The sequence below is a fragment of the Pseudomonas sp. FW305-28 genome, assembly GCF_017351395.1.
In the GTDB taxonomy this organism is placed as follows: domain Bacteria; phylum Pseudomonadota; class Gammaproteobacteria; order Pseudomonadales; family Pseudomonadaceae; genus Aquipseudomonas; species Aquipseudomonas fluorescens_AA.
In genome coordinates this window covers 1-57,671 of record NZ_JACNDD010000020.1, presented here as the reverse complement: position 1 = coordinate 57,671, position 57,671 = coordinate 1, and the positions used below count along the sequence as shown (strand labels likewise).

The 57,671-nt window shown below is 58.5% G+C and carries 44 protein-coding genes (1 of these 44 running past the window's edge); 20 read left to right on the top strand and 24 right to left on the bottom strand.

The features are described from left to right. The 9 genes from J4E53_RS07305 to J4E53_RS30735 form a co-directional block, all read left to right on the top strand. Positions 1 to 256: the 3' end of a condensation domain-containing protein gene (locus J4E53_RS07305; protein WP_103308330.1), read on the top strand. It extends 3,122 nt beyond the left edge of the window; only the last 256 of its 3,378 coding nucleotides appear in the window; the start codon falls outside the window, past its left edge; the stop codon is at positions 254 to 256. Next, positions 257 to 1,798 (top strand): amino acid adenylation domain-containing protein, encoded by a 1,542-nt coding sequence (locus J4E53_RS07300; protein ID WP_103308329.1) that lies wholly within the window; start codon positions 257 to 259, stop codon positions 1,796 to 1,798. It abuts the gene before it with no gap. An 11-nt stretch (positions 1,799 to 1,809) separates the two neighbouring features. Beyond that, positions 1,810 to 2,679, top strand: a complete 870-nt coding sequence (locus J4E53_RS07295) for a phytanoyl-CoA dioxygenase family protein (protein WP_060742322.1) — start codon at positions 1,810 to 1,812, stop codon at positions 2,677 to 2,679. Then, a complete protein-coding gene (locus J4E53_RS07290; protein WP_103308328.1) occupies positions 2,676 to 11,951 on the top strand; it encodes a non-ribosomal peptide synthetase in 9,276 nt (3,091 codons plus the stop codon). The genes J4E53_RS07295 and J4E53_RS07290 overlap by 4 nt, the downstream gene beginning before the upstream one ends. Then, the gene (locus J4E53_RS07285) at positions 11,951 to 13,570 is read left to right on the top strand and encodes a cyclic peptide export ABC transporter (RefSeq protein ID WP_207268121.1); all 1,620 of its coding nucleotides are present in this window, start codon (positions 11,951 to 11,953) and stop codon (positions 13,568 to 13,570) included. Before J4E53_RS07290 ends, J4E53_RS07285 begins: the two co-directional genes overlap by 1 nt. Beyond that, positions 13,567 to 13,788 (top strand): MbtH family NRPS accessory protein, encoded by a 222-nt coding sequence (locus J4E53_RS07280; RefSeq protein WP_060742324.1) that lies wholly within the window; start codon positions 13,567 to 13,569, stop codon positions 13,786 to 13,788. Before J4E53_RS07285 ends, J4E53_RS07280 begins: the two co-directional genes overlap by 4 nt. Before the next feature lie 26 nt (positions 13,789 to 13,814). Then, positions 13,815 to 14,459, top strand: coding sequence for a hypothetical protein (locus J4E53_RS07275; protein WP_146042605.1), 645 nt, complete (start codon positions 13,815 to 13,817; stop codon positions 14,457 to 14,459). A gap of 15 nt (positions 14,460 to 14,474) precedes the next feature. After that, the gene (locus tag J4E53_RS07270; RefSeq protein ID WP_060742326.1) at positions 14,475 to 15,599 is read left to right on the top strand and encodes a cupin-like domain-containing protein; all 1,125 of its coding nucleotides are present in this window, start codon (positions 14,475 to 14,477) and stop codon (positions 15,597 to 15,599) included. A 373-nt stretch (positions 15,600 to 15,972) separates the two neighbouring features. After that, positions 15,973 to 16,347, top strand: a complete 375-nt coding sequence (locus J4E53_RS30735; RefSeq protein ID WP_237140775.1) for a hypothetical protein — start codon at positions 15,973 to 15,975, stop codon at positions 16,345 to 16,347. 126 nt (positions 16,348 to 16,473) lie between these two features. Here J4E53_RS30735 and J4E53_RS07260 read toward each other — a convergent pair whose 3' ends face one another. After that, a complete protein-coding gene (locus tag J4E53_RS07260; protein ID WP_371919208.1) occupies positions 16,474 to 19,233 on the bottom strand; it encodes an AAA family ATPase in 2,760 nt (919 codons plus the stop codon). A 581-nt stretch (positions 19,234 to 19,814) separates the two neighbouring features. Between J4E53_RS07260 and J4E53_RS07255 the strand changes: the two genes are divergently transcribed. The 3 genes from J4E53_RS07255 to J4E53_RS07245 all read left to right on the top strand — a co-directional run bounded on the left by J4E53_RS07255 (position 19,815) and on the right by J4E53_RS07245 (position 22,107). Continuing rightward, positions 19,815 to 20,357, top strand: coding sequence for a redoxin domain-containing protein (locus J4E53_RS07255; RefSeq protein ID WP_060742328.1), 543 nt, complete (start codon positions 19,815 to 19,817; stop codon positions 20,355 to 20,357). 11 nt (positions 20,358 to 20,368) lie between these two features. Beyond that, positions 20,369 to 20,899 carry a thioredoxin domain-containing protein gene (locus J4E53_RS07250; protein ID WP_060742329.1) on the top strand — a complete coding sequence of 177 codons (531 nt, stop codon included), beginning with the start codon at positions 20,369 to 20,371 and terminating at the stop codon, positions 20,897 to 20,899. A 107-nt stretch (positions 20,900 to 21,006) separates the two neighbouring features. Beyond that, entirely contained in the window at positions 21,007 to 22,107 is a 1,101-nt protein-coding gene (locus J4E53_RS07245; protein ID WP_103308325.1) for a low temperature requirement protein A, read from the top strand. A 136-nt stretch (positions 22,108 to 22,243) separates the two neighbouring features. On the opposite strand, the gene J4E53_RS07240 is transcribed toward J4E53_RS07245, so the two are convergent. Together J4E53_RS07240 and J4E53_RS07235 are read right to left on the bottom strand one after the other, a co-directional pair. After that, positions 22,244 to 23,041 carry a CmcJ/NvfI family oxidoreductase gene (locus J4E53_RS07240; protein WP_177431689.1) on the bottom strand — a complete coding sequence of 266 codons (798 nt, stop codon included), beginning with the start codon at positions 23,039 to 23,041 and terminating at the stop codon, positions 22,244 to 22,246. Between the two features lie 334 nt (positions 23,042 to 23,375). Then, positions 23,376 to 24,683: an OprD family porin gene (locus J4E53_RS07235; RefSeq protein WP_060742332.1), complete on the bottom strand. Its 1,308-nt coding sequence runs from the start codon at positions 24,681 to 24,683 to the stop codon at positions 23,376 to 23,378. A gap of 752 nt (positions 24,684 to 25,435) precedes the next feature. Here J4E53_RS07235 and J4E53_RS07230 point away from each other — a divergent pair. Further along, positions 25,436 to 26,419, top strand: coding sequence for an LLM class oxidoreductase (locus J4E53_RS07230; RefSeq protein WP_060742333.1), 984 nt, complete (start codon positions 25,436 to 25,438; stop codon positions 26,417 to 26,419). Positions 26,420 to 26,473: 54 nt separating this feature from the next. Here the strand turns inward: J4E53_RS07230 and J4E53_RS07225 are convergent, their stop codons facing one another. Both J4E53_RS07225 and J4E53_RS07220 read right to left on the bottom strand, forming a co-directional pair. Continuing rightward, positions 26,474 to 26,782 carry a putative quinol monooxygenase gene (locus tag J4E53_RS07225; protein ID WP_060742334.1) on the bottom strand — a complete coding sequence of 103 codons (309 nt, stop codon included), beginning with the start codon at positions 26,780 to 26,782 and terminating at the stop codon, positions 26,474 to 26,476. Between the two features lie 78 nt (positions 26,783 to 26,860). Further along, a complete protein-coding gene (locus tag J4E53_RS07220; protein WP_060742335.1) occupies positions 26,861 to 27,868 on the bottom strand; it encodes a zinc-binding alcohol dehydrogenase family protein in 1,008 nt (335 codons plus the stop codon). A 110-nt stretch (positions 27,869 to 27,978) separates the two neighbouring features. On the opposite strand from J4E53_RS07220, the gene J4E53_RS07215 reads away from it, so the two are divergent. Next, on the top strand, positions 27,979 to 28,887 hold the full coding sequence (locus tag J4E53_RS07215) for a LysR family transcriptional regulator (RefSeq protein WP_060742336.1): 909 nt from the start codon (positions 27,979 to 27,981) through the stop codon (positions 28,885 to 28,887). Positions 28,888 to 28,890: 3 nt separating this feature from the next. Here J4E53_RS07215 and J4E53_RS07210 read toward each other — a convergent pair whose 3' ends face one another. Then, positions 28,891 to 30,672 (bottom strand): monovalent cation:proton antiporter-2 (CPA2) family protein, encoded by a 1,782-nt coding sequence (locus J4E53_RS07210; RefSeq protein ID WP_081015430.1) that lies wholly within the window; start codon positions 30,670 to 30,672, stop codon positions 28,891 to 28,893. 588 nt (positions 30,673 to 31,260) lie between these two features. On the opposite strand from J4E53_RS07210, the gene J4E53_RS07205 reads away from it, so the two are divergent. Beyond that, positions 31,261 to 32,004: an SPOR domain-containing protein gene (locus J4E53_RS07205; RefSeq protein WP_060742337.1), complete on the top strand. Its 744-nt coding sequence runs from the start codon at positions 31,261 to 31,263 to the stop codon at positions 32,002 to 32,004. Positions 32,005 to 32,072: 68 nt separating this feature from the next. After that, positions 32,073 to 32,363, top strand: a complete 291-nt coding sequence (locus tag J4E53_RS07200) for a DUF6388 family protein (RefSeq protein ID WP_060742338.1) — start codon at positions 32,073 to 32,075, stop codon at positions 32,361 to 32,363. A 103-nt stretch (positions 32,364 to 32,466) separates the two neighbouring features. Here J4E53_RS07200 and J4E53_RS07195 read toward each other — a convergent pair whose 3' ends face one another. Next, positions 32,467 to 33,321 (bottom strand): AraC family transcriptional regulator, encoded by an 855-nt coding sequence (locus tag J4E53_RS07195; protein ID WP_060742339.1) that lies wholly within the window; start codon positions 33,319 to 33,321, stop codon positions 32,467 to 32,469. Between the two features lie 188 nt (positions 33,322 to 33,509). Further along, positions 33,510 to 34,481, bottom strand: a complete 972-nt coding sequence (locus J4E53_RS07190) for an XdhC family protein (RefSeq protein ID WP_060742340.1) — start codon at positions 34,479 to 34,481, stop codon at positions 33,510 to 33,512. Positions 34,482 to 34,570: 89 nt separating this feature from the next. On the opposite strand from J4E53_RS07190, the gene J4E53_RS07185 reads away from it, so the two are divergent. Continuing rightward, positions 34,571 to 35,356, top strand: coding sequence for an alpha/beta fold hydrolase (locus tag J4E53_RS07185; protein ID WP_060742341.1), 786 nt, complete (start codon positions 34,571 to 34,573; stop codon positions 35,354 to 35,356). On the opposite strand, the gene J4E53_RS07180 is transcribed toward J4E53_RS07185, so the two are convergent. The 16 genes from J4E53_RS07180 to gabT form a co-directional block, all read right to left on the bottom strand. Then, entirely contained in the window at positions 35,349 to 36,701 is a 1,353-nt protein-coding gene (locus tag J4E53_RS07180; RefSeq protein ID WP_060742342.1) for an MFS transporter, read from the bottom strand. The genes J4E53_RS07185 and J4E53_RS07180 overlap by 8 nt on opposite strands. A 181-nt stretch (positions 36,702 to 36,882) precedes the next feature. After that, a complete protein-coding gene (locus J4E53_RS07175) occupies positions 36,883 to 37,686 on the bottom strand; it encodes an enoyl-CoA hydratase/isomerase family protein (RefSeq protein ID WP_010459412.1) in 804 nt (267 codons plus the stop codon). 19 nt (positions 37,687 to 37,705) lie between these two features. Continuing rightward, complete coding sequence (locus J4E53_RS07170) at positions 37,706 to 39,244, bottom strand: AMP-binding protein (protein ID WP_060742343.1); 1,539 nt, start codon at positions 39,242 to 39,244, stop codon at positions 37,706 to 37,708. 5 nt (positions 39,245 to 39,249) lie between these two features. After that, a complete protein-coding gene (locus J4E53_RS07165) occupies positions 39,250 to 39,750 on the bottom strand; it encodes a (2Fe-2S)-binding protein (RefSeq protein ID WP_060742344.1) in 501 nt (166 codons plus the stop codon). A 2-nt stretch (positions 39,751 to 39,752) separates the two neighbouring features. Beyond that, positions 39,753 to 40,559, bottom strand: coding sequence for a xanthine dehydrogenase family protein subunit M (locus J4E53_RS07160; protein WP_060742345.1), 807 nt, complete (start codon positions 40,557 to 40,559; stop codon positions 39,753 to 39,755). After that, positions 40,556 to 43,555: a molybdopterin cofactor-binding domain-containing protein gene (locus tag J4E53_RS07155; RefSeq protein WP_060742346.1), complete on the bottom strand. Its 3,000-nt coding sequence runs from the start codon at positions 43,553 to 43,555 to the stop codon at positions 40,556 to 40,558. The genes J4E53_RS07160 and J4E53_RS07155 overlap by 4 nt, the downstream gene beginning before the upstream one ends. Before the next feature lie 163 nt (positions 43,556 to 43,718). Then, positions 43,719 to 45,929 (bottom strand): bifunctional diguanylate cyclase/phosphodiesterase, encoded by a 2,211-nt coding sequence (locus tag J4E53_RS07150; protein ID WP_103308324.1) that lies wholly within the window; start codon positions 45,927 to 45,929, stop codon positions 43,719 to 43,721. A gap of 446 nt (positions 45,930 to 46,375) precedes the next feature. After that, positions 46,376 to 47,002, bottom strand: a complete 627-nt coding sequence (locus J4E53_RS07145; RefSeq protein ID WP_371919207.1) for a hypothetical protein — start codon at positions 47,000 to 47,002, stop codon at positions 46,376 to 46,378. Then, positions 47,002 to 47,700, bottom strand: coding sequence for a hypothetical protein (locus J4E53_RS07140; RefSeq protein WP_060742348.1), 699 nt, complete (start codon positions 47,698 to 47,700; stop codon positions 47,002 to 47,004). The genes J4E53_RS07145 and J4E53_RS07140 overlap by 1 nt, the downstream gene beginning before the upstream one ends. A 94-nt stretch (positions 47,701 to 47,794) precedes the next feature. Further along, on the bottom strand, positions 47,795 to 48,556 hold the full coding sequence (gene pstB / locus J4E53_RS07135) for a phosphate ABC transporter ATP-binding protein PstB (RefSeq protein ID WP_218276792.1): 762 nt from the start codon (positions 48,554 to 48,556) through the stop codon (positions 47,795 to 47,797). A gap of 75 nt (positions 48,557 to 48,631) precedes the next feature. Then, positions 48,632 to 49,543 (bottom strand): phosphate ABC transporter permease PstA, encoded by a 912-nt coding sequence (gene pstA / locus J4E53_RS07130; RefSeq protein ID WP_060742349.1) that lies wholly within the window; start codon positions 49,541 to 49,543, stop codon positions 48,632 to 48,634. Beyond that, complete coding sequence (pstC, locus tag J4E53_RS07125; RefSeq protein ID WP_060742350.1) at positions 49,543 to 50,508, bottom strand: phosphate ABC transporter permease subunit PstC; 966 nt, start codon at positions 50,506 to 50,508, stop codon at positions 49,543 to 49,545. Before pstC ends, pstA begins: the two co-directional genes overlap by 1 nt. A gap of 72 nt (positions 50,509 to 50,580) precedes the next feature. Next, entirely contained in the window at positions 50,581 to 51,612 is a 1,032-nt protein-coding gene (gene pstS, locus J4E53_RS07120; protein ID WP_060742351.1) for a phosphate ABC transporter substrate-binding protein PstS, read from the bottom strand. Between the two features lie 300 nt (positions 51,613 to 51,912). Then, positions 51,913 to 52,401, bottom strand: a complete 489-nt coding sequence (locus J4E53_RS07115) for an Lrp/AsnC family transcriptional regulator (protein WP_060742352.1) — start codon at positions 52,399 to 52,401, stop codon at positions 51,913 to 51,915. A gap of 46 nt (positions 52,402 to 52,447) precedes the next feature. Beyond that, entirely contained in the window at positions 52,448 to 53,104 is a 657-nt protein-coding gene (locus tag J4E53_RS07110; protein WP_103308322.1) for an HAD family hydrolase, read from the bottom strand. Between the two features lie 92 nt (positions 53,105 to 53,196). Continuing rightward, positions 53,197 to 54,489: a 4-aminobutyrate--2-oxoglutarate transaminase gene (gabT, locus tag J4E53_RS07105; protein WP_103308321.1), complete on the bottom strand. Its 1,293-nt coding sequence runs from the start codon at positions 54,487 to 54,489 to the stop codon at positions 53,197 to 53,199. Between the two features lie 287 nt (positions 54,490 to 54,776). On the opposite strand from gabT, the gene J4E53_RS07100 reads away from it, so the two are divergent. The 3 genes from J4E53_RS07100 to J4E53_RS07090 all read left to right on the top strand — a co-directional run bounded on the left by J4E53_RS07100 (position 54,777) and on the right by J4E53_RS07090 (position 57,542). After that, the gene (locus tag J4E53_RS07100; protein WP_103308320.1) at positions 54,777 to 55,703 is read left to right on the top strand and encodes a glyoxylate/hydroxypyruvate reductase A; all 927 of its coding nucleotides are present in this window, start codon (positions 54,777 to 54,779) and stop codon (positions 55,701 to 55,703) included. 226 nt (positions 55,704 to 55,929) lie between these two features. Continuing rightward, entirely contained in the window at positions 55,930 to 56,787 is an 858-nt protein-coding gene (locus tag J4E53_RS07095) for a GNAT family N-acetyltransferase (protein ID WP_103308319.1), read from the top strand. 47 nt (positions 56,788 to 56,834) lie between these two features. After that, the gene (locus J4E53_RS07090; protein ID WP_103308318.1) at positions 56,835 to 57,542 is read left to right on the top strand and encodes a cupin domain-containing protein; all 708 of its coding nucleotides are present in this window, start codon (positions 56,835 to 56,837) and stop codon (positions 57,540 to 57,542) included. Positions 57,543 to 57,671: the final 129 nt, after the last annotated feature.

Genomic DNA, 57,671 nt, shown 5'->3' with positions numbered 1-57,671 from the left:
TCTGGAACGCCAACTGATCGTCATCTGGCGGGATGTCTTGGATCTGCCAGCCGGCCAGGCCATCGGCATTTACGACAGCTTCTTCGAGTTGGGCGGTCACTCTCTCAGCGCGGTCAAGATCGTCAAGCGGATCCAGTCCGAGCTGGACGTGAAGCTGGAGGTCCGGTACGTGTTCGAGGCTGTTACGATTGCAGGGCTGAGTGAGCTGATTGCGTGGACATGCGATACGTCGAGCTTCGAGGACATTGAACTCTAAATGGCTTGCACCAATACATCGAGGACATTGGCCCCTTACATCCGTCTGTTCGAAGCCACGGCGCGCACGCATGCCGCGCTGCCGGCCGCGGAGGATCGCGACGGTTGCGCCAGTTATGCCCAACTCGACGGCATGGCGAACCGCTTCGCCGCCGAACTGCGGCGCTCAGGCGTCGAGCGGGGCGCTTTCGTGGCCATCGCCTGCGAGCGCGGCGTGCTCACGCTTGCGGCGATCCTGGCGTTGTTCAAGTTGGGTGCCGCCTACGTGCCGCTCGACCCCCTGCTACCGCTGGCGCGCAGGCAACGCATGCTGGCGTCGAGCGGATGCGCACGGGTGCTGGTGGAAGCCGATGGGGGCGATCTGCGAGCAGACTGCCCCGTTGTCGATCTGAAACAGTGGGCGGCGCTGGGGCCGTTGTGGGACGAAAGTTTCACTGGCGGTGGTGCCGAAGACCCGGCCTATGTGATTTTCACTTCGGGCTCAAGTGGCGAGCCCAAGGGCGCTGTGCTCTCGCAAGCCAATTTACTGAACCATCTGTGGGCCAAGGTCGAGGACCTTGGCCTGAGCCACGATGACCGGATAGCGCAGACGGCGCCGTTCGGCTTCGATCTGTCGGTTTGGCAGTTTTTGGCCGCGGGCCTGGTGGGCGCCTGCGTGACGGTGATGGACCGCGAGACAGTCGCCTATCCACCCTCGCTGCTCGAAGCGATGGTCAACCGCAGCGTAACGGTATTTCAAGCGGTTCCCAGTTACTTGTCCGTGTTCGTCGATGCCGTTTCGCGCCGTCCGGGTGGAATGGGCGAGGGGCTTCGGGTCGCGGTCACCGCTGGCGAAACGCTGCCGGTGGCACTGGTGCGCCGCTGGTTTGATTGTTGTGAAGTCCCGTTGATGAACGCCTATGGCCCCACGGAATGTGGTGTCGACGTGACCCACCATCTGATGCGTCGCGCCCCGCTGGGCGATAGTGTTCCGATCGGCAAAGCGATACCGGGCGCGGTACTCCATATCGTCGATGCCGATCTTGAATGTGTCCCTGAGGGGGAGAGCGGCGAACTGCTGATAGGGGGTGTCGCTACCGGAATGGGCTATATCAACGCGCCAGCAGCGACCGCGGCTGCCTTCGTGGAGCTTCCGGCCTTGGGCGGTCGTTTCTATCGCAGTGGCGACCGCGTCCGTTGCCGCGCCGGTGTCCATGAATACCTGGGTCGGCTAGACCTGCAGATCAAGCTGCGCGGGCACAGGATCGAACCCGAGGAGATTGAAGTCGCGCTGCTGCGCGAAGCGGGTGTGCGGGCCGCCGCGGTTGTTTTGCACCAGGAGGGCGCTCGCGCCGAACTGGTTGCCCTCGTGCAGCCTGAAGAACAAGGCATGAACGTGGAGCTCGCCGGGTACCTGAGGCAGCGCTTGTCGGCGACGCTACCGAGTTACATGGTCCCCAACTTTATCGAATTCGTGTACGAGATGCCGCGTAATGCGCGTGGCAAGACTGATCGCCGCGGGGTCGAGCAGTTGCTGGGCATGTTGAAACCTTTCGAAGTCTAGGAGCCACAAACTTGCGTATCGCCAACCGACTTCTCCACCGTATCGCCGAATGCGATTATTTGTACCGTAACCTGCTGAATCGGCGTGCCACGCGCGAATTTCGTGATCACCGCAGCGTCCTCTGCGCAGAGGGGCAGCGCGTTATGCAAGAGCTCAACGAAAATGGCTTGGCCTTGAGTAGCATTGACCGTTTTCCGGGCATGCAACGCTTGTTCGACGAACTGCGCGAGCGCGCACAGTATGTCGAGGCGCGAAGCCGCAAAGTCGTACCTGCCGGCTCGGACCAGGCCAAGACCTATGCCTTCATGTCCAACGTGCTTGGCTCATATCCTCACTTCGATCCCAATAGTATTTTTGCCCGTTTCGCGTGCCAGTCGCCGATTCTCGAGATCGTGAATGGCTACTTCGGGATGTTCACCCAACTGCGTAAGTATGCGGTGTTCAGGAACGCATTCTCCAACCATTCGGAGAACGGGAAGTGGCACCGTGACGGCGCCTGCGACGCGATGGTCATGCGTGTTTTTGTCTACTTCGAAGACGTCAACGAACGCAATGGCGCCATGCGCTACGCTCGCGGCACTCATCATAGAAGTCTTCGCGGCAGTCGCGAAACTATCGACAGCGCCCAATTGGAGGCCATGTCCGTTTCATGTGGCGGGCCCTGCGGCACACTTGTCTTTGCCGATACGCGCGGCTACCACCGTGCAGAGAAGTTCACCGAGGGTGGGCGCTGGCTCTACTACGGCATGTTCACGTCGCCCGGGTTCGGCGCGGACTACTTCCGGCGTCAGGAACATCGCCAGGCGCAGCACGGTGATCCCGTCTCCTGGGCGTTATCCAGCCCGCAGACGCTCGCCGACAACTTCCGGTCTGTCCCATGAGCGCGAACGATCAACCATCGGCAGATCGACTGGAGCCTTCGCCAGGTTCGGAACACACCTGGCAGGCGCGGCTTACCTGGGGACAGCGGCAAATGTACCGCGCGATGCAGCTCGATCCTCAAGCCGAGCACTTCCACATGACTGACATGCTGCTGTTGCGCGGGCAGATCGACCTGGAACGCCTGTCGCTCAGCCTGGCGCAAACCTTCGCCGCGCATCCGGCGTTGCATATCCGGCTGGTGCCGTCTACCGACAGCGCGGAAGGTGTCGTGCAGCGCTTCGACGGCCTTATGCCGGTCGACTGCCTTGTGCATGACTGGTCCGGGCTGCCATCCAACGAGATCGAAGCCCGGCTGGCCGAGATACGTACAAGTTTTGGCCGAGCACCGTTCGATCTCGCGGCAGGACCACTGTTTCGCGTTACGCTGGTGCGCACCCGCACTGACGAAGCCTACCTGTTGATGACGTTGCATCATCTATTGGCCGATGACTGGTCCATGGGGCTGCTACAGCAGGACTTGGCAGCGCGCTACACCGGCGTTTCGATCACGGCTGAAGCGCCAGCACCGTACTTCGAGTTCGCGCGCCACCAGGAGGCTTGGCTACAGTCGCGCGAGGGTGCCAAAGCGGTCGCTTACTGGACGGCGCTTCTCCAGGCCCTGCCGGTGCGCTTTCCCATCCCGGCCGATCGGCCGCGCCCGACAACGCCCCTATTGGGGCGTGCCACTGTGAGTGGCAGGTTGGCGGGGGAGGTCTCGCAGTCGTTGAGGAAGGTGGGGCGCGATGCGCGTGGCACCCTGTTTCCCGTGATGTTGGCGGCCTACAACGTGCTGCTGTGGCGGCTTTCACGGTGCTCGCAAGTGCCGGTTGCGACCCTGGTGGCCAATCGTGAAGATGGCACGTTCGACCGAACGGTGGGGCTGTTCTTCAATACCATTGTCCTGGTGTCCGATGTCCGGTCCGAGCAGCCGTTCTGCGATTTTGTCGCACAGGTGATGGCCACGACACTCGATGGCATGCAGCGCCAGGCGGTTCCGTTCCAGTATCTGGTCGATCGCCTCTGTCCGATGAGGGATCCGGCGCGCGTACCCTTCACCCAGGCGATGTTCTCGTTCATGGCGGGAGCGGGCCGGCGTTTGCGCATCGCAGATGCTGAGCTTGAGCAGTTCGGTGGCATCGACACTGGATCGGCCTACGACCTCAAAGTCACGGCCTACGAAAAAGACGACGGCGTGGAGATTTTGTTCGAGTACGATGCGGACCTCTTCAATGCCACTACTGTGCGGGCTTGGCACAGCACCTATCTGAACATCCTGGCGGACGCCGCGGCGCAACCCCGCGCGCCAGTGCAAACGCTGGGGTTCACTCAGACCGATCACAAGGGCAGCGTCCTGGTTGTACAGGACACATGGGGAGCCCCAGTGCCGCCCGGCTTCGCGGGTGAGCTGTGCCGCCACCAAAGTGGGGAAGTCGTGCGTACGGGAATCCTGGCGCGACGGACCGCGGAGGGCCGCATTCAGCCTTACGAGGTGAGGCCTGCGTTTTTCGAGGTGGAGGGTAGGCGGGTTGAAGTCTCTGCAATCGAACACTGCGCGCAAGCCGTCACCGGCGTTCGTCAGGCACTGCTGACTTTCGATGAGACCCGCGGCCTTGCCATCCACCTAGTCGTCGAGGCCGGGGTATTCCGCCTTCCGGCGTTGCGCCGGCATCTTTTCGCATCGCTGCCGGCATTCTGTGTACCGAGCCTCTTTCGCATTATTCCATGGGTGTCAGAGTCGATCGGCGGTATCCCGGACCTCGACGAGCTGTGGCAGACCGGTCGAGAGGCCGAGAGCTTCTCGAGCAGCCAAGAGCCGCGTGACCCGCACGAGACCCAGGTGCTGGACATCTGGTCGCAGGCCTTGGGCATTTCCTCCCTTGGTCCAGACGATGACTTCTTGGGCTCGGGTGGCAATTCGCTGACGGCGGCATTGATCGTCGCGCAGACCAACGGCCACTTCGGCTGCTCGATCACGCTTCGCCAACTATTCGATGCCCGCACTGCAGCCCGCTTTGCCGTCTTGACGTACCCGAACCAGGCCAGCGCCAAAGTACGGCCTTGGTATGAACAAACACAGGTACGCAGTGCCCACTCGGCTCAGATCGAGGCGGACGGCAGCATGTCTTATCCGGTGTCCGAGGCGCAGGCGCGCATGTGGATACTGGACCGGCTAATCGGCCCGTCCGACCGTTATGTCCTGAAAAATGTCTATCGCGTCGACGGACCGCTCGACGCCGAGGCGCTCGGCACGGCGTTCGCGGCGTTGGTCCGTCGACATGAGCAATTGCGCGCCGTCTTTCTGGAGACCGATGGGCTGGTGCGCCAGTGCATCCTGCCAGTTGAGCGTGTGGCGCTCAACGAAACATTCTGGGATTCGCTGCCTGGCTCAGAGTCGTCTCCCCCCGCATCGATCGCGCAGGCGGTCGATGCGCTTTTCGACCTGCGCACGGGGCCGTTGGCCCGTGCGCTGCTGGTGCGGACCCGTGACCCCGCCGTCCATTTCCTGTACCTGACGCTTCACCACATTGTGGCGGACGGTTGGTCATTGGGGGTGCTCTTTGACGATTGGTTGCGCCTCTATAGCGGTGACCGGACCTTGCCCGCGCTGCCAGGGCAGTACCGCGACTACTGCTGCTGGAAAGCCTCGCATGCTGTGAAGGCAACAGTCGGGGCCGACCTGAGCTACTGGCGCGAGCGACTGGCGGGCGCGAGCGCTACGTTGTCGCTACCGGCGCGAGTCCGGGGAACGGACGTTTCGCAGCGGGGAGGGCGCCATGGGTTTCGGTTGTCTGCGCCGCTGTACAAGCAGTTGAGTTCCCTCGCTGGGGCAGAGAACGCAACCGTCTACGCCGTGTTGCTGGCCGCCTTTGCAACAGTGCTGTCGCGGCATACGGGGCAGAGCGACCTGAGCATTGGCGTACCCATCGCGAACCGCAACGAAGTGGGCACTGACCGAATAGTGGGGCTGTTTGTCAATACGGTCGTGATGCGCTTGCGTATTGATGCGTCCGCTTCGCTACGCGATTTGCTGTTGGTCGCGCGCGACACGGTGCATGAGGCCCTTGCGCATGGGGCGGCGCCGTTCGAGGCGGTTGTCCAGGCGCTGCAACCGCAACGGCATATGGATGCTTCGCCGTTGTTCGAAACCATGTTTACGTTCCAGAATCTGCCACCGGTGCCCTCCGTGCCGGGCGAACTTTCCTTAGGGGGGGTACGACAGCCAGCCGCGCAGGCGAAGTTCAAGCTGGGTTGCACGCTGACGCTGGTGGAGGGGATGGCCTATGGCGAGCTGGAGTTTCGCGAAGACTTGCTCGATTCGGCACTGATAGAGCGCTTCGCCGCCGATTATGTCTCGGTTCTGACGCAATGGGCGCAGCGGCCGGATTCAACCTGTGGGGCATTGCGCGTGAGTATTGCGCGACCAAGGCCGATTGCCGCGGCAAGCGCGCCCAGCCTGGTTGGCATGCGGGCCCTCTGGGAAATAGTCCATAGACAAGCGCAGCGCACGCCGGATCGGGCTGCGCTTCGCGACCGGCTGACCGTGTTGTCTTACACACAGCTCGATACGCAGTCCGCACGTATCGCCGCTGCGTTGCGCGCCCTGGGCCTGGGGCACCACGCTCGGATCGGCCTGTGCATGCCTCGTTCGCCGCAGGCCATCATATGCCTGCTGGGCATTTTGCGCGCGGGTGCGGCCTATTGTCCGATGGACGCCGATGGGGACATTGAGGTTTGGCGCGAACAAGCCCACGGTGCACGGCTCGATGCGCTGGTGATGCGGTCCGACGACCCAGTGCAAGTGAACGGCCTGCGAATATTATCGTTCGAGCATCTGGTGGCCCTGGGCGGGGAGGAGGTACCCAGTGCCGCTCTCCATCCCCAGGCGACTGCCGTGGTGTTCCGAACTTCAGGATCCACTGGACGGCCGAAGTATGTGAGCGTACCGCACGAAGGCATTCTGGCGCTCATTGCCTGGGCCTGTGACACCTATGATCCCGAGACCTATCGACACAGCACGTTGGCAACCTCGTTGGGCTTCGATGTGTCGTTGTTCGAGATGTTTGTCCCTTGGGCCCTGGGTGGTTGCGGTGTGCTCATGGACCATTTGCTCGTACCGTACGGGGGCGAACCACCGCTCAGCTGCGTCAGTGGCACACCGTCCCAGGTACGGGCCTTGCTCGAGCAGCGGTGCTTCCCTGTTGGGGCGGTCACGTTGAATGTGGCGGGTGAGGCGCTGCCACCTGATCTGGTGCAGCGAATCTTTGAGCAAACGCAGGTGCACCGGATCGTCAACCTGTACGGGCCGACGGAATGCTCGATTTATGCGAGCTGCGAAGACATCCGGCGCAATGGCGGCCCTATCGAAACAGTGCGTATCGGTCATCCGCCGCCTCACGTTTCGATGTACGTGATCGACACCATGGGGTGTGAAGCCCCCGAGGGCGTCGCCGGCGAAATCTGCATTGGCGGCCGAGGCCTGGCACACGGCTATACCGGGCAGGCCGCATTGACGGCCGAACACTTCCTACCCGACCCTTTCTCTGGCGTACCCGGCGCGCGCATGTATCGAACGCGGGACATCGGACGAGTCGATTCCGAAGGGGCAGTGTCCTACCTTGGGCGTGCGGACGGGGTGCAGAAGCTGCGTGGGATCTGGGTGAATTTCCATGAGCTTGCAGCCGATATCCGCGCGTGTCCCGGTGTAGGCGATGCCGTGGTGTTACCGATCCCGGCACAGGAAGGCGAGGGCGAGACCGGCGTGGTCGCATTCTGTGTGCCTGAGGACGGGGCACACTTTGATGAGGCAAGCCTGCGCCGCTTGTTTCGCCAGCATGTGGGGCGTACACGGCCCTTGGCCTATGGCAGGATCATCAACCGTTTTGTCAGGCTCGATGTGCTGCCGCTTACGCCAAACGGAAAAGTCGATCTGCAATCGCTCGCGTCGCTGGTTCCTGGCAGGCCGGTGCGCCCGAGCGGGGCAGTGGTGCAGACCGACCTACTGTGGCATGCGCTGCGCGACGCCTGGAGCAGGGCGCTGAACGTCGAGTATCTGGACGAGAGCGACGACTTCTTCGTCCAGGGCGGCCATTCGCTGCTGGCCCTGCGCATGCTGGGGGACATCGAGGCCTCCACGGGGCTTGCGCTGCCATTTGCTTCGATCTTCGAATTTCCGGTATTCGCCGAGTTTGTCGAAGAAGCCGCCAGGGTTGCACGCATGCAGGCTCGACCTGATGCGGCGGCAGGGCCAATCCAGCGGGTGAGGAGGGGAGACGGCAGTCACTTGCCGGTTTCCGCGGCGCAGCGGCGGCTGTGGTTCCTCGATCAGTTCGAGCAGGGGACACACCACAACGTACCCATCATGCTGCATCTGCATGGGGCGACGGATGCCGATCGATTGATACAGGCTGTGCGGGCGTGTTTGCACTGCCATGAGGTATTTCGCACTTCGTTCCATTTCGTCGATGGCGACATTGTGGCGAGCATCGCTGATGCCACCGCCATAGAACCGTTGCTGGATGACTGGTCCATGTTGACGCCCCAGGCGCGTCGGGACCGCGAGTCAGCTTGGCGTCAAGACCAGGCGACTCATCGCTTCGACCTGTCACGTCCAGGCCTCGGGCGGGTTCAACTGGCTCGCCTGGGGCACGATGAGTGGTTGCTGGCGATGGTATTCCATCACATCGTCACCGACGGTGCGTCTATCGCACTGTTGACGCGTGAAATTGGCCAGCGCTACGGGTGCCCGGACAGCGTACCGGCGCCGCAACTGCAATACGTGGACTATGCCGCCTGGGACCGCCGAAATGCCAACAACCCAGCTCATCAGGAACACTTGGCCTACTGGACGACGCAATTGAGTGATGCGCCCGCTTTCCTGTCGTTACCTGCCGACTATCCGCGGCCAGTGGTGTCCAGCCACGCCGGAGCGGCTCACGCGTTTCTCCTGCCAAGGGAAGAGCTGGAGGATGCCGGCCGGTTATTTGCACAGCTTGGCGTGTCACGCTTTACCGGACTGCTCACGCTTTTCAAGCTTGCGGTGCACCATCACACCGGCAGTCGCGACATTTGCATTGGCACGCCGGTGACAAACCGCCGCGCTTTGCCGACGCACGTGATGCAGGGGTATTTCCTCGACATGCTGGTCATCCGCACACGATTTGTGGCGACCGACACCCTTGCCGATCTCATCGCCAATGTGAGCGCGCTATGCAGCGCAGCCTTCCGTCACCAGGCCCCCGGCTTCGATGCGATCGTTGAACGGCTACAGCCTGAACGGACATCGGGCTATCACCCCATGTTCCAGTTGGCTTTCGTCTACACGGACGGTGCCGCGCCCGATAGCGAGACCCCCGACCTTCGTTGGGTCGCCTCGCAAGGGGGCAATCGTGGTGCACAGTTCGACCTGACCTGCCATTGCAACGAAACGCTGGAAGGGCTGTGGGTGACGTTGGACTACAAGACCGAGTTGTATGCGCCGCAGACCATCGTTCGTTTTGGCGACTATTTGCGCCGTTGCCTGGCGTTACTCCGACACCAGGTGCAGGAACCCATTGCGTCCTTTCCTATTGCACACGCGCCAGAGTCCGTGGGGCGCATCGCCGTGGGCCCGCAGGTGGTTGACAAGCGCCTGGCGGATGGTTTCGAGCGTCAGGCATCGCTCAACCCTGATGCCATTGCGGTCAAGACCACGGCAGGAGATTTCAGCTACGCGACGCTCGAGACACAGGCGAATCGGTTGGCGGCCCGCTTGTTGCGAGATGGCCTGCAGCCGGGAGAACGAGTCGCCGTGTGCCTGGAGCGAAACGAGTCGTTGCTCGTTGCGTTATTGGCCATCAGCAAGGCGGGCGGTTGCTTCGTGCCGTTCGATAGCCAGACCCCATTACTTCGCCTGCAAGGGATTCTCACGCGCCACGCTATCCGCCGCCTGGTCACTACCCACGCGCTCCTTGCTCCGCTGTCAGGCGTGGCACAGCCCTTGGCGCTTTCACACCTTTATGACTTTGGAACATTCACCGTGGCCCCGGCCTGGCCCGGGGTCGGTTGCATTGTGGGTCGGCAGGACTGGGCTGGTGAAAGTGACGAGCGCGTGTCTGCCCAGCGCAGTTCCCGGTTGCCGGCCTATGTCATCTTCACCAGCGGCTCGACGGGTATGCCCAAGGGCGTCGTGATCGGACATGCAGCCGCTTGTTCGACGATCGACTGGATTAATGCACGTTTCGGTATAAAAACCGGTGACCGCCTGATGTGGTGTGCTTCCGTCGGATTCGACCTGTCGATCTATGATCTGTTCGGCACGCTTGCTGCGGGCGGCACGGTGTGTGTCGCCGACAGAGGCATGTTGGCGGATCCGGTCATTCTGGCGTCATACCTGACCCATTGGGAGATCACCATCTGGAATTCCGCGCCCGCAGCGCTGCAGTTCGCACTCTCTGGATGCGAGGTGCTTGGCGCAGCCTATCGCTGCGACTCGTTACGCCTGGTCATGCTCAGTGGCGACCGGATCCCGGTCAAGCTGCCTGCCGCCGGTAGCGTGCCATTTCCGAATGCGCACTGGCATGCACTGGGGGGCGCGACCGAGGCCGCGATCTGGTCGAATCACTACGAGATAGGCGATAGGGAGGGCGCTTTGGCGATTAGCCGCACCCCAGCGATTCCTTACGGCCGCGCGTTCGGGGCCGCGACTTACTATGTCATGAACAATGATTTCCAAGTCTGTCCAGATGGCGTGGAAGGCGAGCTGTTCATTGGCGGTGGCTGCCTGGCGGACGCTTATCTGGATGCGCCGGATCTGACCGCGGAACGTTTCTTGCCCAACCCGTTCGAGGCAGGAGCCAGGCTCTATCGCACGGGGGATCGTGCCAAGCGCGACGCGTTCGGCACCTTATGGATCCTGGGGCGATGGGACAACCAAGTGAAGGTCCGCGGCCATCGTATCGAACTCGGCGAAGTAGAGAATACGCTCCAAGGGCTGGACCAGGTGAAGTGCGCAGTGGTGCTGAAGGACGCGTTGCGCGATGCGATCTATGCATATGTCGAGTGTCATGCGCCTGGCGTCCTTGATTGTGCGGAGATACATCAGCATCTGGCCAACCGTTTGCCTTACTACATGATACCGAGCGCTATTTATCCTATCGAAGCCTGGCCGATGACAGCCAACGGCAAGCTTGATCGCGGGCAGCTCTCACGTTCCCATGAAGACGTTGAGGCCAAGCGTCATCATGCGCCGCTTCCCGCCGCCGGCACGGTCGCTCACCAGCTCGGGGCCATCTGGGAGGCGGTGCTGCAGGTCCCTGTGAATGACCCTGACCGAAGCTTTTTCGATTACGGTGGCTCGTCGCTCAAGGCCATCGAGATGTTGCACAAGGTAGCTGCGCATTTCGGCACGGCACTGCGCGTGAGGGACATTTTTCATCACCAGACCCTTTCGTTGTTCGCCACGTGCATCGAACGGCGAGGGGCAAACGCCTACGCGTTGGAGGGCAATGATGCAGTGACCCTGTGGAAGCCCGGAGACGCCGCGCTGCCTGCACTTGTCCTTATCGCGCCACCCGGCGCGGACGGCGCATGCTATGCCGCGCTGATGGACGAACTGTCCCCATTGCCCAGCGCCATATACACCGTATCGTTGACGCTGTCCGTCCTGCGACGTTGGCATGAGGGGCTTGACCACACGATTGACGCCCTGTGCCTGGAGCTGGCCTGCGCCATCGCAGACGCAGGCATTACGAAGTTCGTGCCTTGTGGCTGGTCTTTTGGCGGCACGCTCGCTGCGCACATCCAGAGGCACGATGGGGAGCGGAAATTATCACCTCCGGCACTTTCATTGCTTATCGACAGTTTTGAGGCGGACGTTGTCGCCTGCGCAATAGCATCCGGAGAAAAAAGCGGGAGGTCATTTGACGGACCGATAGGCTCTGGCTTGTTGCCGGTCGATGCAGATGACGCTGCAAGGGCCGAACTGGTATCGCTATCATTCGCGGTGTTGCAGGCGGGCAATGGCAACAAGACGATCCCGGCGCAGAGCCGTATCGAGCTGATTGAAAGTATGCGCGGCGCCAGTACTCGAGCTTCGGCCAGTTGGCCTGGACAACGGCTACTGCGTACCGATGTACTCGATGCACATCATTACGAGATGCTGCATCAACCTTGGGCGAAGGAAGTGGCCACATGGATCAAGACATGCCTGGGGCGCACCCATGAGTTCCAGTTTTTGACTATGCAGAGGGATTAATGAGCATGCAAACCGGAATTCTCATCGTGTCTCGTGAGCGAGCCTCTTGGCTGGTTTTCTGTGTGATCGCCGGGCTGGCATCTTCTTGCGCGGTCATCCTGGCGATTCGGGAAATTGCCCTCGTGCTGGCGGATGCTGGCTCGGGACCTGCCTTCTCATGGCGCATATTCCTCATCGCGCTGGCCGTGAGCATCCTGGGCGGCCTCAGCTCGCAGCTTGCGCTTGGGCACCTGGGTGTGCGGCTTGTGCACGAGCTACGGCTCCACGTTGCGCAGCGTATACTCCAGCTTCCCTATCGGGAGTATGAGCAACAGGGGTTCTCCCGCATGTACGCCATGCTCTCGGATGACGTTACCAAAGCGTCAACCGCACTTGGCACGTTACCTATGTGTGTGGTCTGCATAGGGCTGGTGGTGTTCGGGCTCGGTTACTTGCTGTTGCTTTCACCCTGGCATTTCGCGCTGGTAGCGGTGGTTTTGTTTTTGGGCATCGTCATTGCTCGCTATGCCTCGGCCCGCACCAGTCGCGCGCTGCGGGAGGTGCGGGCGCTCGAAGATCAGATGCAGGACCTGTACCGCGCCATGATAGAGGGGGCGAAAGAGTTCCGCTTCAGCACACGGCGGCGGCGAGACTTTCTCGCCTCGGTACTTTCACCGCTGAGTTCGCGGCTCGCGTCGCGCAAACAGGCGAGCGGGGCGTTGTGGAGCGTGACGGTGCAATGGAACAACCTGGTCTTCTTCCTGCTGCTGGCGGTGGTGGCTATCCTGCCGCGGCATATGCCGATCAGCGACGCGAGCACCATGACCACCTACGCTTTGGTGCTGCTGTTGTTGCGTGCGCCCATCATGGCATTGATGGAATTGGTGCCGACGGTCCTGGCCGGAAAAGTCGCGCTCGACCGACTGGCGCAATTGGATGTGGCTCATTCTGCGAGCAGTACGGAGGAGCCGTCGGTGACGCCATCGATCCGCACCCTGGCGCTGCGCAGCGTCTGCTTCGACTATGCGGCGGAACCAGGCGAGGCGGGCGTTCGCCTTGGCCCCATCGACTTGTCGTTAAGGTCGGGAAAAATCATCTTCATTACTGGCGGTAACGGCTCCGGCAAGACTACGCTGGCGAAACTGTTGTCAGGTTTGTACGCCCCGAGTGAGGGCAGTGTCTTGCTCGATGGTGTGGAGCTGAAGCCTGATGTGACGACCGTGTTGCGGCATTACGCCAGTGCAATCTTCAGCGATTTTTTCGTGCTTCCCTACGAAGGGCAGCGCAGTAACGTTGCCATAGATCTCGCGTCTTGGGAAAAGCGGCTTGGGCTGGATGACAAACTCTCGGCAGCGAGCGAGTGGCGCTCGGCGCCGCGTCTTTCTCAAGGTCAGCGCAAGCGCCTTGCATTGTTGAATCTTGTCGCACAGGACAAGCCTGTCTGTCTCTTTGACGAGTGGGCTGCGGATCAGGACAAGGATTATCGTGATCTATTCTATCGACAGCTTTTGAGAGAGCTGGCGGCAAAGGACAAAATCGTGATTGTAGTCTCGCACGACACCGACTATTTTTTTGTCGCTGATATTGTTATTCACATGAAGGACCTGAAGGTCACCCACATCGAGGAGAAGGATCAATGAGCTGGGACCATGAAGATACGGAGTTCAATGTTGTCGTGAATCACGAAGAGCAGTACTCGATCTGGCCTCTCTACAAGGAGATACCAGCAGGCTGGAGAACCGTCGGTGTCCAAGGGAAGAGGGCGGTGTGTCTCGATTACATCGAAAAGACCTGGACCGACATGCGTCCGCTCAGCCTGCGCAAGGCGATGGAGAACTCATCGAGCAGTTCCTCTTGAGTCGCGAACCCATGGACAGGTCGGGGATGATAGCGCTCGCGCCCTCTGTTTTTCGCGTTCAACCATCGAAGGTCACACCGACGAAATATTGCAGCTTCTTTGTCGTCCATCCCCAGGGCAATCTGATGCTGCCCTGTTTCGCCAAAGGTGCAAGTATCGAGGGGGACTTCGAGGCTATGGCGAATATGGGCGGGGTCAGCGCGCAACTGCTCGGCGATATGCATTTAAAGAGCAACCATTGCGATGTGCTGCATAAGCGTTTTGGTGCCTGGACGTATTGCAGTGAGCCTGAGCGGGATGATGTGGGTAAGAGTGTAGGGAACGTGAAGGCATTTCCCTTTCACAGGCACCATCTGTTTCCACATGTCGAGGTGATTCCTACGCCTGGACACCGTCCCGGGGGGACTTGCTTCCTGGTTGAAATGGATGGCTTTCGTGCTTTGTTCGCGGGTGACAACGTTGGCTATGATGGGGCGAATTGGACGGCCTTTCCCTCTAAATCGGGCAAGGAGGCGTTGCGGCAATCACTGTCGGTACTTGCCGACTGCGAGTTCGATGTGCTGTATGCGATCACGCTTGCGGTAGAGCCTGTGTGTTCGATCAGCCTCCCAACCGCTGAAGCACGCCAGTGTTTTTTCAACGACGTGGCCGTCCAGGCCGGCCTCGTCTGACGTCCGTTCTTTATCATGCCTATCTTCCCCGAACTCAAGCAGGCATTTATCCAGCGGGTGGAGCAGAACTTCCGCCCGGGGCATCGTGGCGGCATTGTGCAGTTCATCGTAGGCGAGCAGCCCGAGGGACGATTCCATGCGACGTTGACCGATAACGTTCGTTTCTCGGACGGCACACACAGGGCGCCGGACGCCAGCATCGAGATGTCAGAGGATATGTTCCAGGGATTGGTAGAGCACCCGGAACAACCTCTGCGCTGTGGTGCCAAGATGTCCGGCGACCAGGCATTATTGTCACTGATCGCGTTGGCGGCGCATGGGGAGGGCGCGACTGGCCCGGCCCGGCTACGCACGATCGATTCCCGCGCACAGAACTGGCTGCGGCTGGATCCGCCGATTTGCCGTCGTCCTTCGATCAATTCCTCAGGGCTGCTTTGGGCGTTGCATTTCAGCGTGCCCTTGGTCCTGACATCGATGCTCGGCGAGGGCGGTTGGCGGATGACGATAGAGCGTCTGTTTGAGCAGTACGGCCAGTTGCCGCTGGTTGGGCTCGATGCGGACGTCCTGGGCGCGTCGCTGGACTTATCGACATTGGGCGCGCTCATCCGTGACGCGCTCCACGGTGGTGAGGCTCTAGTCTACAGTGGCGGATGCGCGCTTCCGGGCCCCATGTGCGAGGCATTTACGCTTCCGCTGCTAAAGCCCACCTGTTTCAGTCGTCCTCAGTTGTGGATGGGACGTCGCGACGAAGCGGCTTGCACCCGGCTGCATAGGGACTTTCTGCATGCGTTTATCGGACAGGTCAGTGGCGTCAAGACCTTCATGATAGCTCCGCCTGAGGAGGCGCAGTACCTGTATCCCGGCGCATGCTTCAATATGTTCCAATTGGCCCGGTTTGATCCGTTCCAACCAGATTTCATCCGTTTCCCTCTCGCTCAGCAGGCAAAGTTCCTGACAATCACTCTTCACCCAGGCGAGTTGCTTGTTTTACCTGCAGGCTGGTTTCATACGGTGCGAAGCAACGGTCTGGTGATGTCGATCAATCGTTTTATGCGTGAAGAGGCCTGGGCTTCCTTCTCTGGACGCATTGAAGCGGCACCGGCCGACGTAGCGCTGCAATGGATCGAGCAACTGAGCTAGGGTTTGCGATCCATGTCCGTATCAACGGACCTTTCTACACACGCTTGCTGCAAACGTGATGGGTGACATTTTTTGAAAGGCGTTGTTCATGCATGCCAGGTGCAGCGGCAGATCGGCACTTGACCTTGGAAAAATCAAACGACGGCTCATTCGCATATTTAAAGAACCTCAATGGCGAAAAAGCCTGCACAGGGCGTCACCTGGGCTGATCATTGGCTGCACATAATGTATATTATGTTAAACCAGATGCCATGTTAGAAATGTTCATGAGGCTCATAAGGTACTGATTCGACAAACCCGCTTCTGACGTCCAATCTCTCAACGGGCCATGTCCTTTGTGTTCATGGCGAGTCCTTGAATGAGGTGGCTGCCGATGAAGCTGATTCAGTGCCGTTTCTCTTCAGGTCAGCGTGTACCGCTGCTCGTGCAGACTGGAGACGCGGCTCCGTTGCCCATACTTGTCCCGTTCATCTACGTTCAACTCAAGCTAAGGTACCGCGCTTACAACACTACTGCGGCACATCTGCGCGCGATCCAGGCTTTCTACATCTATGCCAAAAGCCGTGACCTCAATTTCAGGGCTAGCCAGATCAAAGTCGTATGCCCTGCAACATCGTTTTTCCAATCCAGATCCCAAAACGTGTTTTCTGAAAACCAGCATCCCTCATCCCCTGAATTGGGACTGTCAGAGGTTGGGGCGGCAAAGCTAAGGCGGGCGGAAACGAGGTATATGAACATGAATCGATGAACAATTACGTTAATTTTGAGAGCGTCAGGACGGAACTTCCCTAAAGGCCTGTGAACATGACTTCCAATACATCATTCCACGTCATGCTCAACAGACCCGTTGCCTGGCCTCGTGAGTGTGTTGAGGCTAAGTCCCAGTCTCCGCCATAGGCGCTAGATCATTTGATTGATCTGGTGGACTACTGTCTCCGGAGACCTTTGGCACATCCGCCGCCACCTTACTGAAGATCACTTCGCCACGCCCCTTGTCGTAGCCCAACTCAACACTATCGCCGGCTTCCAGCTTGCCAGCGAGCATTTCCTTCGCAAGCCGCGTTTCGACGGCCTGGCGAATCTGACGTTTCAACTCGCGCGCGCCGAACTCAGGCTGATAGCCAACATCCGCCAGATAATCAATGAGTGAACCATCAATTTTCACTGTGATGTTCTGTGCAGCTGCGGTTCGAATGACCCGATCAAGCTGAATGCTCACAATCGACCGGATGTTGTCACGGGTAAGGGCATGGAACACGATGATGTCGTCAATACGGTTCAGGAATTCGGGACGAAAATGCCCTTTCAAGACGCCCATTAATTCATCACGTAACGCTTTATCCGTAAGGCGTGCATCTTCTGGGCGCTCAAGATTCTCCATGATCACGGGAGAGCCCAGGTTGCTGGTGGCAATGATGATCGTATTGCTGAAGTCCACAACACGTCCTTTGCCGTCCGTGAGACGCCCATCGTCGAATACCTGTAGCAATACGTTGCTCACATCGGGATGCGCCTTCTCGATTTCGTCGAGCAGAATCACACTGTAGGGCCTGCGGCGGACACGCTCTGTCAACTGGCCGCCTTCGTCATATCCCACATAACCGGGCGGCGCACCGATCAACCGGGCAACCGCATGACGCTCCATGTACTCCGACATATCAATACGAATGATCGATTGCTCGTCACCGAACACCGTTTCCGCCAACGCTTTGGCAAGTTCGGTTTTGCCGACGCCCGTAGGGCCAAGAAAAAGAAACGTGGCAATAGGTCTGTTCGCCTGGCCAAGGCCGGCTCGAGACAAACGAACAGCATCGCTGACCGCGAGAACGGCATCTTCCTGTCCGACCAGCCGATCACGCAAAGTGTCTTCCATATTCAACAGCTTTTGACGCTCTGCCTGCGTGAGCTCAGTCACTGGAATACCGGTGAGACGGGACAGAACTTCGGCAATTGACTCCAGGGTCACCTCAAGGGTTTCGGAACCGGTCTTGCGCTCCCAGGCTTCTGTTTCCTCCCCCAGTTGCGCTTGTTTTTGACCAATGCGCTCTTCGAAGCCTTTGGATTCATCAAAACGTTTACGGGAGGATGCATAATCCTGTTCACGTTTAAGTTGCGTGATTTCGGCTTCCAGCTCCTGAATGCCAGCCGGCCTTGAGGAGGAACTGATTCGGACGCGGGCGGCTGCCTGATCGATCAGGTCAATGGCTTTGTCCGGCAAAAAGCGCGAGGTGATGTAACGATCCGACAGCTCTGCTGCCGCCACAAATGCTTCATCGGCGAATGTGACCTGATGGTGAGCCTCAAGCTTATCGCGCAGCCCACGCAGGATAATGATGGTCTGTTCGACGGTGGGCTCGGATATCAGCACAGGCTGAAAGCGTCGTTCAAGCGCTGCGTCTTTTTCGATGTGCTTTTGATACTCATTGAGTGTCGTCGCACCGATCAAACTAAGCTCCCCGCGTGCCAATGCGGGTTTCAGTACGTTGGCAATATCCAGGCCGCCCTCCTCACCACCCTGCCCCGCGCCAACGATCGTGTGTAACTCATCGATGAACAGAATAAGCTCCGAGCTTTTTGCGGCGACTTCATCAAGCAGTTGCTTGGCGCGCTCTTCAAATTCACCACGATATTTGGAGCCCGCAACCATTGAGTTCAGATTGACTTCAACGAGCCGTCTGCCACGCAAGATCTCAGGGACGTCACCCTTGACGATACGCTGTGCAAGCCCTTCAACGATGGCTGTTTTACCAACGCCGGGTTCACCAATAAGCACTGGATTGTTTTTTCTGCGCCGTGCCAGCACCTCAATGGTATTTTCGATTTCCTGCGCACGTCCGAGTACGGGATCAAGCTTGCCCTCGCGAGCCAACGACGTCAGGTCGCGACCGAACTTGTCGAGTGTCGGCGTTCCCGTCGGGGTATCGACTCGCCCATCTTCAGCCCCCTTGCCCACCACCTTGACCACCTTCTGCCGCAAGGCTTCAGGCGTTACGCCGTATTTTTTAAGCAACGTCCCGGCAATACTTTCCGGGACAGAAGCAAGCCCGATCAACAAATGTTCGGGGCCTACGTACGAATGCCCTAAATCACGAGAGGCCTGGAATGCAAAATTGAACGCTTTCTTCAAGCGCGGAGAAATGGTCATCTGATCGACCGAAACCTCGGCAGTGCCCCTCTGCGCATGTTGATCGATGTAGCCTTTGATATCGTCCGCAGAAAGCTTCAGCTCCTTGAGCAAAGCCGCACCAACATCGGTATCTGCCAGCACGTACAACAGATGCTCGGTATCGAGATCGCTGCGGTTCAGTTCGTGGGCTTTCTCTCCGGCGCGCTGCAAAATTTCGAGCGTCTGGGAACTGAATGCATCGGTTGCATCGACAGATTCTCGAGGTACTTGCGCAGAGAGCCTGAAGTCATCGCCCCCCTGATCCTTTGCGCCGCCCATGCTGTCGAAAAAGCGAGAGACTCCCCCGCCCAACAGAGAGTCGAATGGATTCAACATGCTTTGATGGCGTAAGAGTTGGCGGTAATCGTGGTCGCAAACGGACATTGTTCTGGCTTGGCCATTTTGCGATACGGTCACCCGCGCGACCGCTGGTCTCGCGTTACATATTTCACAGAGAGTTGCCATGATGAGTTGTCTCCAAAAGGTGGATAACACGAACTCATTCAGATGGATCTACTTCCCTGTAAACGATGCTCAAGAAGCTGGGACATGAGATCCGCATTACGCTGAGCTTGATCAGGAAGACGATGATGTTGCGGGGAATGGCAGTCACGACAGACGATGCCATCCAATCAAGATAGTCGGATCTCATCAAAACACGCTATGGGCGACTCAGGAAACCGACGAACGACGTCTGATAATTTCATGGGCAACAGAACGAGCGAGCGCGGCCTTGCTGAGGAAACCGAAAACGCGTTCAGCTACTACGGCAAGCGAGAACAGCGACTATAGTCATTGGTGAGCCAGAGCGAATCCTGTCGCCGCTCTACCCTCCTGGCCCTCAATCAAATACCGCGAAAGCACGGCGGACGTCGTCGTGCTTCTTGAAGCGGAACGTGAACGTCTCACTGCCGAAAACACTCAGGCTCAGGCTGAGATCGAGGCATCGTTGCCGTTATAAATCCCTTGATGGTGGATGGAGTTATCCCGCCGACCAAGTTGTATTCCCCTGAGTAGACCCCAACCACCTTTCTATCAGGGCTCAAGCAATGAACACCTCAGAATTGGATGATGCAAAAAAAACGAATGACGACCTGGCTCAGGGGCCGCTGTCAGCCGGCACTGTCGCGCCCGACTTCACGCTGTACGCGACCCCTGATCAGCAGCTATCGCTGCGCGAGCTAAAGGGAAATCCCGTGATACTGGCGTTTTATCCCGCTGACTGGAGTGTGGTTTGTGGTGACCAGCTGACCTTGTACAACCAGTTGCTACCCACATTCAGAGAATACGGTGCGACGCTACTGGGTATTTCGGTTGACAGCGCCTGGTGTCATCAGGCCTTCGCCAAAGACCGAAATTTTCACTTCAGCCTGCTGGCCGATTTCGAGCCCAAAGGTGCTGTGGCGCGACAGTATGGAGCATACGATTCCCTCCTGGGGGTTTGTAAGCGGGCGCTGTTCGTGATTGACAAGGAGGGGGGGATCGCCTGGAGCTACGTCTCACCGATGGCAATCAACCCTGGGGCGGACGGCATTCTGGATGCGCTGGATGCGCTGGCGAATTCGCCACAAGACACGCAAACCAAAAATTAACGGGTGATCACATGGCCACTCTCAAAGTCCCGGTAAGTGACAACGACCATCGCCAGGGAAGTGCGCATGCCAAGGTCACCTTGGTGGAATTTGGCGACTATGAATGTCCCTATTGCGGTGAAGCGTATTGGATGGTCAAAGAGCTACAAAAGCATTTTCGCGATGATCTGCAGTTCGTGTTCCGTAACTTTCCACTGACCACCGCTCACCCGCATGCGATGGGTGCAGCTGTCACCGCTGAGTATGCCGGGAGTCGAGGATTCTTCTGGGAGGCTCACGACGAATTGTATGAAAATCAGGAGCGATTGGGCCTGCCGCTGTTTCGGGCCATCGCTCTAAAACACGGCCTCTCCAGCGAAGAACTCGTTCTTGCCATGCAAGACGGTACTTACCTCCCCAAAATACAATCCGACTTTAATGGCGGCGTACGAAGCGGCGTGAATGGCACCCCAGCGTTTTACATCGACGGGCTTCGCTATGACGGGGTTCCAGAGTTCGCCGAGATGAGCCAGATGATTGAGCTTTCGTTAGTGCGTGGGTGAAGTCGCTAGACAGCGACATCGGCTTGGCATCGCCCACACCGAAGCCGGGGACTAACAGCGTTAGCTTCCTTCTACATTTAAAGAGGTGTACACGGAGCCGGCAACTAATGAAATCATTGAAGTATTATGAAAAAAATCGGCGCGCCACATGGTTAGAGTTGTTTTTTGACCTGACTTTTGTTGTTACAATTGGCAAAGTTACGCATACTCTCGGACATGTTCATCAAGGCCACTTTGAACATGATCAATTATGGACATTTTTACTGATTTTTGTTCCATTGTGGTGGATCTGGTCTAGCCACACGATTTATTCCAATAGGTTTGATACAGACAGTAACCTTCACCGTTTAGCAACATTATTTATAATGTTGCTTCTCATTGTGGCATCTGCTCGGATCGGGGAAGATCTGGAAGTAAACTACCCCCTTGTTATTGCCTGCTATTTTGGTATACGTGCCATCATCAGTATTATGTACATTTCGTCCATAAGCAAACTCGATTCACGTAACGAATTCTCCTCTAAGCTTGGCTTCGCCCTGTTAATTAGCGCAGTTGTTAGTCTTTCATCCATTCTTTTTGACCCACCCGTGCGTTACCTTGTCGCTTACACTGGGATTCTTCTTGATATTCTGTTCCCTGTATTTTTCTGGACTAAACTAAAGCCACTGCCAGCACATACAGAACACTTGGTTGAACGCGTAGGCTTACTCACCCTCATCTTATTGGGTGAGTCAGTGATTAGCCTTTCTGGAGGATTATCTGACATTCAATGGGATCGTTATAATGTGATGGCAGCAATCACCGGATTTATCATGATTTGCAGTATCTGGTGGATCTATTTTGATAGTTTTTACCTGCTGAGCAAAAATGAAAGTAGTATGACTGGACACTCCCTGATTTACTCGCATCTTTTTCTATTTCTGGGGCTAGCACTCCTGGCAAATTTGATCAGGCATGCGATCCTGAATGACATTGCGATGCGCGATTTCCAGATTACGTCAATCATCGGTATGGCCTTATTTTTCTTAGGCAAGCAATATGGCTACTTCATAGCGGTACCTAAAATAAGGAAATACATACTACAAAACACCTTGATCGTGTTTTCTCTAGGTGGTTTGGTTATATTCCTACCCCGCGTCGAGTACATATTGGTCGGCCTGACAGCAACCATGATCTGTTATGTTTTACTAAACTTCCGGTATCGTTGAATCTTTAACGTTGGGCCATATCACGGGTGGATCAGCTATCCGCGCACATCAATACAGCCCTACCAACCAAAGCGGGTGGTCGCCTGGAAAGCACGGGGGCAAACGCCGCGGGAGGCACGCGCCAAGCGGCAAAAACCTAATCAAAGAAGGCCAGGGTGCGAACTTCGATACTCTCACGCGGCGGAGATCCCGGCGGCGTATTGGGGTCCTTGAAGGCGGTATGGGGCGTAAAGCGGGCACGGCCGTCGTGACGTGAGTCATACCCCTTGATCAGCAAGACTTCGTCACGGCGCATGTCCGGAAAATAGTACCAGCGCTGTTGCGGATTGTAGGCCAGGTGGTAGATCTCGCCGATACGATCCGGATAGACCAAGTCGGTGGCCAGCAGGTCATCGAAGTCGAGCGTCGAGGCATCCAGCACCGCCAGCGGTGAGCGCTTGACGGGCCCGCTCATCGGGCGCCAGAGGTTAATCTGGGCCACCGACACCTGTGCGCCGGCCTGATCCTGGCCCAGCACGTCGCGAATACGCTCAGGCCCCGAGCGGTCGGTGTAGTCATTATGCACACGGCTGGCTGGACCGCGAATATCCCGCCGCTCGGCGTCGCTGCGCCTGGTGTGGTCGAAGATGACGACCCGGCTCGCGCCCGTCAACTCCTTGATCAAGGCCTTGACCTCGTCATAGTAGACGCTTTCCACTGAGGTATCGTCGTAGAGATCGTCGACCACCGTATCCCGCCGATGGAGTTCAAACCCCTGCTTGTCCAGAGAAAGGCTGTCTGCCAACGGACGACCGTTGTGTATCGTGACCTCGCGCTCCTCCTGCTCAGCAAAGTAGTGCGGTTCACTGTTACCGGTCAGAGCCTCGGTATGCACATAGGGCTTCGCATCGTGCTTGACCAGGTAGGTGAGTTTTGTGATGACGCTGGCGGGCATATCAGTTGTGCACTTCAAGTAACACCTCCCGTTCTGCTGAGCGCATCCGGCGTAGTGTCACCGTGGCGGCGCTGTAACTTTCATGTAGACACCTTCAAGCTCGATCGTATGCCTTTGAACGGACACTATCAAATGCAGCCCGAGGTGCACGGCACACGACCGGTAGAAAAGGACCTCTCTAACTTCGGCATCGACGACCAGCTTGACCATGACGGCGTGTCGCACTCCGGGTCTGCGTCGATCATGAGCATCCGATATCCTGGCCCGCCCTTTACAATCGTTTGTCTGGCATAACGGGTTCGGACGTTGGTTATTAAACTTCCCGCACCACTATCTAGAGAAGCGGAATGCTATAGCTCACAAAAATACGATTCTGATCTACGCTACGAGCCGCTTCGCTGTTGGACTTGCCGTTACGCCAGCCAAATCCGACGCCTTTGAGCGCTCCGGACTGAAGCACGTAGTCCAGGCTAATGTCTCTTTCCCATTCCTTTTGGTTGTCGCCTGACGTCGTTTTAATATTATCGCCGGAGAGGTACATGACCGAGCCTTTCAGGCCAGGGACACCCAGTGCGGCGAAGTCGTAAGCGTACTGACCGAAAACTGTGCGCTCGCCTGCGCGGGCGAAACTTTGGATCAGGCGGTCTGTATACAGATACAGGCTTGCTCCACCGGCGCCCTTGTCTACCAGGCTCCCCTGACTGAGTTGAGTGAAGTTGCTGCCATCCGACACACTTTGATACCCCGCAGTAATCGCGTGGCCACCCAGTGTGTAAATCAACGCGGCACTCCAGGTACGGTTGTCGATCTCTCCATCACCGTTTTTGGTGTAGCCACTCATTCTGTAGCCTGACGTACCGGCGCTATTTGCACCTGAGGAGTCAGTTTTGAAGTAGCGCAGGTCGGTTTTAAGGGACTGATTGTCCGAGAGCGCCAGGGTGTGGATTAATCCCAAAAAATGCTGTTTATAGTAGTTATCGAGGTTGGCGTAGTAGTACTGGGCTGTCAGTTCCTTGGTGACGTTCCAATCGCCCCCGGCGAAGTCAAACTGATTGCTTTCACGCGTACCGCCAGCAACGGCCAACCCCGTCTGATCGGTCGAACCCCGCCCTGTTGCATGTTCGATCCGACCGCCAGTCAAGGTCAGCCCCTTGAACTCGCTCGAAGTGATTTGACCGCCCTCGAAAGTTTGTGGAAGCACGCGCCCATCGTTGGCGACCAGAATTGGGAGCTTCGGAATCAAAGTGCCGTAGCGAAATTCAGTTTTCGACATTTTGACTTTGCCGGTCAGCCCCAGCCGGCTCCACTCGTCGACGGCACGGTTGTCACTGTCAGAAGGCATCATGCTGCTACCGACATGCCGTCCTTTGCCGCTGTCCAGGGTAACCCCCAGCAACCCCAGGCCATCGACACCAAAACCAACCGTTCCATCGGTATAGCCCGACTTGAAGTCCAGCATGAAACCCTGCGCCCATTCTTCGGTTTTGGAAGGGTCGGCAATGCCATCGCGGTTGTCGTTATTGAAGTAGAAGTTTCTCATTCCCAAGGTGGCTTTGCTATCACTCAGGAAGTCAGCATGCGCCTGTACACTCAGGGTGATACTAAGAAACACCGAACTTGCAGTTATTGTTTTTCGACTCATTTATATAGCGCTCCATTTGTTATTTTGAAGTAATAGAAGCAGCGCAAAATTTTCCAGGTGCGCGTTTTTATTATTCTTAATATCCCGCTAAGCACGAGAAATCGACGATACCTTGCCCCGACTGCATCAAGTTAATATCGTTAATGCAAGTTCCAAAGTCGCTCATCGCACCTGTTTCTGTTATGCAGCGCGATAGCGTTAGAGCCGATTGTGTGAGAAAGGCGCAGGGAGTGCCTTGCCTGGGGAAATGGAGTTTTGCGTTGGGGTCTGAAAATTTATCTTATCGTCTGAATTTCAGGATTGGGGCCGGACACAATTGTCGGTCGAGTACCCAAAGGCTCAACGGGCTGACCTGACGACTGTCCTCTATAGCAACCCGCGGCGCGCCGATCACGACGCCCAAGGCCCAGAATGCGGTGTAACCATCTGTGACGGGGACCGAGCCGGACGACGAACATGGCGGTTCCCCGCAAAGCCGTCTACTCTTGCTGGATGGTCTCCATGCTTTTGCTCAGGCGATGTATCGGGCTGGAACGATCTGATTATTTTGACCGTCCGCTCATCACCAATCCGGACCTGCCCGCGCGTATTGCCAGCAACTGGCCCCTCACTCCGGTCGACCCGACCAGCACGTACGGCGTAACGGGCGAAGACTGCACCCATTACCCCACCTGTCGTTCCCAAGCGACCGATGCCGCAGCACCTCTTAAACAGGGGCGCTGTTCACGTTTCTCCCATTGAGGAAGATGAGTATGTATCGGCCGAGCACGATTCCTTATCAGCAGCATCGAGGGTTCAGCCGAACCTTCACACAGGGTCATTTGAGCCTTGGATTGTTCTTTCCTTTGGAGGCCTTCGATGGGGACACTCCGAGCATGCTCAACCAGGTCGCACTGGCCAAACAAGCAGAGGCGCTGGGCTTCTGCGCGCTCTGGTTCCGCGACGTGCCGCTTCGGGACCCTGGTTTCGGTGATGTTGGCCAACTGTTCGACCCCTGGGTTTACCTGGGCTATATGGCCGCTCACACGTCGGAGATAGCGCTTGGCACCGCCTCCATTGCCATCCCTCTACACCATCCTCTGCACACGGCCAAGGCGTCAGCCAGCGTCGATCAGTTGAGCGCAGGTCGCTTGATTCTGGGGGTAGCTTCCGGCGATCGCCCAGTGGAGTTTTCGGCTTTTGGCGTCGATCCCGAAAGACGCGGAGAGATCTTTCGAGAACACTACGAGGTGATTCGCCAAGCCCACAGCACCAGCTTTGAACCCATCCGCTGGAGCAGTGGTGAGATGCACGGCGCAGACCTCATTCCGAAACCCACAACCCATGTCATTCCAATGCTCGTGACCGGCAATAGTCGCCAGTCACTGGATTGGATCGCGCGCGAAAGCGTCGGATGGATCAACTATCCACGTATACCGAACATGCAGCGCCTGATCGTGGAAGATTGGCGGCAGGAGGTCATGAAGCAATGTGGCTCCGTCTATAAGCCCTTCACTCAGTCGCTCTACATCGACCTCGATGAGAATCCGTCCACGCCACCCACTCGCATTCATTTGGGGTTCAAACTTGGACGCTACCATCTCCGTTTTTTGCTGGAGTCGCTTGAGGAAATCGGAGTGGACCACGTTATCCTGAATCTCAAATACGGAAAGCGCCCTGCTGCGCAAGTCATTGAAGAGCTGGGTACTCACATCGTTCCGCAATTCGGAGTACAGCCGCTTCCTGAAACGAGTTAATAGGCCGGCCGCCTCCTTGCCGGCCTAGGTGGTACGGTTCAACAGGTTGAATCATCAGGCTGATACTTGTTCAAGGAATATCAGTTGCAACGGCTCTTCGAGCAGGTCATCTGCCGACGCGGCAAAGCGCAGAAAGTACGGCATCGAAAAATGCGCATCCAGCGCCGCCTGATCCCTGAAAGCCTCGCGCATGTAGAACGTGCCCTGCTCGTCACGCAGCTTGAACAACACATAGTCGAGATTGCCCGGCTCTGCGCGGGTCGGCTCGACCAGCGCCAGCAATTCTTGTTTCAATGCCAGTTCTTTGCCTGCCTTGGCCTTGAGCACGGCAATCGATACCAACACGTTACTGGACGTATTCACCGTCAACGCTCCAACAATAAAAAAATGGAAAGTGATGCCGCGGGCAGTTAAGCGGGCCCGCCTGCTGGATGAGTGAAATCAGAAACCTTCCAGAACGATCTTGCCCCGGGCCTTGCCGCTCTCGACCAGCGCATGGGCACGACGCATGTTTGCCGCATTGATCGCACCGAAGTGCTCGCCCACGGTGGTTTGCAAAACACCTTGGTCAATCAGAGCGCTGACCCGGTTGAGCAGGTGATGCTGGCTGATCATGTCCGGGGTTTCATACAGCGAGCGGGTGAACATCAGCTCCCAATGCAACGACAGCGACTTGCGCTTGAGCGGCATCACGTCGAGGCTTTCGGGATCGTCAATCACACCCAGACGCCCTTGCGGCTTGAGCACCTCGATCAGTTGTGCAAAGTGCTGCTCGGTGTGAGTCAGGCTGGCGACATAGTCGATCTCTGGCACGTCGAGCGCTTGCAACTGTGCGAGCAGTGGCTGGCTGTGATCGATCACGTGATGCGCGCCCAACTGCCGCACCCAATCAGCGGTTTCCTGGCGTGAGGCAGTTCCGATGACGGTAAGGCGGGTCATCTGTCGGGCTAGTTGCACCAGCATCGATCCGACGCCCCCAGCCGCTCCAGTGATCAACAGGTACTTGCCCTCCCCCGAACCCTCGGCGACACCGAGCCGGTCAAACAACAATTCCCAGGCAGTGATCGAGGTCAACGGCAACGCGGCCGCATCGGCTGCACTCAATGTACGAGGCTTGTGCCCGACGACCCGCTCATCGACCAAATGGAATTCGCTGTAGCTGCCTGTGCGGGCAATCGAGCCGGCATAGAATACTTCATCGCCCGGCTGAAACAACGTCACTTCAGAGCCGACCTCACGGACAATGCCTGTGGCATCCCAGCCGAGGATTTTTGGTTCTTTTGTGAAAGTTCCGGCGCGCACCTTGGTGTCGACCGGATTCACTGATACCGCGCGAACTTCAACCAGCAGGTCCCGTGGACCAGGCGTGGGCATCGGGAGGTTGATATCAATCAATGCTTGTGGATTGTCGATGGGCAATGCGTGTTCGGTAAAGGTGATGGCTTTCATGGACACTCGCTGTCTGAAGGGTTGGTGCATTCACTTGCAGCCATCTTCGACTTCCCACGTACATAGAAAAACAAGCAGAATGCGCCAACACTTTCACTGCAGGAGTGAAAATGATCCGCATCGATGATCTTGGTTTGTTCATCCGCAGCGCCGCGCTGGGCAGTTTCACCGCAGCGGCGCTGGAGGCTGATCTTCTGCCCGGTCAGGTCGCCGCCGCCATCAAACGTCTGGAACGCGAGCTGGATGTGCGCCTGTTCGCCCGTACCACTCGCAGCCTGCGATTGACTGCCGAGGGCGAGCAATATCTGCCCACCGCCCACGCCGTGCTTGAGACGCTGAAGCAAGGCAAGGAAAACCTGCGTGGTGAGAACGCCACGCTGCGGGGCGTACTGCAAGTGACAGCGCCGTCCGATCTGGGGCGCAACATACTGCTGCCGTGGCTGACGCTGTTCCGCCGTCAGCATCCAGAATTGACGTTGCGTTTTTTCCTGTCGGACCAGATGGCCAATCTGTTTCGCGACCCGGTGGACGTGGCGATTCGATACGGCCCGAATGAAGACGCCAACTACGTGGCACTGCCGCTTGCACCGTGGAACCAGCGGGTGCTGGTTGCCTCGCCGGAGTATGTGAAACGCTGCGGTTCTCCCCAAACGCCGGATGACTTGGGCAAGCATCACTGCCTGCTCTATCTGCAAAATGGCCGGGTCTACGACAAGTGGAACCTGGGCGGGCAAACCGTGCAGGTTTCGGGGCCACTGTTCAGCGATGACGCCGATGTCGTGCGACGCTGGTCGTTGGACGGTGAAGGTATCGCCTACAAATCCTGGCTGGATGTCAGTGCCGATATCGCCGCTGAGCGCCTGCTTGTGCTGCTGCCGGATTATCCTGGCGAAGCTTCGCCGTTGAGTCTGGTGTGCCCGCATCGCAAGCAGATCAGCCCTGCCGTTTCCCAGCTTTATACGTGGTTGAGTGGTCAGTTTTCTGCGCTGGAGCGCCGTGAACCGAATGACTGCGATTGATGCTCACAGAGCATCCCGCGCTTCATGGTTCGGCGGATCAATGCGCTCAATATTCCCCAATACCAACGCTCGTCCGGCAAACAGGCCGCCCGCTGTTTCCAAGGCAAAACGTTCGGCATCACGTTTGCGCACTTCGTCGATGACCGCGTCGGCTTCGTGCTCAGACGCACCCAGCGTCACCACGGCCTGACGGCCGAGCAGCAGGGCGGCCTCAAAGGTCTCCCGCACTATGTAGTCGGCGTCGTGTTCGACCAGTTCCAGCGCGTGTTCGCGGTCAAAAGCGCGCACCAGCACTTTCACCTGCGGGCAGTAGTGCCGCGTACTTTCGACAATGCGTGTCGCGGCTTTTTTATCATCCACACAAATAATGATGGCGCGGGCGTGATGGGCACCGGCAGCGTGCAATATTTCATGGCGGGCGCCGTCGCCGTAATAGACCTTGAAACCGTAGGGTGTCACGGCGCGGATGACCTCCGGATTTACATCAATGATAGAAATTTTTGCTCCCTGAGCGAGCGGCACCTGGCAGGCAATCTGCCCCACACGGCCAAAACCGATGATGAGTACATTGCATTGCAGATTGTGTGCGGCTTCCACACCGTCCATGGACACGGGCTGTGGGCGAGTAAACCGTTTGCACAGCAATAAGGTCACCGGTGTAAGCGCCATGGAGAGCACCACGATGGCCGTCATGTTGGCGTTGACTTCAGGACCGATGACCCTGAGTTTGAGCGCTTCGGCAAACAGCACAAAAGCAAATTCGCCACCCTGCGCCATCAGCACGGCGCGATCCAGCGCGTCGCGATGACCGCTTTTCGCCAGACGCGCAACTGCATAAATACACAGGGCCTTGACCAGCATCAGTGCCAGCACACCAGAGATGATGAGCCTCCACGCGCTGACCATCGCTTGCAGATCCAGCGACATGCCGACGCCGAGGAAAAACAGCCCCAGCAGCAGGCCACGAAACGGTTCTATGTCGGCCTCCAACTGGTGGCGAAATGTGGATTCCGACAGCAGCACACCGGCAACGAAAGCACCCATCGCCATTGAAAGACCGCCGATTTCCATCAGCAGCGCTGCTCCCAACACAACCAGCAGCGCAGCGGCAGTCATTACCTCGCGCGCTTTGGCATGGGCCAATACTCGAAACAGGGGATCGAGCAGCCACAATCCGATGGCCACCAATGCACCCAGGGACAGCGCTGCGGTACCTATGCGTTGCCAAAGGGGTGACGTGTGTCCATTCGCCAACTCAGTGGGCGCCAGAAATGCCACCACCGCCAGCAAAGGGGCTATCAACAGGTCTTCAAACAGCAAAATGGACACGACGTGCTGCCCTCTCGACTCGGTAATGTCACCGCGTTCCGAGAGAACTTGCATAACCAGGGCCGTGGAGGTGAGTACAAAACCCGCTGCGCAGACAAATGACACTTGCCAAGGGAATCCAAAAGCCATGCCGACAAAAGTGAGCAGAACAGCACAGACCACCACCTGCAGGCTGCCCAGCCCAAAGATCTGCCGACGCAGATCCCATAGGTGCGAGGGTTTCATCTCCAGTCCAATCACAAAAAGAAACATCGCCACACCCAGCTCGGCCACCTCAATGATGGTGTGGGGGTTATTGATCAGTTGCAGTCCGAAGGGGCCGATGATCAGCCCTGCCGCCAGGTAACCGACCACTGAGCCGAGCCCGATGCGTTTGAGCAACGGCACTGCCACCACGGCGGCGGCAAGCAAAGTGACGACAGCAAATAATTGACCTGCATTGCCTTCAACGGCCATGGCATTGACCCTCATCCCACATCAGGACCGGTAATGCGTCCACGGCCAGGCGTGTCGAGTAGAGCTTTAAAGCTCAGCGCTCAGTCCCGCAATTTTTTCAGGACCAAGCACAATATCTGGAGGGTTCACCAAGAACTCTCCAGGGTAGGAATGACACCTGAAGTGTAGTGCAGACACCGGCATCGTTTGAAAGGGTGACAAAAAATTCAGTAGCTTTTCCCTCTCCGTACCGCAAAAGGGCCGGCTAAAAATCCTTTCATTTATACCGAACGCGTAGGCATGGCTTGAATATTGGACAAGGCACTTTGGCCACGACATTCACCTTAAATACAAGTGTTTTAACGCATCGCTCCTCACACCCATCTGATACGGTTTTTTTTCGACAACCTGAGCCTTTTTCGTCAACCAACAGTCTATAAAGTGCAAGCGCGATGTTCTTTCAAACAACAAAAAACAGCCAACTAGTTTTGGCGCTTGAACACACTGACGCGCTCAAGAACTTAGACAATCCCAGGATCAACAAAAGAACCCTGTTTATCAGAAATAAACGGGGAAAATAACTATTCACTTGCTTTGGAGACGGCCGTTGTGCGAAAGCTTGGCTTGGGCTTCCTGGTAACTGGCGTTTTTGGGCAACTATCAGCACTACTATGGACCTACACGTCCACAGGACCAATTTGTCAAAATAACGTCGACAATTCATACATTCAGAAAAAGGTGGCAAAGTTCGAACAACTCATCGATGACACCGCCAATAAAGTTGTGACAGACCTCAGTACAAAACCTTCCGACGGGCTTACGCCCCTTGCGAAAAACGAATTCCGGATACCCGACTCAACGGAGGCTGACGCCGTACAGTTTTTGATTGAAAAGCCAGACGAAACACCGGTACTTTCGCTGCCTTCATTACCCACACAGGCGCACAAATGGACAATTATTCTCAGCGGTCTGATTGCTTTTACCGGCCTGCTCTTGGCACTCTTCGCCCGCAAAAAAACCATCGATCCGCAATGGCATGTCTTTCGCACCGTACCAGGCTCGCCAATCACGCTGGAACGCCCGTGCTTGACATGCGGCGGCTACATTTTCCACACTAAAAAAGAAGCTTCAGCTACGCCTTTATCCGGACTATGGGTGGTCGAAATTGCATTGAACACACCCAGCCGCCATCGCGCAGTAAAAGCCATTCAGCAGTTGGAGTTGCCGGTAGCGCGTAAAGAAAACAACTTTGTCGTCATCGGCCCGTATAAACAGAAGCAGGATGCGGCTCGAGTCGTGAAAGAGTTGAGTGAAAGTCATGGTGTTAGAGGATGGATGATGGCGGGAAATTGACATAATCCTGTGTAGCGCTACTGATCTCGAAAAAATGTCTACCTGTTTTATGACACGAGAGTGTATTCATGATCGCAAAAGAACTTAGAGCCGAACTCGCCCTGAAGAAATTCCTGGGCGCCAACTTATGGATCCAGCTTGAACTCAGCGAGCTGAACTACAGCCTCGCTGAAAACTGCGGGCTCTCGCCAGAAGAATATCGCCTTAAATTTCTGAAAGAAGCATTTGAAGCAGAAGCGGAGGCTCACGACTGCGATTGCTGGGACTTCATGCTGCAGTGGGTAGCCGAAACCAAGGAAGAACTTGAGTTGATGCGCGAAGAACGCATGAAAGAGATTTATGACTTTCTGGACAATTAATAAACTCTACAAATTTCGCAGCCTATAAAAGCCGCTCGTTTCAATATGAAAGACTAACTTCATCGGCGGGAGTATTGCCCAATACCCCCGCCCTCCTCTCGGTTCAAACTGTCGCATAACAATCCACTACACGCCGATACTGGCTGGGTGAAGCTCCGATATGCTGACGGAAAAACCGTGTGAAATGACCTTGCTCGGAGAACCCGAGATTCTCCGACAACAGGCCCAACGTTCCACTGCGCTCACGCTCAAGCCAGGCAAAAGCCCGGCGCATGCGCGCGTCGTTAAGCAACAGGGTCGGCGTCATGCCGGTATCTTTCTTGAACAGCGCAAAGAAGTGCGCCCGCGACAGACCACAAGCCCGCGCGGCATTGTCGATCGGGTTCGGATCATCGAGGTGCTCAAGCAACCAGGCGGTGCCACGGCGCACGCGCGCGTCCCGGAACTCAGCTGAGTTCGGCGCACCCGTTAGCGACAAATGCCGCCAGCTGGAAAAGTCCTCGATCAGTTCGATCAGGAAGTCGAACAGCATGAATTCCATGCGCTCTTTCGGCACGATCCCGCAGCCATGCGCTTCGGCGACCAGGATGTCGGCCAAGGTGCGATTACGACTCGACAGCTCGATGCACGGCTGGGCAAAAAAGTCCGGCCGACCGCTGAGCGCCAGCGACTGCTGGGCAGTGGCCAGCCAGGCGGGCTCGATGTAGAGCGCCAGGATGACGGTTGCACCGGCACCCGGCTGCGGATCGTAGAAATGCGGCTCCCAGGCATTGACCAGCACCGCCGTGCGATCGCTGAGCGGAACCCGCCGACCGTTGACGTTGAAGTAAGTGTCCTCGCCGGACACTTTGACCAGCACATGGCATTCGGAATGGGTATGGGTGACCAGCGAATGATCCATATTCAGCAAGGCGACCCGGCCAAACCTGCCGTGGAAAACCCGTTGGGCAATCGACATCAGATTCCTCCGCTCGCTTGAAGCGATATTGTTATCGGCCTCAATGCATATCATCGGGGCGCTTATCTATTTCTCAAGCCCGTCGATCGGTCCATGGTTCAGCAACACTTGGCTGGCCACTATCGCGCGCGAATGACCGAGCGTCTACCTCGACTTTCGCAGCCCCCACGTTCGTCGGAAAAACCGCCTTACAAGGCATGGCGTTCTTTGCCGTGATAAACGCGCAGGATATCGGCCACCACCGCCAGAGCGATTTCCGCCGGGGCCTTGCTGCCCAGATCGAGGCCGATGGGCATGTGTAAACGGGCGATCTGTTCATCCGTCAGACCACCGATGCGTTTCAGCCGCTCGGCGCGCTTGGCCGACGTTGCCTGAGATCCCATGGCGCCGATGTAAAACGCCGGAGTGTGCACCGCTTCCATCAGCGCCAGGTCATCGATTCGCGGATCGTGAGTCAGCGCCACCACCGCAGTCGCCGCGTGGCAACCTCCGGCGGCAATGAACATCGATGGCAGCACGCGTTGCATCTCCACACCTTCGAGATGTACTTGCAGCATCTCTTCCCGGGGATCGCAGGCGATGACTTCGCAGCCGATGGCGCGGGCAAAACTGGCGCAGAATTCGGCGACCGGCGAGAGCCCCGCCAGAATCAGTCGTAACGCCGGGCCGACGCTGATGCGCACGCTTTCGTCGACGACTTGCACCCGCTCGCTGCCGTGTCCGGTGTCCGGGTCCAGGCGCAAGGCACCACTGCTCAGTTCGACGTGACGCAGCAGACGACGCTGACCCAGCAACGCTGCTTGCAGACTCTCCAGGTGGGCGATCCATTCGAGACTGGCAGCGCGGTGCTCGACCAGCACGATCAGCACGCCGCCACAGGGCAATCGTAGACGGTGGCGTTGCTCGACGCTGTCGCCATAACTGACGATCTGTGCCGGTTCGCGTAATTCACCGCGCGCCAGGCTTTCGAGAAACTCCTCTTCGACGCAGCCACCCGACAGCGAGCCGACGTGTTCGCCCGTGCCATTGGTCACCAGCATCGCACCCGGCGCACGCGGCGCCGAGCCATAGGTGGAGAGCACCGTGCACAGCCACTGCGCCTGCCCGGCGCGAGCCCATTGCAGTGCCTGGTCGATCACCTGAACATCGAGATGACGCATATTGTCTGTACCTCAAGCAAAGCGTGGTGCTGCATGCAGGGTTACGTTTACGGTAACCTGCGAGCAATCTTGTCAATCGTTGATTCAACATGTCGCCACAACAATTTTTGCAACTTGGACCGCTGCGCCTGGAATATCGCCAAATCCCTGCGGCTGATCCATCGCGACCGACACTTGTGCTGCTGCACGAAGGCCTCGGAAGCGCCGACCAATGGAAAGACTTCCCCCAGCGCCTGGCCCAGGCCAGCGGCTGCGGTGTGGTCACTTACAGCCGTCAGGGCTATGGGCAATCGAGCCCCGTAACCCTGCCGCGTCCGCTGAACTACCTGAGCAGCGACGGCCCTCGTGAACTGCGGCAACTGCTCGATGCCTTGCAACTGCCGCAAGTGGTCTTGCTCGGTCACAGTGACGGCGCATCCATCGTCCTCGCCTATGCCGCCGCCAACGATCCACGCGTGTTGGGCAGCATCGCACTGGCACCTCACGTGATTGTCGAGGCCGAGAGCCTCGATGGCATTCGCCACACCACCGAGGCTTGGCATCAGGGCGAATTGCGCGAGCGCCTGGCACGCCATCATGGGACCAATGTCGACGGCGCTTTTCACGGTTGGAGCGACAGTTGGATGCACCCGGACTTTTCCCTGGACGATCTCGAAGCGCAGTTGGCTTGTATCGAAAGGCCGCTGCTGGTCATTCAGGGTCGCGACGACCACTACGCCACGCCCGAGCAACTGGTGGTCATCCAGCGACAGGTCGCTGGACCGTGCCGCTGTGTGTTGCTGGATAACTGTCGGCACTTTCCCCAGACCGAAGCGACCGAGCAGACCTTGCAGCTGATCTGCGAATTCCTGAAGCGCCTCCCCGCCTTTACTTGAAATTGCCTTGGGTTTCTGGAATCACCACGCTGCCGATCAGGTAGATCACCGACAGACCGACGGCGAACATCGCCAACACCATGGGGATCTGCGCCGGGCTGCCGCTGACCAGGGACACAAAGGTCGGCATGGTTCCGCCGAGGGCGAAACCGATGTTCCAGGACAATCCGGTGCCGCTGGCTCGCAGCTCGGTGGCAAAGCGTTCGTTGAGGAAGATCAGAATCGGCGCGATGATCGCCCCACCTATGAAGCCTATACCCACGCAATACAGCGCAGTACGGGTCAGCGAACCCGATTCGGCGACACCCAGAAACATCATCGGCAGGCTCACCAGATTGATCACACCCAGCAGCATGAAGGTCTTCTTGCGACCGATCAGGTCGCTCAGGTAACCGAAGGCCAGTGCGCCGACAATGGTTGCCACCGACCCGTACATGAGCATCTGCGAAGTCTGCGCATGAGGCACTTTGGCGACCACGTTGAGCAACGTCGGCAGATAACCGCAGGCCAGGTAATACGTGGCACCGCCTCCGAACGTAATCAGCAGATTGACCAGCATCACGCCGCGGTACTCGCGACCGAACAGACGCTTGAGCGGCGACACGACAACTACCGCCGGCCCCCTGGTTTTGCGCGCTTGTTGCAGTTGCTGCCAGACCGGGGTCTCTTCCAGGTAACGGAACATCACCAGACCGAAAAACGTGCTTAGCAGGCCGCAGAAGAACATGAAGCGCCAGCCCCAGACGTCAAATTCTTCCCCGGGAAAGATCTCCGACAACACCAGATAAGTGAATGACGCCAACAGCGCGCCCATACCGGCGCCGGCACCACCGATCAACCCGGACATCAAGCCGCGATAGCGCGGCGAGATGGATTCGGTGCCGATGGTGTGAGTGGAGGCAACGATGCCGCCCACGAAAATGCCCTGAATCACCCGCAAGACCAAAAACAGTATCGGGGCCAATATGCCGACCTGATGAATGGTCGGCAACGCGCCAAACAGTGCCGTGGAAATACCGACGCCGACCATCGACACCATCAACGCACGCTTGCGGCCGTGTTTGTCGGCATACGCGCCGAAGATCGCCGAGCCCAGCGGACGCACCAGCAACGCCACGGCGAACGAGGCATATACCGCGGCCAGCGACAATGTCGGGGTGTCCGAGGGGAAGAACAGGCGGCCGATAATCGGTGCCACATAAAGCAGAATGAACAGGTCAAACAAATCCAGCGCCCAGCCGAATGTCGAGGCAAATGCCGCGAGCAAGGCCTTGCCCGGTGGAATCTGTGGTGTATCGCTAGCGGCGCTGGAGGGTGATGCAGTTATTGTTGTTGTCGTAGTCATGGTTGCCTCACACAAACGGTGATCGAACGTTCTGCATCCCGGTGCACGGGTTGCGAGTAATCAGCAGGTCAGCGGTGAAACCTTGATGTGCCCTTTCAGTTGCATTGAAGGGGCGGCAGGCCCTGCTCCGTAAGGCGTACGCTGTTACCAACATACTCCCGGGCCCGCTCGCCAGTACGATTTACTCGCCGATAAACACGGCCGTACGCTTGCTGTGAAACGCTTCAACGCCTTCCTTGAAGTCCTTGGAGCTACGCAGACGGCTATAGCAGTGACCTTCCATTTCGATCGCGACGGTCAGCGGCGCATCTTCGTTGTCGTTGATCAGTTTTTTCGCCGTGCGCTGAGCCAACGGCGAGAAGCGCCGCAGTTCATCGACCAACGCGTCGACGGTGCTTTCCAGTTCGGTATCCGGCACGACCTCGGTTGCGATACCCCAGGCGTAGGCCTGGTCGCCGGTGATGCGTTTGGCGCGCATTACCATGTGTTTGGTGCGGGTGATGCCGATGATTTTCTGCAGGCGCGCAGAGCCACCCGAGCCCGGGATCTGACCGAGGTTCTGCTCAGGCAAGGCGTAGCGAGTGGTTTGCGAAGCAATGCGGAAATCACAGGCCAGGGACAGTTCGAAACCGACGCCGAAGGTGTAACCACGGTTGGCAACGATCACCGGTTTTTCGCAACGTGCCGGTGCCGCGACGTTCCAGGCCAGCTTGGAAACGTGCTCTGGCGACGCTTCGAGGAAGCCCTTGATGTCGCCACCGCTGGAGAAGTGTTCACCCACCGAGCGCAGCACGATGACGCGCACGCCTTTGTGTGCATCGAGTGCTTCGAAGACCTGGCGCAGTTCATCACGCTGACCCATGGAAATGACGTTCAACGGTGCGCGGTTGAGGATGATGTCGGCGCGCTCGCGGGACACATCGACTTCAACCTGGAAGCCATCGAACTGAGTGTCGAGAAATTGCTGGATCGCTTGTTGTTGCATGGGAGTGTCCTCTGGATGATTAGCTGATGGCCTTCAAGGCCTGTTCCTGAAATTCGGCCAGCAGCACGCGCCGCAGCACCTTGCCCACTGGAGATTTGGGAATCTGATCGACGAACTGATAACGCCGTGGCCGCTTGAATTTGGCCAGGCCCGAAGCGATGCAATGGGCATCAAGGTCGCCTTCCGAGACCTCGGCGCGCAGCTTGATAAATGCGGCAATGATCTTGCCCCACTGCTCGTCGGGCAGACCGACCACCACCACCTCTTCTACTGCCGGGTGCAGAGAGAGCATGTTTTCGATTTCCGACGGGCTGACGTTTTCGCCGCCGGTGATGATCAAGTCATCGACACGCCCCGTGACGAACAGATCGCCCTCCAGATCGAAGTAGCCGATGTCACCGGTGAAATACCATCCATCACGCAATGCCTTGGCGGTTGCTTCGGGGCGGTTCAGGTAGCCTTCGAACGCCTCGTCACTCGCCAGGTCGGCGATGATCTGGCCCTCCTCCATTGGGTTGACCTGCACGTCTGCCGTTTCAGCATCGATCGGCACCACGCGCACGCGCTGGTTCATTGCACTGCGCCCTGACGAACCGGGTTTGCGGCTGGCTTGCTGGTCGATGGTGAAGGTGTAGATCTCCGAGCTGCCGTAATGATTGACGAACAACTGCGGCTGGAACGCCTGCTCGACACGACGCATCAAGCCGTCGCTCATCGGCGCACCGGCAAAGCCGATTTTCTCCACACTGGCGACTCGCTCGCGGGCAAAGGCCGGGTGTTCGATGAGCATGTGGTAGAGCGTCGGCACCAGGTACAGGTTGCTGACCTTTTCCCGCTCGATGGCCTGCAGCGTCGCTTCCACGTCGAACTTCGGCACACAGACGAAATGTCCGTCGATCAGCGCCATGGACAGCAACGAACGCACGCCCATGGTGTGATAAAGCGGCATGACACCCAGCGTGCATTCGCCCTGGCGGTAAAGGTTTTGCGCGACGTGAGCAACCGCCGCGGCGCGTTCGCTACGGTGCCGACGGGGCACGCCCTTGGGCTTGCTGGTGGTTCCGGAGGTATACAGCAACAGTGAAAAATCTTCGGCGTCGGCCTGCAAAATGATGCCGGAGGGGGTCTGCGAACACAGTTCCTCGAAACTCAGGTCGGTGTTGGCAGCACGCAGACCGGTGGCGATCCGTGGCAGCCTTGTGGCGGCGCTGCAACCGGCCACGGCGGTCACGGTCGCGTCGTCGTAAGCCACTGCACGGATTTGCGCATCTTCGATGCAGTAGCCCAGTTCCTCGGCAGTCGAACGCCAGTTCAACGGGGTCATGACGATGCCCGCAAACTGACAGGCCCAATGCAGGGTCGCCATCTGCCAGCGGTTTTGCATCACTACCAACAGTCGATCACCGCGTTGCAGCCCAAGGCATTGCAAGCCCCAGGCGGCACTCTGGATATCGACGAACCATTCTTCATAGGTTTTCTTCAACGCACCGTCACTGACCGCTACGGCGTGCGGGCGGCGTTCAACGGCAGCGAGGAAACTGCGTCCGAGATCGAACATTTTTGTTATACCCCTTTGTTCGTTTGGCGCTGGGCAGCGACTTCGAGCACGGCCTGAACGATGCCGGTGTAACCCGTGCAGCGACATAGATGCCCCGAAAGCATGTCGCGTACCTGGGTCTCGTCCGGGTTGGGTATCCGTTCGAGGAAGTCCACGCAGGACATGAGAATGCCCGCAGTGCAAAAGCCGCACTGCAAGGCGTGATGACGGCGAAAGGCTTGTTGCAGGTCGCTCAGTGTGTCGTCGTCAGCCAGCGACTCGACGGTCTCGATACGCCGCTCGTGCCCCTGTACCGCGAGCATCAGGCAGGAACGCATGGCGACTCCGTCCACTAGCACCGTGCAGGCACCGCAGACACCGTGTTCGCATCCGACATGGACACCGGTGGCACCGAGGTCGTGGCGCAGAAAGTCGCAAAGTTGGGTCCGCGGTTCAGCCAGGGCTTCGCGGGAGCGGCCATTGAGTTCCAGGCGAATCGGAAAGGTTTGGTCGGCAGTTACACGCATGTTCAGACTCCTTCGATCAGCTGATGACCCAGCTCGCGAATCAGTTGGCGGCGATAGGCAGCGCTGGCCTGCACGTCGTCTTGTGCGTCGAGCGACCAGGCGGTTTGATTGAGCGCGTCCGGCAGCCCCGCACCACGAGGCAGACTGCGACGTTGCGGACGGTCAGCGACCCCGCCGATGCCGAGTTCGACCTGGTCCGCGCCGATGGCCGCGGCCAGGGAGACGATTGCAAAGTCGCCGTGGCGCATGGCGATTTCGCGGAAGCGATAGGTGATGCCTTCGCGTTTGAGCGGAAAACGCACCTCGACGACCAGTTCATCCGCACGCTTGTCGGTGGTGAGAATGCCTTGGAAGAAGTCGGCAGCCTTGACGATGCGCTTGCCTTTTTTCGACTCGAGAACGATCTCGCCGCCCAGCGTCACCAGGCACAGCGGCAACTCGGCGCTGGGGTCGGCGTGAGCCACCGAACCGCAGACCGTGCCGCGATTACGCGTCTGGAAGTGACCGATCCAGGGCATCGCCAGTGCCAATAAAGGCACCTCGTCCATCAGGGTTGAACGCGCCAGCAACTGCGCCTGTCGTACCCCGGCGCCTACCGCCAGACAATCCTTGCGCAGTTCGATATAGGCCAGCTCAGCCACATGATTGATGTCGATCAGCAACTTGGGCTGAGCCAGGCGCATGTTCAGCACCGCCATCAGCGATTGGCCACCGGCGATGATGCGAGCCTCCTGACCGTACTCGGCGAGCAACTCAACCACCTGACGACGGGTGTCAGCCCGAACGTAATCGAAAGCAGCCGGTTTCATTGCGCACCTCCCTTGCCAAACATTGCGCCAAGCGAGGCCCGCAATCGCGCCCACCAGCTGGTGGAGATGGCTTGGCCGCTGACCCGTTGCGACAGGCGAGTAAAGATTTGTCCGATGATCACTTTCGAGGCCCCTTGCAACATTCGGCCGCCGACCGCGGCGACTTTGCCGCTGACCGCCACCTGGTATTGGTATTCCAGACGTGTGTGGCCATTTTCCAGTTCGACGAAACGCACCTTGGCCTGGCCCTGGGCCGAGCCCATGGAGCTGCTGCCGGAACCGGACAGACGCAATGAATGCGGCGGGTCCAGATCACTCAGGGCAACCTTGGCCTCGAAGCGCGCACGGATCATGCCGACGCCGACGGTGACGTCTGCGCGGTAACGGTTTTCGCCTTCAAGCACGAGGTCGTGGCAACCGGGAATGATCGCTGCCAGCGTCTGCGGGTCGAGCAAGGTATCGAACACCTGTTGCGGCGAGGCAGGAATCACCACCGAGTCGTTGGCCCGCAGTGCCGGTCCACCGGCAGGTGCTGCGTCCAGGTCTTCATCGGGCTCCATACCGGCGGGCCGTGGCGGCTCGTCGATCCCGATCAGCGTGCGTACTTTCGATGGTGTCAGCGGCAGACGGATGTCCGAGCGACCGAGGGCGTCGGCCACCGCGTTGGCGATGCACACCGGCGTGCTCATATTGTTGCCCTCGCCCACACCCTTGGCGCCCAGCGGGGTGAATGGCGATGGCGTTTCCATGTGCAGGATCACCGGTTCGATCGCTTCCGGTGCGGTGGGCACCAGATAATCGGCGAAGGTCCCGGAAAGAAAGCTGCCGTCCTCGCCATAGGCAAACTCTTCCATCAGCGCCGCGCCGAGTCCTTGGGTGAAGCCACCACGAATCTGGCCATCGACCAGCGCCGGATTGAGCAGGCGGCCGGCGTCATGGCAGGTGACGTAGCGATCGATGTGGATCTCGCCGGTCATGCGGTCGATTTCCAGACCACAGATGTCGAAGACAAAGCCGTAGCACAGCGAGCTGTTGACCTGATCCTGGTCGTCCGGGGCCACCAATTGCGGCGGGCTCCAGAACGCGGTTTCGCGCAGACCGCCACTTTCACCTTCCGGCAGCAGGCCCGGCGACCAGTGGGTCGCACCGGCTATCCGATGGAATGGCGCGACCGCCCCGCCATTGACCACAAAAATCTTGCCGCCCGCGAAACGAATATCTTCGGGGCTGGCCTGCAATTGCTCGGCGGCAATCGCGGCGAGGCGATCGCGGATCTTCAGCGCCGCCTTGTAGACGGCACCGGCCACAGCGCCGGCGAAGCGGCTGGAATAGTTGCCCGAGGCAATCGACCAAGCGTCCTTCTGGGTATCCAGCTCGACGTTGACCACGATGGATTCCAGCGCAACCCCAAGCACTTCGGCGACGACCTGAGCGACGGTGGTTTGATGGCCCTGCCCTTGGGGTGCCGAGGACACGTGCACACTGACGTCACCCAATGGGCCGACGTTGATGGTGGCGGTGGCGACAGCGCCGTTTTTCGGACCGGCCTTGCGCCGCTCTTCGGGTGTCATCGCGGTGGTGATGTATCCCATGTTGGAAATCGAAGGCTCGATGACGGCGGCATAACCGATGCCGTAGATCCGGCCTTCGGCACGCGCCTGATCACGACGTTTGAGCAACTCGTCGAGTCCACCGTCAGCCGCCGCCAAGGCAATGCCTGCCTGGTAATTGCCGGAATCGAGCAACGCACCGGCGGCCGCGCGATAAGGGAAGGCATCGGCCGGCACCAGGTTGCGGCGGATCACGTCCAACGGATCAAGCTTCAACTGCACGGCGATGTGTTGCATCAGACGCTCAAGGGCGAAATACACCTGTGGGCCACCAAAACCACGGTTCAGGCCGGAAGGGGTTTTGTTGGTCAGCACCACTCGGTTGCGCACTTGCAAATTGCGGATCGCGTAGGCGCCCGTCAGGTTGCCGTGCATCCGGTAGAAAGTCGCCGGTTCAGGCGCTCTCAGGTAGGCACCACAATCGTCGATCTGGTCATATCGCAAAGCGGTGATGCGGCCATCCGCTTCTACCGCCGCTTCAATTTCGGTCACCCGATTGGTCGCCGAAGAAGCCCCCTGAAGATGTTCCAGACGGTCCTCGACCCACTTCACCGGTGCACCGACCTTGCGTGACGCCAGGCCCATCATCACCACGTAAGGGAAAACCCCTTGCTTGATGCCAAAGCTGCCGCCGGAATCTTTCGGTGTGCGCAAACGCAGGCGGTTGCCGGGCACATTCAGTGCCCTGGCCATGACCGTGTGCAACGCATAGGGGCCCTGGAAATTGGCCAGCACGTCATAAATGCCGGTGGCGCGCTCGTACTGAGCCAGCACCACGTAGCATTCAATGGGCGTGCAGGAACTGCGCGGAAACTTCACTTTGAGCGAGACCTTGTGCGGCGCCTGCTCGAAGGCCTGCTCCGGCTCGCCATAACGAAAGCGCCGTTCGTTGACCACGTTGCTGCCGACCGCTTCGTGCAGGATCGGCGCCTGTTCGGCGGTGGCCCGTTCGGGATCGATGATCGGTGGCAGCGGCTCGTATTCAACGCGCACACCTTCGATCGCGTCCTCGGCCAGATAGCGGCTCTCAGCGATCACTACGGCCACCGGCTCTCCGACGTAACGTACCTTGTCAACGGCGACGCACCAGTGCTCCATCGGCTGCCGCACACCCACCGGGAACGGCAGCGCCCAGCGTTTGACGTCTTCGCCGACCAGCACGCCGTGCACGCCTTTCATCAGCAGCGCACTGGAAAAGTCCACCGAGGTGATCCGTGCATGAGCGTGGGGTGAACGGATGATCGCCGCGTGTAGCGTTCCCGGAGGGATCGCAGCGTCATCGGCATAACAGCCGAGGCCGCGCAACAATGCGGCGTCCTCGACACGGGTCTGACGGGCGCCGATGTGGCCGGTCTGGCTTTCGGTAGCAGGCTGGAAACTAGTCATTTTTTTCGCGGCTCTTGTTGTTGTGCAGCGCGATAGCGTTAGAGCCGAGTGTGTGAGAAAGGCGCAGGGAGCGCCTTGCCTGGGGAGAGGGAGTTCTGCGCTGGGGTCTGAAAATTTGCCTTAGCGTCTGATTTTCAGGTCTGGGTCCAGACAGAATTGGCGGTCAGGGATGGGACGCGGGATGGCTCAGGAAAGCTTCGATGTCTGCGTAGGGCATTGGTTTGGCAAAGTAATACCCCTGAAAAACATCGCAGCGACTGCCCTTCAGGAAATCCACCTGAGACGCCGTTTCCACGCCTTCGGCGACCACCGTCAGGCTGAGGTGATGGGCCATGGAAATAATGCCTTGGGTGATCGCAGCATCGTGATGGTCGGTGGCGATTTCCTGGATGAACGAGCGGTCAATCTTGATCTTGTCGATGGGCAAACGCTTGAGGTAGCTGAGGCTGGAAAAACCGGTGCCGAAATCATCGAGCGCAATGCACACCCCCAACGCCTTGAGCCGGTGCAACGTGTCGATCGCCTGTTCAGCGTTATGCAACAGAAGCGACTCGGTGATCTCCAACTCCAGTTGCTCACCACAGAGTCCGTGTTTCTCCAGGGTGGCTTGTACATACTGGACGAAATGGCCACGCTGAAAATGCATCGGCGAAATATTCACCGCCATCGAGATGCCGGTGATGCCCTGCTCGCCTAGCTGGCGCAACTGCGCGCAGGCCGTATCGAGTACCCAAAGGCTCAGCGGAATGATCTGACCACTGTCCTCTGCCACCGGCACAAACACCGCGGGTGAGATAAATCCTTTTTCCGGATGCTCCCAACGCAGCAACGCTTCGATCCCGACCACCCGACCCGTGCGCGCGTCTATCTGCGGTTGATAATGCAGCTGTAACGACTGAGTTTCGATAGCCTTTTGCAGGTCATTGCGCAGACTCGCGTGCTCGCAAACGCGCTGATTAAGATCGCTGGTGTACCACTGAAAGTTGTTGCGCCCTTGCTGCTTGGCTTTGTACATGGCCATGTCAGCCTGCTGGATCAGTTGCATCGGCTGCTCGATATGACCATCGCTCAGGGTGATGCCGATACTTGCACTCACGTGCAGGTCAATGCCCTGAATGCAGTAGGGTCTGGCAATGCTGGCCATCAAGCGCTCGACCACCGGTACGACGTCCTCATCACGAAGCAGGTCCGGCAGCAGCACGATAAATTCGTCACCGCCCATGCGCACGATGGTATCGCCGGGACGAACCTGCCGGGGCATACGCTGCGCCACCTCAATCAGCACCTGATCGCCGAAGTAGTGTCCGATCGAATCGTTGATGGATTTGAATCCATCCAGATCAATGCACATCACCGCCAGACGACGCTTACGCCGACGACTGATGTGACAATCCAGAACAAGCCGGTCTTCAAGCGAAACACGGTTAAGCAAACCGGTCAGGCGGTCATGGCTGGCGTTGAAACTCAATTGGCGCTCGAAATGCTTTTGCTCGCTGATGTCCCGGGCAATGCCAAATACCCCGACGATTTCTCCGTTGACCATGATCGGCAGGTTAGAGATGTCCATGGTCAGCAGTTTTTGACTCTCGTCGAGAACCCGCGCCTCGAAACGCTGAGGTTCTCCGGCGCGGGCTGCGGAAAAATGCTGACTGACCCGTTCCAAGTCTTCTTCGAGTACCAGATGGGAGAAGTGATGACCAATGAAATCGCTCGCGGTGTGCGGTTTCAGCTTCAGGCCCGCCGGATTCACACTCTGGATGTTGCCGGCCAGATCGAGGGCGAATACCGGGTTGGGGTTGTAGGTGAACAAAGAACGAAAACGTTGTTCGCTTTCCTCCAGACGTTGGCCGTCACGCTCATGACGGATCGCAATGACTGCCAGCTGGGCCGCGCAGGCCAGTCGTTGAATCTGCGCCTCATCCGGCGCATTCGTGCGGTTCTGGTACAGGGCAAATGTACCCAACACGCCTCCCAGATGGGAGAGCAAAGGCACCGACCAGCAGGAACGCAGGTTATGCCCCAGCGCCAGGCCGCGAAAACGCTCCCAGTTTGGATCTCGGGCGATGTCTTCGGTCACCACAAGCTCGCGCCGGAACGCTGCGATGCCGCAGGTTCCTTCGTGTGGACCAATGGCCATTCCATGAATCGCGTCACTGTATTCGACCGGCAGGCTGGGCGCCGCGCCGCTCAGCAAGCGTTTGCCCTCGGCATCAGTGAGCAGGATAGAGCAGAAGGTTTCGGGGGCCTGTGCGTCGTGCATCTGACAGATGGCGCAGAGTATGTCGCCCAGATGATGGTCGGTCGCGATCATGCCGAGAATGTCACGTTGCGACTCGGGGAAGGTCTTGCTGTGAAAGCTCGGACGAGTATTCATGGTGGTTCCTGAAGACTCTCGAGGTCGTCCGGTCTTCAGAGAGCCAGAAATAGTGGCGGCCGATCACTGTCCACTAGTGCTTCGGACGCGCACTCTATAGAGCGCCAGCTAACTAATAAAAGGCTCAGATCCAACATAAAAAACAGTATCAGATTGCCGCGGTTTGGCTGGAATGGTCGGGGTGCTTGGCCGTTTTGATGTTCTGCTGGCCCGGACAGTCCGGAAGCTGCAGCCCGGTTTCCATGAACTTGGACCGATGAACATTTCCACGCCAATAGCCTTCGGACCTGCCGCAAAACATAGTAACGGCCTGCCTATGAACATCTGACATGGCCCACTTGTTAAACGATGTGTTTATAAAGCCGACCAGCCTCTGCAGATGACGATCAAATCCGAAAGTTTCTGGCTCGGTCCAACATTCCATGGAGCCAGGTCCGCATCACCCGCTAAACACTCGGCACCCGGCGTAACGAAGCACGCTGGACAGGCATCTGCTGCCAAGCCAGCTGCGCCTGAACAATGGCGACCGCCTCCAGCACTTTATGCGCCCAGCCGTCATCTTCCGGATGCACCACGACCACGCGAAAGCCATGGTCATCACCTTCAATCTGCACGCCTTCGGAATCATCGACGTGCAAATCGATATCGAACGCCGGCGGATATTTCGAGGGTGCATTCGACAGCCCATGGTCCGTTAGCGCCTGATTGTGTAGCACGCTGTTGACCACGCCGTCGACGCGGATGCCGTAGAGCAACAGCCAACGCCGGATGTAGGACGGCGTGCGGCCGGACGACGTATAGACCCAGATGCTGCAATCCTGGCGGCGCAGTTCTCGGATCAGGGAGCGTGTGCCCCTGCGCAACGGCTCACCCAGCCAGCGATGAATACAGGCCGGCAATCGGCTTTGTTCGACTTCGCAGTGGTGGAGTTGGCAGGCGAGCGTGTCATCGATATCAAACGAAATGCGTATGCGCGGCCGCCTGGACATCTGCATCGGGATGGCCCAGCGGATGGCCTGCCCTGCCCGGCTGCCGAGGGTTTTGCATTTGGCGAACGCTGAATTCCCGCGCATCAATGACCACCCTGAGAGATGGGCAAAGGCTTGCCTTTGAGAAAGAACTTCATCGGGTCAGGCGCTTGTTCTTCCAGGAAGGCTGCGTATTTTTTCTTGATCTTGGGCAGTTCGTACAACGCCTTGACTCCATGTTTGGCAGAGTTGCGTATGACCGATGACGGGTTGAAGTAGCCTTTGGCGTTTTCCAGCGTCAACACGAAAGGCGGCAAGCCCGCGCGCATGAGCAGGTAGCTGACGATGAGCGACCCACTGCGGTTGTTCCCTTCAATGAACAACTGCGGCTTGCTGAGAATGCGCACATAGACACCAGCCGCCCGCTTCCAGACGGATTCGCTGCGATACGCGCAATACCAATTGAACAAGTCCTTGATGCCTCCCTCAACGTTGTTGAAGAAATGCGCCTCGGTCGCGGCCAGGTGCTGGGCGTATTCCAGGCGGCGCGTCGGGTCTCGGCCACAAAGCACCGTGGCGTTGATCTCGAGCATCAGGTTCAGGTGCTGAAGGTCAAATAGATCGACGCCGCGGGCAACATAGTCGTCAATCAACGCGTAGCCTTCAAGCACGTTCTGCAGTACTTCGTCGGTCAAGGGATCGCGTGGCTCCGTGAAGTGCCGGCTGAGCTCGGCGAAGCGGTGTTGCACTTCGCGCAGTGCATGTTCAATCGCAGGCAAATCAAGGCGATGCGTAGCAGGCATTGGTGCTCCTTGGAAACGCTTGGTAAATGTCTACCGGATGCCCGCCAAATCCATTTGGCTTCTGCAGGTATGCGGCCTTGACCGGATGGGTGACTTAGCTGAACTTGCCGCTGATGTAGTCGCCGGTCATCTGTTCACGTGGGTTGTCGAAAATCTGCGTTGTTGGACCCATTTCAACCAGATAGCCGGTGCGCGTGCCCTGGGAAATATCCACCGAGAAGAACGCCGTCGTATCAGCGACGCGGATGGCTTGCTGCATGTTGTGGGTGACCAGCGCGATGGTGTAATCCTTCTTCAGCTCGACCATCAGTTCCTCGACTCGCCGGGTAGCGATCGGGTCGAGTGCCGAACACGGCTCATCCAGCAGCAGGACTTCCGGCTCGGTGGCGATGGCGCGGGCGATGCACAGGCGTTGTTGCTGGCCGCCGGAGAGCGACAGGCCGCTGACCTTGAGCTTGTCCTTGACTTCATCCCACAGGGCGGCGCCTTGCAGCGCATGCTTGACCCGATCGCCTATATCGCCTTTGTAGCGATTGAGGCGCAGACCAAACGCGACGTTGTCGAAGATGCTCATCGAGAACGGGTTCGGCTGTTGGAACACCATGCCGATGTAACGGCGCACGACCACCGGATCAACGCCCTTGGCATAGACATCTTGCCCAAGGAAGTGCACGTGGCCTTCGAAACGGAAACCTTTCACCAGATCGTTCATCCGGTTAAGGCTGCGCAGCACGGTACTCTTGCCGCAGCCGGATGGCCCGATGAAACCGGTGATCTTGTTTTTCTCGATCGGCACATGGCTGTCACGTACCGCCATGAAGTTGCCGTAGAAAATCTTGTCCAGTTTGCAGTCCATGACTACAGGTGCCTGGGTGACAAACGGAGCGGCTATTTGCGCAGTGGATACGTTCAAGATCAGATGCTCCCGTTCTTAATACTTGGGCTTGCCGAAGATACGGCTGATGATATTCACGACCAGCACGATCATCACCAGCACCAGTGAGGCCGCCCATGCGAGCTCGAGCTGGTTGTCGAACGGCATGCCGGAGAAGTTGTAGATCAGCACGGCAAGCGATGCCGTCGGGTTCATGACCTCGAGGCTGCCTTGGTGGTAGATCCAGTAGTTGCTGAACAGCGCGGTAAACAACAGCGGCGCTGTTTCGCCCGCGGCCCGTGCCACCGCCAGCATGACGCCGGTCAGGATCGCGGGCATGCCGGTGGGCAAGACGATTTTCCAGATCACCTGCGAGCGGGTGCAGCCCATGCCATAGGCGGCATCCTTCATGATCTTGGGCACCATCCGCATCGACTCTTCCGCCGTCAGCACGACGATAGGCAGCATCAGGACTGCCAGCGCTACGCCACCGGCCGGTGCCGAATAAGTGCCGGTGGTCATCACCACCAGGGCGTAAGCAAACACCCCGGCCAGAATCGATGGCAACCCCGTGAGCATCTTGGCGGCAAAGCGCGCAGCGTTCGCCAGCTTGCTGTCCGGCCCCAGTTCAGCCAGGAAAATCGCCGCCATGATGCCGACCGGCACCGCGATTGCCGCCGCGATACCCACCATCACAAAGGTACCGGCCATCGCGTTGCCGAAGCCCCCGCCCATCTCGAAGCCCGTCGGCGGCAGTTCGGTGAAGACTTCCAGGTTCAGGCGAGCGCCGCCGCGGGTGATCAGCATGTAGAGCACGGAAATCAACGGTACGCTGGCCAGCAGCGCCCCGCCCCAGACCAGGGTGGTCAGGATCAGGCTGCGCAGGGCGCGGCCCTCGAACTTGCGCTGCAGGCTGGGCATCGCGCCTGCTGGAGCCGTCAAGTCTGTTGCAGCAGTCAGGTCGGTCATCACTTATTACCCCGTTGGGCGTACATCATGATCAAGGAGCCGAAGACGTTCACGATCAACGTGATCAACATCAGCACCAGTGCGGCATACATCAACACCTCGATCTCGTTCGGCCCGGCTTCGGGGAAGTTCAGGGCCAGCAAGGCCGCCAGGGTGTTGGCCGGTGCGAACAGCGAAAGGGAAATGTTATTCGCGTTGCCTACCAGCATGGCCAGCGCCATCGTTTCACCCAACGCGCGTCCCAGGCCAAGTACCAGAGAACCGAAAATGCCCGTGGCGGCCGACGGCACCATCACCTTGAGAATCGCTTCCCAGTGGGTGGTCCCCATGCCGTAGGCGGCCTGCTTGGTTTTCATCGGTACGCCCGTGAGCGCATCCTGCGAAACAGCGGCAATGGTTGGAAGAATCATGATGGCGAGCACCAACGCCGCAGGAAGCAGCCCCGGCCCGCTCAAGGATGTGCCGAAAAATGGCACCCAGCCGAGTTCGCTGTTCAACCAGGTGGTCAGTGGCCGAATCGCCGGGATCACCACATAGATCCCCCACAGGCCGTAGACGACGCTGGGGATGGCCGCGAGTAATTCGACAATGGTGCGGAAAATGGCGGCGAGCTTGGGAGGCAGGAAGTCCTGGGTCAGGAAAATCGCCATGCTGACGCCGAAAAAGCCCGCGATCAGCAATGCGATGAAGGCGCTGTAGAGCGTGCCCCAGATAGCCGGCAGGATGCCGTATTTACCCTGGTTCACGTCCCAGACGGTGCCTAGGAGAACATCGAACCCGTGCTTTTCCATGCCAGGCAGCGCCTTGCGTCCCACTTCGAACACGAGGGCAAATACCAACGCCAGAACCAGAATGACCCCAATACGCGCAAGCGCACGAAAGGTGCGATCAACCAGGAAGTCCTTCGCGGACGGTGGTTGGCAGGCAGAATCTGGATTAACCGGTACGACAAAGGGTTTGTTCATTGGCTAAGTCCGGAACAAGGGGGAAACTCTCCCGGCATGGCTGACAGCACACGCCGAGAGAGGCCTCAGGCGTTACTGAATGTTGGCGGACGCTTTGCGAACCTGCTCGACAACCGACTGCGGCAACGGGATGTAACCCATCGAGTCGGCAATCTTTTGCCCTTCGGTCAGGCTGTATTCGACCATTTCACGCATGGCCTTGGCCTTGGCCGGGTTGCCGTTGTCCTTGCGGAAAATCATCCAGGTGTAGGACGTGATCGGGTACGACTTGGCGCCGTCTGGATCAGGCAACCAGGACACCAGGCTATCCGGCATCTTCACCGCTGCCAGAGCCTCGGCACCGCTCTCGGCGTTTGGCACGACGTAGTGGCCGGCCTTGTTCTGCAACTGGGCAAAGTCAACCTTGGCAAGTTTGGCGAAGCCGTATTCGATGTAGCCGATCGCGCCCGGCGTCTGGCGCACAGTAGCCGTCACACCATCGTTCTTCGGCGACTTGATGAACTTGTCACTGGCCGGCCAGTTGACGGTGTTGCCCTCCCCCAGCGCCTGCTTGAACTCCGGATTGATGGTTGCCAAGTGCTTGGTGAATACCGCGGTCGTACCGCTGGAATCCGCACGCACAACCACCGTGATCGGCGTATCGGACAGTTTCAGGTCCGGGTTGGCGGCGACGATCTTTGGATCGTTCCAGCGGGTGATCTTGCCCAGGAAAATGTTTGAGTACACATCGCGTGGCAACTTCAGGCCTTTAGGATTGCCCGGCAGGTTATAGGCCAGCACGATTTCCCCGGCGGTCATCGGCAGCAACTGCACGCCTTCGGCAACCTTGGCGATATCTTCGTCTTTCATTGCCGAGTCACTGGCGGCGAAATCAACGGTTTTATTCAGGAAGTCCTGTACACCCGCGCCGCTGCCCTTGGATTGGTAATCCACAGTGACACCTTCGGATTTCTTGCTGAAATCCTTGAACCAGGTCAGGTAGATCGGCGCCGGGAAACTCGCGCCAGAACCCGTCAGACGGACGCTTTCTGCAGCGAACGACGCCGAAGTGGCACCAAGAGAAAGCGTAACGGCGAGCGCAACAGACTTCATCAAACTTTTCATTGAAAGAAATTCCTTGTGATGACGGGCTGGGGAACTCTGCAACAGTCGTGTTACGTTTTTATGAACATCGAATTGCAAAAGGGGACAAATGTCCCCGTTTTGCGCCACGGCACCGACGTGAAAAGCTCGCGCACACCCACGCCCCGGCATTTGCTCAGGGCCTGAAGAAGTTGAATTCACACGCCGATTGATCGGATCGCAATGCCGAGGCGCATTGATTCCGGCAGCGCTGGGGCTGCTTGCAGGTCGTAAGGACCCGTTCGAGGGATTGCCGTCATGGACGGCTGGCGCTGGGACGTATCAGTGACGCAACAACCTACGCAGCGGAACCCCATCCTTGAGCACGGGGGATTTGATGACGATGTAACTGAAGTACTTGGAAATGCCGATGTTCTTGTCCAGCAGCCCTTCGATCACTTCCTGGTAATGCTGGATACTGCACGTCATGAAGCGCACCAGGTAATCGTACCCGCCGCTGATCAAATGGCACTCCAGCACCTCATCGACCAAGCGAATATTGGATTCGAACTTGGCGAAGTCTTCCCGCTTGTGGTCACTGAGAGTGACTTCAGTGAAGACCGTGACCGAGTCAGTGATCTTGGCCAGGTTGAGATGAGCCCTGTAGCCGGAAATATAACCAGCCGACTCGAGCCGCTTGACTCGCTGCAGGCAGGGGCTGGATGACAGGCCCACGGCATCGGCGAGACTGACGTTGGTCATTCGACCGTCCTTTTGAAGTTCAACAAGGATACTGATATCAATTCGGTCTAGTTTTATTAAACCTTCCATCGGGTACCCCTCGGTTGTCTTCAGGTTGACAGTGGTTTTAGCAAATTCAACGCCGCAAAGATAGCTGATGCTGAGCGACGAGGTCGGCCATGCTGGTGATGTAGAAATCGGCGGAATATGCTTGATTATCAGGCTCATGGCCACGGCGGATCAGGCACAGGCCAGCCGATTTTGGCGGGGACGCGGGCGGCCTGGACACTTGCATGATGTTTTCAGGCTTGAGCTTGTTCGCCAGCAACCATGCCTCGTCCTCCAGTGGATTGTTGGCGCGGGAATGCAGGTCCTCGGGGGGAATTCCCAAGCGCTCGCAGAGCGGGTCACGGTCCTCGGCATCACGATCGCAATACACCAGCAGCCGGTAGAATTTGCGCAGGTACAACATGGCACCGGGCGCGTCCTCGAACAGCGACCAGTTGCTGGCCGAACGGGCAAAGCTCATGCCCTCCTCCCAACTGACCTTGAGCCCCAGGCGCTCTGCCAGTTGACGATGGGCAAAGCACAACAGACCACTGAAGCCCAGTTCGGAAAAACGCGGATAGAGCCCGCGCACTGCCTCGTCGAACTCAGCCAGCACCGCCTCCCTGGCTGGCACGTCCGGATGGTTGTCGAGCAAAGGTTGCAGGGCCGTCCAGACACCGGAATCCCGATCGACCAGGACTTCGTCGCAATCGATCAGCAGCGCACGATAATCAGTCAGGTGCATGTGTGTCGCCTCCCATGATGCATTCATCAATCCATATGCGCTAAATGCCCCCGGTCGGCACATCGCTACTGCGGGCCGACCGAGACCTGAGATTAATCCAACACGCGCAGCAATGCTGCTTCAAGAATGGTCAGTGCTTCGTCGATCTGACTTTCTTCGGTGACCAGGGGCGCCAGGAAGCGCAGAACATTTCGGTACACCCCGCATTTGATCACCAACAGCCCGCCTACCCTGGCCTGGTCGATCAGTTGTTGGGTGAGTTCGGCATCGGGGCTGTGGGCCTCATCGTCCTTGATCAATTCGATGGCCAGCATGAAGCCAGTACCGCGCACGTCACCGATGCGCGGGTGACGTGCCTGCAAGCGCAGCAGGCCCTGCCGCAGCCGCTCGCCCAGGACCTGGCCATGCTCGAGCAACTGCTCCTGTTCGTAAGCGTCGATCACCGCCAGCGCCGCTGCACACGACAAGGCATTGCCGCCATAGGTGCCGCCAAGACCACCGGGCAATGGCGCGTCCATGATGTGCGCACGCCCCACCACGCCCGAAATGGGCAAGCCACCTGCCAGACTCTTGGCGACGGTGACCAGGTCCGGCTGAATGCCGGCGTGCTGAAAACCGAACCACTTGCCGGTACGCCCGAAGCCGGTCTGGATTTCATCGAGGATGAGCACGATGCCGTGTTGCTCGGTGAGGGTCCGCAGCGCCTGGAGAAATTCGGGCGGAGCAGAAAGGAAACCGCCGTCGCCCTGCACCGGCTCGATGATGATCGCCGCGACGCGATCCGGAGCGACTTGGGTCGCCAGCAGCTCATTCAGGGCCTGCAACGCCATCTCGCTGCTGAAACCGCGATAGGCATTCGGGTATGGAGTATGGAAGACCTCCGGTGCGAAGGGCCCGAAGTTCTGCTTGTAGGGCTGGCTCATGCCCGTCAGCGTCGTACCCAGCAAGGTACGCCCATGAAAACCGCCACGAAAGGAAATGACCGCGGGACGATTGGTATGGGCGCGGGCGATCTTCACCGCGTTCTCCACCGCCTCCGCGCCAGAGGTGAACAACGCCGCCTTGTAGGCTTGCTGACCACCTACCAACTCGCACAGGCGCTTGACCAGGTCGAGATAGGGCTTGTAGGCCACCACCTGGAAGCAAGCATGGCTGACCTTTTGCAATTGGGCCTGCACGGCCGCGACTACCTTCGGATGATTGTGACCAATGTTCAAGACGCCAATGCCGCCGACGAAGTCCAGGTAGCGCGCCCCGTCCACGTCCCACACTTCAGCCCCCTGGGCCCGGTCGATGACCAGCGGATGTGCGGTGACCAGACCCCGGGGCACGAATTGATCGCGTTGACGGAGCAAGCTTGGGGTTTCTTCGACTTTACTGTTCATGGCATCTCCCACAGTGAACCAGGCAACCGGGAAACGGCTGCGATGTGTTCCACAGGTTAAGCGTTCGACGCGATTGTCTAAGCCGAACTTGGCCTCTGGGAAATTCGGATCGACTGTTTTCACCCCGGCAAACAGCAGATTCCTTCAGCCGCCTCCAGCCCGATGGAATCTGCCGGCAGACGCCCCATACAACGCAGCGATGTGTGATTACGCAGGCTCTTTTGATACATCCTGCTTTGCCACTCGGGCATGCTGGAGGTTCCCTATCCAGTAACGAGAAGTGACCCATGGCCCTGCTTTATAAAGCCGACCCGGTACGCGGCGAACAATGGAAGCGTCTATTCGCCGAGCACGCGCCGGATATCGAATGGCGTGCCTGGCCGGACATCGGCGAGCCGAAGGATATTCGCTACCTCGCCGCCTGGCAGGCGCCGGACGACCTCGAAACATTGCTGCCAAACCTGGAGGTGCTGTTCGCCTTGTCGGCCGGGGTCGACCAACTTGACCTTGATCGCCTGCCCACGTCCCTGCCGGTGGTCCGGCTACTCGACCCCGGCATCACCCGGGGCATGTGCGAGTACGCCAGTTTCGCCGTGCTCAGCCTGCACCGGGACATGCTCCGTTATCGCCAGCAACAGGTCGCCCGGTGCTGGCAGGTGCACTTGCTGCAGCCGGCGGCCCAACGTCGGGTCGGTGTCATGGGGCTAGGCATGCAGGCCCGGCAGATCCTGGCCACTTTGCAGACCTTTGGCTTCGCTTTGTCAGGTTGGGCACGCAGCGAACACCGCATCGCCGGGGTGGACTGCTTTGCCGGTGACGCACAGCTCCCGGCGTTCCTCGGCCAATGCGACATCGTGTTGTGTGTCTTGCCATTGACCGAGCAGACCAAAGGGATTCTCAACCGCCAGTTGTTCCAACACCTGCCCAAGGGGGCTGCCCTGGTCAACATGGGTCGCGGCGGGCACCTGATAGAAGAGGATCTGCTCGACGCCCTGGCCAGCGGCCAGCTCAGTGCCGCGGTGCTCGACGTATTGCAACAGGAACCGGCAGCATCGGATCACCCGTTCTGGCAGCATCCACAAATATTACTGACGCCGCATATCGCGGCGATGACCCAACCCGAAAGTGCCTTTGGCGTGTTGCTGGACAATATCCGCCGCCATCAGCGCGGCGAATCGATGCTCGGCCAGATTGACCCTCAGCGACGTTATTGACCCGCGCGTGTCATGCACCTACGAGAAAAACACCGACGAAAAATCCGCTGATATTTGCTGCTGAGCCTGCTCCCGATTTGAGCAATAACTGCGGTGCGCGAAGCCGCAACTTATGCAATCTACCGAATCAATGTCCGCCTCTTGTCAGGCCTGGTGGCAGGTGAGATACCAACACTTTCAGCGGAGAAATCCGACCGGTCACGCTCCCTGTCCATGGAGATCTGTCATGTCCAACACGCAACGCCCCGCCTGTACCTATCGCCCCATGACGCCTGCCGATGTGACATCGGCTCATGCCTTGTCCGTGCAGTTGAAGTGGCCCCACCGCCTGGAAGACTGGGCCATGCTGCAGCGTGTCTCGCAGGGTTTTGTCGCAGAGGACGAAGGCCGCCTGATCGGTACGGCGTTCACCTGCCCACAGGGTGACTACGCCACGATCGGCCTGGTGATCGTCAGCGATGAGTACCAGGGCCAGGGCATCGGTCGCAAACTGATGGAGCTGGCACTCCAGGCCTGCGGCTCGCAGACCCCCATGCTCAATGCGACGCTGGCCGGCGCGCCTCTTTATGTCAGCCAGGGATTCGTCGACTTTGGGCATATCCAACAACACCAAGGAAACGTATCGCCCCCTGCCCCCAGTGACCTGCCACCCAGTGAGCGCTTGCGTCACCTGAGCGACGTCGATCGAAACGACGTGATCGCACTCGCCAACGCTGGCAGCGGCCTGGACAGGCATGCCGTGCTCAACGATCTGTTCGAGAGTGTCGAAGACGTCGTGGGGATCGAGCGTGAGGGGCAATTGCGAGCGTTCGCCCTCCTGCGTTCCTTCGGTCGCGGTCGTTACATCGGCCCGGTCGTTGCGGAAAATCCAGAGCAGGCCAAGCACCTGATCGCGGTGTTGTTGGCTCAAGTGCCGGATGCTTTCGTGCGCATGGATGTACTGCCCGACAGCGGGCTCGGTTCCTGGCTGGAAGAAGCCGGGCTGAAACAGGTCGACACCGTCGCACAAATGGTTCGTGGGACCCCACCCCGGGCCCGCGATGGCGTACATCAGTTTGCGCTGGTGACCCAGGCTATCGGCTGACGCCCCACTCACAGCGACACTATCCACTCTCCCGGAGTAACACCCTCATGCCAGAACCCACCGCCGTGCTGCTCGCACATGCCAACGGCACTCCCGCGTCAACAGCATTCACCTGCGGCTCATTGGGCGCCAACGATCCTTTCGACCGACAGATCGCTTATGTCGGGACCGATGACATTGCTGCCGGCGTCGTCCAGGCGAGCGGACAATTCAGCAGCGATCGGTACCCCTACAGTGAAACGATTGTGGTCCACGCGGGACGCGTCATCTTGCAGAGCCAGGATCACGCGCTCGAACTCAATCCGGGTGACAGCGCCGTGATCGCCCGTGGCACATCGGTTCAGATCGACGCGCTACCTGGCTCGTTCTGGGCATTCTGTGCCGATACCCAGCCTGTTGAAGCCGGTACTGCCGGACTGACCGCCCTCCCCCCATACACCCTGCTCTCCCCTTCGACGCCTCCGAGTGAAGAATTCCTGCTGAGCCCGACACCGCAATGTCGCTCGAACAACGTGTTCGTCGAGGACGCGACTAACCTGCGCATCGGCATCTGGGACTCGACACCCTATACCCGCAAGGCGCGGCCACACACGATGCATGAACTGATGCACCTGATCGAGGGCAGCATCATTCTCCAGAACGCCGACGGTTCTGAACTGGCGGTCAACACGGGCGATACCGTGTTCGTGCCGCGAGGCGCCCCCTGCGCCTGGAAGAGCAGCGTCTATGTGCGCAAGTTCTACGTCTGCAAATGATGTCTGGCGGGGCCTTTTGGGGTTGGTGAGGCCGCGCTCCCCCTGTGGGAGCGAGCTTGCTCGCGATGGCGGTGGTCCGGTCACATGGATGCCGGGTTTACTGGCCTCATCGCGAGCGAGCTCGGCTCC

Coding starts and splice junctions, on each gene's coding strand:
- J4E53_RS07300 (WP_103308329.1), top strand. CDS start 257: ATGGCTTGCACCAATACATCGAGGACATTGGCCCCTTACATCCGTCTG.
- J4E53_RS07290 (WP_103308328.1), top strand. CDS start 2,676: ATGAGCGCGAACGATCAACCATCGGCAGATCGACTGGAGCCTTCGCCA.
- J4E53_RS07285 (WP_207268121.1), top strand. CDS start 11,951: ATGAGCATGCAAACCGGAATTCTCATCGTGTCTCGTGAGCGAGCCTCT.
- J4E53_RS07280 (WP_060742324.1), top strand. CDS start 13,567: ATGAGCTGGGACCATGAAGATACGGAGTTCAATGTTGTCGTGAATCAC.
- J4E53_RS07275 (WP_146042605.1), top strand. CDS start 13,815: ATGATAGCGCTCGCGCCCTCTGTTTTTCGCGTTCAACCATCGAAGGTC.
- J4E53_RS07270 (WP_060742326.1), top strand. CDS start 14,475: ATGCCTATCTTCCCCGAACTCAAGCAGGCATTTATCCAGCGGGTGGAG.
- J4E53_RS30735 (WP_237140775.1), top strand. CDS start 15,973: ATGAAGCTGATTCAGTGCCGTTTCTCTTCAGGTCAGCGTGTACCGCTG.
- J4E53_RS07255 (WP_060742328.1), top strand. CDS start 19,815: ATGAACACCTCAGAATTGGATGATGCAAAAAAAACGAATGACGACCTG.
- J4E53_RS07250 (WP_060742329.1), top strand. CDS start 20,369: ATGGCCACTCTCAAAGTCCCGGTAAGTGACAACGACCATCGCCAGGGA.
- J4E53_RS07245 (WP_103308325.1), top strand. CDS start 21,007: ATGAAATCATTGAAGTATTATGAAAAAAATCGGCGCGCCACATGGTTA.
- J4E53_RS07240 (WP_177431689.1), bottom strand. CDS start 23,041: ATGCCCGCCAGCGTCATCACAAAACTCACCTACCTGGTCAAGCACGAT.
- J4E53_RS07235 (WP_060742332.1), bottom strand. CDS start 24,683: ATGAGTCGAAAAACAATAACTGCAAGTTCGGTGTTTCTTAGTATCACC.
- J4E53_RS07230 (WP_060742333.1), top strand. CDS start 25,436: ATGTATCGGCCGAGCACGATTCCTTATCAGCAGCATCGAGGGTTCAGC.
- J4E53_RS07220 (WP_060742335.1), bottom strand. CDS start 27,868: ATGAAAGCCATCACCTTTACCGAACACGCATTGCCCATCGACAATCCA.
- J4E53_RS07215 (WP_060742336.1), top strand. CDS start 27,979: ATGATCCGCATCGATGATCTTGGTTTGTTCATCCGCAGCGCCGCGCTG.
- J4E53_RS07210 (WP_081015430.1), bottom strand. CDS start 30,672: ATGGCCGTTGAAGGCAATGCAGGTCAATTATTTGCTGTCGTCACTTTG.
- J4E53_RS07200 (WP_060742338.1), top strand. CDS start 32,073: ATGATCGCAAAAGAACTTAGAGCCGAACTCGCCCTGAAGAAATTCCTG.
- J4E53_RS07195 (WP_060742339.1), bottom strand. CDS start 33,321: ATGTCGATTGCCCAACGGGTTTTCCACGGCAGGTTTGGCCGGGTCGCC.
- J4E53_RS07190 (WP_060742340.1), bottom strand. CDS start 34,481: ATGCGTCATCTCGATGTTCAGGTGATCGACCAGGCACTGCAATGGGCT.
- J4E53_RS07185 (WP_060742341.1), top strand. CDS start 34,571: ATGTCGCCACAACAATTTTTGCAACTTGGACCGCTGCGCCTGGAATAT.
- J4E53_RS07180 (WP_060742342.1), bottom strand. CDS start 36,701: ATGACTACGACAACAACAATAACTGCATCACCCTCCAGCGCCGCTAGC.
- J4E53_RS07175 (WP_010459412.1), bottom strand. CDS start 37,686: ATGCAACAACAAGCGATCCAGCAATTTCTCGACACTCAGTTCGATGGC.
- J4E53_RS07170 (WP_060742343.1), bottom strand. CDS start 39,244: ATGTTCGATCTCGGACGCAGTTTCCTCGCTGCCGTTGAACGCCGCCCG.
- J4E53_RS07165 (WP_060742344.1), bottom strand. CDS start 39,750: ATGCGTGTAACTGCCGACCAAACCTTTCCGATTCGCCTGGAACTCAAT.
- J4E53_RS07160 (WP_060742345.1), bottom strand. CDS start 40,559: ATGAAACCGGCTGCTTTCGATTACGTTCGGGCTGACACCCGTCGTCAG.
- J4E53_RS07155 (WP_060742346.1), bottom strand. CDS start 43,555: ATGACTAGTTTCCAGCCTGCTACCGAAAGCCAGACCGGCCACATCGGC.
- J4E53_RS07150 (WP_103308324.1), bottom strand. CDS start 45,929: ATGAATACTCGTCCGAGCTTTCACAGCAAGACCTTCCCCGAGTCGCAA.
- J4E53_RS07145 (WP_371919207.1), bottom strand. CDS start 47,002: ATGCGCGGGAATTCAGCGTTCGCCAAATGCAAAACCCTCGGCAGCCGG.
- J4E53_RS07140 (WP_060742348.1), bottom strand. CDS start 47,700: ATGCCTGCTACGCATCGCCTTGATTTGCCTGCGATTGAACATGCACTG.
- pstB (WP_218276792.1), bottom strand. CDS start 48,556: ATGGACTGCAAACTGGACAAGATTTTCTACGGCAACTTCATGGCGGTA.
- pstA (WP_060742349.1), bottom strand. CDS start 49,543: ATGACCGACCTGACTGCTGCAACAGACTTGACGGCTCCAGCAGGCGCG.
- pstC (WP_060742350.1), bottom strand. CDS start 50,508: ATGAACAAACCCTTTGTCGTACCGGTTAATCCAGATTCTGCCTGCCAA.
- pstS (WP_060742351.1), bottom strand. CDS start 51,612: ATGAAAAGTTTGATGAAGTCTGTTGCGCTCGCCGTTACGCTTTCTCTT.
- J4E53_RS07115 (WP_060742352.1), bottom strand. CDS start 52,401: ATGGAAGGTTTAATAAAACTAGACCGAATTGATATCAGTATCCTTGTT.
- J4E53_RS07110 (WP_103308322.1), bottom strand. CDS start 53,104: ATGCACCTGACTGATTATCGTGCGCTGCTGATCGATTGCGACGAAGTC.
- gabT (WP_103308321.1), bottom strand. CDS start 54,489: ATGAACAGTAAAGTCGAAGAAACCCCAAGCTTGCTCCGTCAACGCGAT.
- J4E53_RS07100 (WP_103308320.1), top strand. CDS start 54,777: ATGGCCCTGCTTTATAAAGCCGACCCGGTACGCGGCGAACAATGGAAG.
- J4E53_RS07095 (WP_103308319.1), top strand. CDS start 55,930: ATGTCCAACACGCAACGCCCCGCCTGTACCTATCGCCCCATGACGCCT.
- J4E53_RS07090 (WP_103308318.1), top strand. CDS start 56,835: ATGCCAGAACCCACCGCCGTGCTGCTCGCACATGCCAACGGCACTCCC.